The sequence below is a fragment of the Prauserella flavalba genome (assembly GCF_003202235.1).
GTDB lineage: Bacteria > Actinomycetota > Actinomycetes > Mycobacteriales > Pseudonocardiaceae > Prauserella_A > Prauserella_A flavalba.
On record NZ_MASU01000005.1, the window covers coordinates 504,686 to 560,006 of the forward strand.

Consider the following 55,321-nt stretch of genomic DNA (forward strand, 5'->3'; position numbering starts at 1 on the left):
GCTGAGCGTTCCCGACGGGGACTTGATCTTCGTGCGGCCGTCGGCGGTGACGCCGTCGCGCAGCTCACGGAACACGGTGACCACCCTGCGGATCTCGTCCACCGCCTCCAGCTCGGCCGGCAGCCGCAGCGCCTCGCCGAGCTGGCTCACCCGCAGCCGCACGATCTCAACCTCGGAGTCGACGTCGTCGGGCAGCGGGAGCACCACGACGTTGAACCGCCGCTTGAGCGCGGCCGACAGGTCGTTCACGCCGCGGTCGCGGTCGTTGGCCGTGGCGATCACGTTGAACCCGGCGAGCGCCTGCACCTCGTCGTCCAGCTCAGGGATCGGCAGTGTCTTCTCACTGAGCACCGTGATCAGCGCGTCCTGCACGTCCGAAGGGATGCGGGTGAGCTCCTCGACGCGCGCGATGCCGCCGCTCTCCATCGCGCGCAGCACCGGGCTCGCCACCAGCGCGCCCCGCGACGGGCCCTCGGCGAGCAGCCGCGCGTAGTTCCAGCCGTAGCGGATCGCCTCCTCCGCCGTGCCGCTGGTGCCCTGCACGAGCTGTGTCGAGTCGCCCGAGATCGCAGCCGCGAGATGCTCGGACAGCCACGTCTTCGCGGTGCCGGGCACACCGAGCAGCAGCAGCGCCCGGTCGGTGGCCAGCGTCGCGATGGCGACCTCGACCAGCCTGCGGGAGCCGAGGTACTTCGGCGTGATCGGCGTGCCGTCCGGTGTTTCGCCGCCGAGCACGTAGGTGGCCACGGCCCACGGGGAGAGCCGCCAGTTGGGCGGGCGTGGCCGCTCGTCGGTCTTGGCGAGCGCGGCCAGCTCCTCGGCGTGCTGCACCTCGGCGTGCGCCCGCAGGATCGAGGGCACGTCGGTCATGTGAACTCCTGCTGGATCGTGCGGCGGATGGTCAGTGCGTGGGCGAGGCCGCGCAGCATCCGGCGGCGCGCCCGGTTGTCGTGGGAGGTCTCGGCCAGCCAGCCCTCCACCTTCGGCAGCGCGGCCGGGTCGAGCCGCTCGGTGAGCGCACCGTAGGCGAGGGTCAGCACCCGGTCGGTCCGCACGTCCCGCAGGCGCTCGACCACGTCGGTGGAGAACGCGGCGGGCCACGGGCCGGGGCACGCGGCGAGCAGGCCGGCGTAGCGGGCGTCGACGGTGGGCTGCACGGCCACGATCGGGGTGGCCAGCTCCGGGGGCAGCGCGGCGATCAGCTCGACGCTGGGCTTCGCCTCGGCGAGCGCGGCGAGCCAGGCTGTGTCGCCCTGCCGCAGCGCCGCCTTCGTCCAGCCCGCGACCAGCTCGCCGGGCGCGCCACGGACGTCGCGGACCGGTGGCAGCGGCGCGGCGCCGACCAGCTGGACGAGCCACGACGCGCGCGGGCCGTGCCCGGGTTCGCGCTGGTCGGTGATGCCGTCCCTGCGCGCGGCGGCGTCGGGTTCCGTGGGCAGCTCGACCGTGCCGTCCTCCCGGGTCAGCGCGCGGACCCGCTCGGCCATTCTGGCCGCGCGGCGCGACCGGGGCAGCCGGTCGAGCAGGGCCGCGGCGGCCGCGCGCACGGTCGCCGCCCGATCGTCCAACGCGGACTCCAGGAACTCCTCGTCCGCATCGGACAGTCCGGTGCCGAGCGCGTCGAGCAGCGCGGCGCGGGTGGCGGCCTGCTCGCTGTCCCACGTCCGCTCCACCAGCTCGCGGGCGAGCGCGGGATCGGTGCGCCGCAACGCCGCGAGCAGCGCGAGCCGGTCGGCCCGCGTGGCGGTGGCGAACCGCTCGGCGGCATCGGCGCCGACGTCCGTGGCCGCGGCCCACGACCACCGCCGGTTGCGCCCCGCGAGCCACGCGCCTCTCGGGCCCGCGGCGGCCTGCACGTCGTCCCGCAGGCCCTGGTTGAGGGTGGCCAGCTGGAGCAGCGGCACCAGCAGCCGTACGGGCGGGCGCCGCCCCGCGGCGACGCACGCGCGCAGCCAGTACCCGGCGAGCGTCTCGTTGCCGCCGTCCACACGCACGCCCCGGTCGAGCAGCAACTCCAGCAGCTGGGCCGCGGTCGCCGGGCACTCCGGCCGGAGGTCGGGCGGCGAGGGCGCGGGCGTCTCCCCGCGCCAGGACGGCGGCAGCCAGCCCGCCCTCCGGTAGGTGGCGAGCACGGCGGCCGACGCCAGCACCCCGGCCTCGGCCCCCTCGACGGCGAGTCCTCCGTGCTCGACCACGCCCGCGAGCACGTCGCCCGGCGCCGCCCGCCGTCCCGTGCCGACGAGCGCGGCGCCGAGCAGCGCGTCCCAGCCGCTCACACCGACACCAGCCTGCCGTCGCTGACGACACTGCACGGGTGGACGTGCTCGTCGATCCACTCACCGAACAGGTCCACCGGGTGCCCGCCCGACAGTGCGAGCAGCGGCCACACGTCCGTGCCTTCCGCGACGGGCAGCGCGTGGCCCTCGCGGTCGACGAGCACCGTGCGCTCGCCGTCGGAAGGGACGACGGTGACGGCGCGCAGCGCCAGCGGGATCCGGTCGAGCCACGGGTTCCCCGCGAGCCACGTGGCCGCGCGGTCGAGCGCGGCGGGCACGCTGTCGGCCACCGGCAGGCCCTCGCCCGCGGTCACCGTCTGCTCCCCGGCGAGCAGGGCGCGCCTCGGCTCCGCGCCGGGGTAGAGGGCCAGCTCGCTGTCGAGCACCGAGCCGAGCACGTGCGGCACCCGCAGTGACCCGCCCGCCGCGGCGAAGTCCAGCAGCACCACCGTCTGCCCGGTGTGCTCGCCGTAGAGCCACGTGCGCTGCGAGAGCAGGCGCTCGTCCTCGTCCTGGCGCAGCCCGAGGACCCACCACCGGTCACGCACGCGCTCGCCGGCGAGGATCTCCTCGGAGCGGCGGGGCCAGCCGAGCAGCGCCCGCAGGTCGCCGAGCTCGGCGGGGGACAGCGACGCGCGGCGCCGCCACGCCCGCACCGCGAGGTACCAGCGCCCGAGCTGGGTGAGCAGGTGCGCGGCCCAGTCCGGCCTGGCATGCACGGCGCCGCCCATCGCGCGGACCCGCTCGGCGAGGCCCGGCACCTGTGCGTCCACGAGCCTGGCCGCGGCGGTCTCCCAGAACCGGGACGGCTGCGCGCGCACCCCGGCCAGCCCCTGGCGCACGAGGTCGAACAGCCAGCGCTCGAACTCGTCCAGCCCGGCGCTCATCAGGCTCTCGCGCTCCGCCTGCCGTTTCGCCGCGGCCTCCGGATCGGGTGCCGACTCGGAGCGGCCCGCCTTCCTGGCCGCGCGCTCCGCCCGTTCGTGCGCCCAGTCGGCCGCGAACGGAGACGCCTCGTCGAGGTCGGCGACCGTGCCGTCGTTCGCCGCCCACAGCAGCAACAGCGCGAGCCCGTGCTTGCAGGGGAACTTGCGGCTGGGGCACGTGCACCGGAACGCGGGCTCGTGCAGGTCCACCGTCACCTGGTACGGCTCGCGGGCGCTGCCCTGGCATTTGCCCCACACCAGGGATTCGGTGCTGCCGAGCGCCGACCACGTGCCCGGCGTCGCCAGCGAGCGGGCAGCGCGCGCCGACGCGCCGTCGGGGGCGAGCCGGAGCACCCGGTCCACCGTCCACCGCGAGCCCACGCCACGTCCTTTCCCGCCACGGCACCGCCTGTATCGGGCCAACCCTAGCCCCCGCCACCGACAGGCGTGCGGGACGACGGCGTGAGCGTTCTGCGACCCTGGAGGTCATGACCGGTGCGGGCGAGCGGGTCACCGCGCGGCTGCGGCTGCGCGCCGTGACGATGGCCGGCCTGGATGCGTTCGTCGCGCTCGGGGCGGCGCTGCGGGCGCGGGCAGACCCGCCGCGCGAGCCGCCCGCGCCCGCGGAGTCGGCGCGCTACCTGGCGGCGTTCACCCGCGTCTGGGAGCGCGGCGACCCAGGCGACGAGTACGCGGTGCCCTGCTCGAACCCATCCGCAGTGAAGGCCACCATGCCTGCGTTCAACGCAGTGAAGGTGGCCTTCACTGCGGCTCCCCGCACCGACGAGCGGCTCCCAGCGGCTATGAGCGGCCCGGCAGCTTGATGCCGTACTGCGCCATCTTGCGGTAGACGGTCGCGCGGCCCATCCCGAGCCGCTGCGCCGCCTGGGCCACGGTGGTACCGGGCTCGGTGAGGCACCGCACGAGTTCGTCGCGTTCCAGAGCCTGAAGCCTGCTCAGCGGGCGGCTCGCCCCGGTGAACACCTCAGCCGGCAGGTGGTGGACGTCGATGACCTCGGCGCGCGTCGCCGCCTCACGCACCACCTGGCGCAGCTCTCTGACGTTGCCGGGCCACTCGTAGCCCTGCAGCGCGCGGGCCGCCGAGGGCGTGAAGGTGACCGCGCGATGCCGGTCGGTCAGTGCGAAGTGATGGGCCAGCGCGAGCACGTCGTCGGGCCTGCTGCGCAGTGGCGGCACCTCCACGACGGCGTCGACCAGCGGCTTCAGCGGCTCGGGGAGGGTGTCGAACGACTCGGCCGTCAACGCGAACGGCTGCAGGCCCTCGCCCGTGCGCACGGACGTGAAGATTCGGGCCAGCTCCGTGGCGGCCCACGCGGGCAGTGTGTCGACGCCGGAGACGATCACGCACGTGCTGTCCTTCTCCAGCTCCGGGGTCCACAACGTCAGCCACGCCTCGACGTCCTCCGGCGCGGGCGTGCGCGCGCTCAGCACCCGCTCCCTGGCGCGCAGCTCGCGCCGGGCCAGCGACACCAGCGCGGTCTTGCCCGCACCGGGCTCACCCGTCACGGCCACGACCCTGCCCCGCTCCACCGCGTCGCGGGCCTGCCCGACCGCGCCGGTCCAGCCAGGCGACAGCGGCTCGTCCCGGTGCTGGAGGCGGTCGGCGTACACCCGGAACACCTCACCCCTCGGGGTCGGCCGGACCTTGCGGCCCGAAGCCCTGGCCAGCATGAGCGCGGCCGTGTTTCCCGCGGCGGCCTGCGCGAGTGCCAGCAGCAGCTCCGACGACGAGTCCGACCAGGTCGTGAGGTTGACGCTCCCGGCGAGCCCGCCGGTGTGCGGATCGGGCACGGGCACGGCCGCGCACGTGTAGCCGCGCAGGCCCGTGCAGAAGTGCTCTTCGGCCCGCACCAGTGACGGAGCGCGATCGGCGAGCGCCAGCCCGAGCCCGTTGGTGCCGGCGTTGCGCTCGGCGAAGTAGAAGCCAGGCGCCAAGTGGACGCCGTCGAGGGAGCGGTTGATCGCCGAGTCGTTGCACAGCCTCGCCAGCACCAGGCCATCACTGTCGGTGATCATCAGGCTGATCGGCTCGTTCGCGAGCGTGGTCTGCAGGCCCCGCAGCACCTCGGTGCCGCACTCGTAGAGCAGCGAACCCGTGTCGACCGAACCGGTGAACACGGGACGCATCTCGTCCTCCGTCAGCCCGTACCGCTCGCTGCGCAGCCAGGACGCGCGCAGGCGCGGCGCCACGGCGACCGCCTTCTCCACCTCGACCTCCCTGGACGCGACGTTGCGACCACGGCAACGGTACTGGCCCGCCGCCCAAGGGCCACCATGCGCGATGTCTCAAACTGAGACAAGCGGGTGGTCCCCGGCGAGCGCCGTCGTGCCTAGCGTCCCAGCCGAACGTGTCAAGGCTGCCACGGACGTGGAGGAACGCACATGTACAGCAAGGACGGCGAGAACTACTTCATCGTGGACGCCCACATCGCGCTGTGGGACGCGCGGCCGGAAAACCAGCGCAACATCCACGGCAAGCAGTTCATCGACTGCTTCTACGACTACCACCGGAACCTGAGTCCCGAGTCGGAGCTGTGGACCTACGAGGAGTACCTCTACCAGGGCGGCGAGCGCCTGATGAAGGACCTCTTCACCGACGGTTACGTCGACCACGCGATCTTCCAGCCCGCCCACCTCGGTGCCTTCTACCGCAACGGTTTCGGGCAGACCGAGGAGGCGTTCGCGCTCGCGCGGCGGCATCCGGACAAGCTCACCTACAACCACTGCTGGGACCCCCGGCACGAGCAGGCCGGGCTCGACCAGCTCCGGCGGGACGCCGAACGGTTCGGGCTCAAGGGCGTCAAGCTCTACACCGCCGAATGGCAGGGCGACTCGCGCGGCTACAAACTCGACGACCCGTGGTCGTACCGGTACCTGGAGGCCTGCCAGGAGCTGGGCATCCGCAACATCCACATCCACAAGGGACCGACGATCCGCCCGCTCGACCGCGACGCCTTCGACGTCGCCGACATCGACAAGGTCGCCACCGACTTCACCGACCTCAACTTCGTCGTGGAGCACTGCGGCCTGCCCCGGCTCGAGGACTTCTGCTGGATCGCCACGCAGGAGCCCAACGTGCACGCCGGGCTCGCCGTCGCGATGCCCTTCATCCACACCCGGCCGCGCTACTTCGCGCAGATCATCGGCGAGCTGCTGTACTGGCTCGACGAGAACCGGATCCAGTTCTCCAGCGACTACGCGCTGTGGACGCCGAGGTGGCTGGTGGAGGCGTTCGTCGACTTCCAGATCCCCGAGGACATGACCGAGTACGCGCCGCTGACGGTGGCGCAGAAGAAGAAGATCCTCGGCCTGAACGCGGCCGCGATGTACGACCTCCCGGTTCCCGAGCAGCTGCGGCTGCCGCGTGAGGAACCGCAGGCCGCGGCGGTGGCATGATGGTCACCGAGGAACAGGCCCGCGCCGCGCTGCACACGGTGGTCGACCCCGAGCTGGACGAGCCCATCACCGATCTGGGCTTCGTGCGGTCGCTCGCGGTGGACGGTACGCGGGTGACCGTCCACCTGCGACTGCCGACGTCGTTCTGCGCGCCGAACTTCGCCTACCTCATGGCCTCCGACGCCAAGGACGCGCTCGCGGCCCTGCCCGGAGTGAGCACCGCGGTGGTGCGGCTGGACGACCACCACGACTCCGACCTCATCAACAGGGGCCTCGCCGAGGACGCCGGCTACCGCGGCACGTTCGGCGGCGAGGCGGAACAGGATCTGGACGAGCTGCGGCTGACCTTCCGGCGCAAGGCGCACACGGCGGCCATGGAACGGGCGCTGACGCAGTTGCTCAGGGCGGATCCTGAACTGTCCGAAGAGGACCTGCACGACGTCACCCTCGCGGACCTGGCCGAGGGGCCGGGGACCGAGGGACTGTTGCGGCGGCGCGCCGCGCTCGGGCTCGGCACGGGTCCGGAGGAGCCGGTGCTCGTCGACGATCACGGCAGGCCCTATCCGCGTGAGGAGGTACCGCTGCGGCTGCGGTTCGCGCGCTCGATCCGGATCTCCATCGACGGCAACGCGCACTTCTGCCGGGGGCTGCTGCGCACCCGCTATCCCGGTTCCGGGGAAGACCAGGCGCCCCGCGCACCCGAACAGTTTCCCACCACGGTAAGGACGAAGGCATCATGAAGGCAGTACAGGTCGTCGGCTACGGCAGCAACCTCGAGCTGGCGGACGTTCCCGCCCCCGAGGTGACGGGCCCGCACGACGTCATCGTGAAAATCGGCGGCGCGGGCGTGTGCCGCACGGACATCCACATCCTCGAGGGCCAGTGGGCGGAAAAGTCCGGCGTGACTCTGCCCTACACGATCGGGCACGAGAACGCGGGCTGGGTGCACGCCGTCGGCAGCGCGGTCACCAACGTGGCCGAGGGCGACAAGGTGATCGTGCACCCGCTCATCACCTGCGGCCTCTGCCGGGCCTGCCGCGCTGGCGACGACGTCCACTGTGCACAGTCGGCGTTCCCCGGAATCGACACCAATGGTGGGTATGCGGAGTACCTGAAGACGTCGGCCCGGAGCGTCGTCCGGATCGACGACTCGCTGGAGCCCTCCGACGTGGCCGCGCTCGCCGACGCCGGGCTCACCGCCTACCACGCTGCCGCCAAGGCGGCGCGCACGCTGCGGCCGGGGGACCGGTGCGTCGTGATCGGCGCGGGCGGGCTCGGGCACATCGGCATCCAGGTGCTCAAGGCGATCACCGCGGCGGAGCTGATCGTCGTGGACCGCAACGCCGACGCCGTGAAGCTCGCCGTGTCGATCGGTGCCGACCACGGGGTCGTGGCCGACGGGGGACAGGTGGACGAGGTGCTCGGCCTCACCGGTGGTGAGGGTGCCGAGGTGGTGCTCGACTTCGTCGGCGAGGGCGGCGCGACCAGGGACGGCGTCGCGATGCTGCGCAGGGCCGGCGACTACCACGTGGTGGGGTACGGCGAGAACATCGACGTGCCGACCATCGACATCATCTCCACGGAGATCAACTTCATCGGCAACCTCGTGGGTTCCTACACGGATCTGTGCGAGCTGATGGTGCTCGCCGCGCAGGGCAAGGTGCGTCTGCACACCAGCAAGTACCCGCTCGAGGGGTTCCAGGACGCGCTGGACGATCTCGACGCGGGCCGCATCCGCGGCCGCGCGATCCTGACCCCCTGACCCGGCGCGAGTCGTGCGCTCCTGCCCGCGAGTCGTGCGTTCGGGACCGCGAGTCGTGCGTTCAGGGCCGCGAGTCGTACGTTCGAGGACGGGCAACGCGCGGTCCCGAACGCGGAACTCGCCGTCGGGAGCGCACGACTCGCGCCCGGGAGCGCACGACTCGCGCCCGGGAGTGCACGACTCGCGGGTGGTGGTTACGAGGGCTGAGCGATCGTGCGCCTTTCCGCGATGCGTACCGCCAGGTCGAAGGCGTTGCGGATCGAGCCCGTGTTGGCCACGCCCTTGCCGACGACGTCGAACGCGGTGCCGTGCGCGGGCGTGCAGATGGGGATGCGCAGCCCGCCGGCCACGGTCACACCGCCGTCGAAGCCGAGCAGCTTCATCGCGATCTGGCCCTGGTCGTGGTACATGGTCAGGATCCCGTCGAACTCCTCGCGGCGCAGGAAGATCGTGTCCGACGGGAACGGGCCCGCCACGTCGAGACCGTCGGCCTTCAGCCCCTCCACGGCGGGGCCGATGATGTCCAGCTCGTGCCTGCCGAAGCTGCCGTTCTCCCCGGCGTGCGGGTTGAGCGCGCACACGCCGATGCGGGGTGCGGCGATGCCGGACTCGTGCAGCACGCGGTGCAGCAGCCGGCCTGCCGCGTCGACGTTCTCGCGCGTGATGCCCTCGTCGACTCGTGCGATCGAGACGTGTGACGTCACCCGCGCCGTCCACAGGCCTGGCAGCACGTTGAGCTCCGAGGTGAACCCGGTCTCCTCGAGGTAGTCCTCGAACCAGCGCAGCTCGTCCTGCTCGGTCATGCCCGCGAGGTGCAGGGACGTCTTGTTGAGGGGAGCGAACAGGATGGCGTCCACGTCGCCCGCCTTCGCGAGCCCGAGTGCGATCTCCAGGTTTTCCAGGGCCCAGCGCCCGCCCTCCCGGGTGGCGACCTTGCGCTCGAACACGCCGGGCCTGGTCGCGCAGGTGTGGTGCAGGAGCGGCTTGCCGTCGGCGGGGCCGGTGACGTAGTCGATCGGCGCGCCCGCGTCCTGACCGGCCACGGCCAGCTCCGCCTCGTCGGAGATCAGCAGCACGTCGGCACGGGCCGTGGTGTCCGGATCGGACAGCAGCTTCGCGACCAGCTCACCGCCGACACCGGCGGGATCGCCGAGGGTGACCGCGACGCGGGGGCGGGTGACGGAGTTACTCATGGCTACCTTTCTCGGCGTGTGCCTTGGTCTTCCCCTGGTCCTGGTCCTGGTCCGGGGCGGTCTTGGTGCGGCGGAGGCGGCCCCGCCACAGCGGGCTCGTCACCAGCGCGGCGGCGAGGGCGAGGATGATGAGCGTCGTGGGCGTGGCGAGGACACCGAGGCCGTCGTCACCCGCGAGCACGGAGGTCTGCACGAGCGCCTTCTCGAAGAGCGGCCCGATCACCAGGCCCAGCACCAGCGGCGCCATCGGGAAGTTCAGCCGCTTCATGGCGTAGCCGACGAGCCCGAAGACGATCACCACCCAGACGCTGAACATGCTGTTCTTGACCGAGTAGGCGCCGAGCAGGCTGGTGACGATGATCAGCGGGTACATGAACGCGTAGCGGATGCGGAGCAGCTGGGCGAAGACCGGCGCCAGCGGCAGGTTCAGCACCAGCAGGATCACGTTGCCGATGAAGAACGACACCAGCAGGCCCCACACGAGCTCGGGCTGGTTCTCGAAGAGCAGCGGACCAGGCTGGATGCCGTACACGAGGAACGCGCCGAGCAGCACCGCCGTCGTGGCGCCGCCGGGGATCCCGAGCGCGAGCGTCGGGATGAAGTTGGCGTTGGACGCGGCGTTGGTGGCCGCGTCGGGCGCCACGACGCCCTCGATCGCACCGGTGCCGAGCTTCTTGCGGTTGCGGGAGAACGTCTTCTCCGCGCCGTAGGCCATGAACGACGCGAGGGTGGTGCCCGCGCCGGGCAGGCAGCCGAGCAGGAAGCCGACCACGGTGCCGCGCGCGGTGGGCGCCGCGGCCCGCTTGAGGTCCTGTTTGGTCAGCAGCAGGTCGCGGAACCGGGCCTTGATGGGTGCGGCCATGCCGATGTGGAGCTGGTTGAGCAGCTCGCCGATGGCGAACAGGCCGATCATCACCTCGACGAACGGCACCCCGCCGAACAGCTCGACGGAGCCGAACGTGTACCGCGCCGTGCCGCTGCCGACGTCGACGCCGATGCAGGCGATCAGCACGCCGACGAGGCCCATCGCCATACCCAGCGGGAGGTTGCGGCCGGAGAACACGACGATCGTGCACAGGCCGAGGATCATGATCGCGAGCATCTCGGGCGGGCCGAAGTCGAGCGCCAGGTTCGCGAAGAACGGGGCGACGGCCATGAGCGCGACGAGCGACACCATCGCGGAGACGAACGCGCCGAGAGCCGAGATCGCTAGCGCGGGGCCCGCCCTTCCCTTGCGGGCCATCTGGTAACCGTCGAGGGTGCTGATCACCGACGACGCCTCGCCGGGCGTGGCGATGAGGATCGCCGTGATCGTCGCGCCGAACTGCGCGCCGTGGTAGATGCCGGCGAGCATGATGAGCGCGGTCAACGGCGAGAACGTCAGGGTGACGGGGATGAGGATCGCGACACCGGTGGCGGAGCCGAGTCCCGGCAGGATGCCGATGATGGTGCCGAGCAGCACGCCGACGAAGCACCACAGCACGTTCTCGGCCGACAGGGCGGCCTCGAAGCCGATGGTCAGGTTCTCGATCACAGTACGCTCCAGACGGCGGGGTCGAGCAGACCGAGCGGAAGGGGAATGCGCAGCAGCGCCACGAAGATCAGGTAGGCCACGGCGAACGTCACCGCCGAGACCACGAGGGAACGCACGAGGCTCTGCTTCTCCACCACCGCCGTGAGGAACAGCGTCATGAGGGTGAGCGAGAGCAGCAGCCCGAGGATCGGGATGACCAGTGCCGTCACGACCATCGTCGCGACCACGGTGATCAGCTTGCGGCGGATGCGCCGCGCCTCCTCGGGGGAGTGGCCCTCGTCCTCGACGACGAGCCCGTCGCCCTCGCGCACGGACCCGCCCCTCAGCTCCTGCCGCACCAGCCAGAGCCCGACGAGGAGGAGCAGGAAGCCGGCGACCCTCGGCAGCACGGCCGAACCGATGGTGCCGTCCTCATTGGACCAGTCGTAGGCGAAGGAGCCCGCGCAGAACGCGACCCCGAGTGCGGTGACGACGCCGTAGGCGATGACGACGGGACGCCGTGGAGCGGCGGTGGGGGCCGGGTGGGTGCTCATCGGAAGATCTCCCGCATCTGCGCGTCGTAGTCGTCGAGGTAGGCGGCGAACTTCTCACCGCTGAGGTTGGCGGGGATGAGCATGTCGGCCTTGATGTAGTCGCGGTAGGTCTGCGAGCGCATGCCCTGCTCGATCTTGTCGATCCAGTACCGGCGCTGGACGTCGGCGACGCCGCCCGCGGCGAAGACGCCGCGCCACATGATCACGGTGGCGTTCATGCCCTGCTCGATCGCGGTCGGCACACGGCCCAGCACGGGGTCGTCGTAGCGTTCCTCGCTGAGTGAGCAGAGCGCCTTGAAGTCGCCGCTCTCCAGGTATGGCTTGGCGTTGGCAGCGCTCGCGGGCGCCACGTCGATCTGCCCGCCGAGCAGGCCGGTGAGGACCTCGCCGGTGGAACCGTACGGCACGATGTCGAACCTGCCGCCCGCCTTCTCGAGCTCGGCGGTCACGAGCGCGTCGGCGCCGGTCTTGCCGCTGGAGCCCGCGATCACCCGGTTCCTTCCGGCCTCATCGACCAGCTCGGGGCAGGTGTCGTACGGCGCGTCCTTGCGGGCCACGACCATGCGGGAGTCCTGCGCGAACATGACGAGCGGCGTGAAGCTCTCGTAGGTGAAGGGCACGTCCTCGTACACGAGCGGCAGCGTGTTGAGCGCCGTCTCGGCGACCAGCAGCGTGTTGCCGTTGCCCTCCTCCGACAGGAACGTGGCCCAGCCGACCGCACCGGAACCGCCCTCCTTGTTCTCGACGTTCGCGTCGAACCCGAGCTCCTGCTCGTTGAGGGTCTGCGCGATGACGCGGGCGGAGCGGTCGCTGCCGCCGCCCGGTGCCATCGCGACCATCACCGGCACCGAGCCACGGGGCGTCCAGTCCGCGGGGACCGGCGGCCGCACCGACAGCACCGCACACGACGACAGGAGCAGGGCGGTGAGAGCGAGGCAGCACGATGTGCGCAGTGGTGACTTCATCGTCAGCCTTCCTGCAGGGCGGGCGGGCAGCCCGGCCCCGATCAGTAAGAATCGAAGATCCTATTGGATATGCAGCAGACCGTAGGACATCGCCCGGGCAAAAGGCAAGATCGGATTTCGAGCGACCGGCGCGCTCAGGCCTGTTCGAGCGAGCGCTCGGCAACGCCGGCGAGGTGGCTGCGCATGGCCTCCACCGGGGCGAGGTCGTCGCCGGACTCGAACGCGGCGATGATCTCCGCGTGCTCGGCGACCGCCTGGTCGAGGTCGTAGACGCCGAGGTCGGCGCTCTGCCGGAGCCGGTGCACGTGGGCGCTCAGCGACTCGGCCATCTGCAGCAGGAACCGGTTGCGGGCCGCCCGGATGATCACCAGGTGGAACTCCCAGTCGGCGTTGAAGTACTCGCGCAGGTCGGCGTAGCCCTTGGGGGGCTGCCCGTGCTGCTGCTGGCGCCTGCGCACCCGGTGGGCGCTGAGCACGTGCTCCGCGTGCGCGATCTTCAGGTCCGGCAGGAACGACTCCGTGTGCGGCACCGCCCGCTCCACCGCGGCCAGCTCCAGCATCGTGCGCGCGTCGAGCAGCTCGGCCATCTGCTCGGGCCCGAGTGGCGGCGCCACCCGGTAGCCCTTGAGCGCCGTGCGGGACACCAGGCCGGTGTGCTCCATCTGCACGAGTGCCTCGCGCACCGGGGTGGGGGAGACGCCCAGCTCGCGGGCCAGTGAGTCGATGCTCAGCGAGCTGCCGGGCGGCGTCGTGCCGTCGAGCAGCATCTCCAGCACCGCGTCGTAGACGCCGTCGCGCAGTGCCCGCCGGTCGACGGATCCCGCTGCGGCGCGGGCGTTCGGCTTGGTCGTCACTCGTTCATCTCCTGCGGGCTGCTGACGGCGTGAGGATATCCCAGCACGGCGTGGCGCCCTCCCGTCCGGCGCGCTGACGATCTTGTCCGGTTCCCGGAGAATCCTATAGGATATTGGCACCCGTTAACGACGTTCGGAGTCGACGATGACCAACCTGGCCGAGCCCGCCACGGCGCGGGCCGCCTTCCCCTCGGCGCGCGAATGGCCCATCGGCGCCGCCCTGCTGCAGTTCCCCTCGGTGACCCCGGACGGGGTCGTGGTGCAGCAGGCGGGCGCCCGCGTGTGGTCGGCGGTCCTGCGCGAGGTGGCCGCGGCCGGGTTCGACCACGTCGACCTCACCGACAGCTGGCTGCGCCCCGGCGACCTCGACGCCGAGGGCCTCGCCACGCTGGAGCGGGTGCTGGCGGACAACGGACTCGGCGTGAGCGCCATCTCCGTCACCCGGCGCAGCGTCATCGACCCCGACCCGGACGTCGCCGCGGCGAACGTCGCCTACAGCCTGCGCACCGTCGACGCCGCGGCGCGGCTCGGCATCGGTGTGGTGTCGGTGGGACTGCACCGGCCTCTCACCCCGGCGCAGCGGGCCGCGCTGTGGTTCTGGACCGAGCCCGGCCCCGCCGACCCCGTGGGCGACGAGCGGACCTGGGCCAAGGCGGTCGATTCGCTGCGCGCCATCGGCGAGCGCGCGGCGACCGCGGGAATCCAGGTCTCGCTGGAGATGTACGAGGACACCTACCTGGGTACGGCCGACAGCGCCGTCGCGCTCCACCGGGACGTCGGGCTGGCCAACGTGGGGCTCAACCCCGACATCGGCAACCTCGTGCGGCTGCACCGGCCCATCGAGGACTGGGAACAGCTGCTGCTGCGCACCCTGCCGCACTCGAACTACTGGCACATCAAGAACTACTACCGCGATCACGACCCCGCGACGGGGGCGTACTTCGCGACACCGGCGCCGCTGGAGTCCGGGATGATCAGCTACCGGCGGGCGATCGAGATCGCGCTCGCGTGCGGGTTCACCGGGCCGATCTGCGTGGAGCACTACGGCGGCGACGGGCTGTCGGTGTGCGCGAGCAACCGCGAGTACCTGCGCCGGATCCTGGAGGTCAAGCTGGCCGCGCTGGAGCGCTGAGCCACCGCGGTTCGGCACCGCCGTGTTCGGTGAGGCCGGGCCAGCGCAGCGCGTGCCCGTCGTAGCGGCCAGGAGGGGCGACGGCCAGCGTGCCGTCGCCCACATCGGTCAGCAGGCTCCCGACGTCCCGCACCGCCGCGGTGGACGGACGCCGGGCGGCTCACCACCGGCGACCGCGTCCCAGGCCCGCCACAGGGCATCCATCCGCCGATCTTCCCACCCCCGGCCGTATCGCCCGCCGCGATCTCCGTCGACAATGTGGACCCCGACCGCCGACCGGAAGCAGGTGTCATGGCCGCCACCTCGTTGCTGGAGCTGACCGCCGACGCGACGTTGCCCGAGGACGGGTTCGCCGGGACGCTGCTCGGCCGGGCGTGGAACCCGGCCGCGGGCGGACCGTCGCCGGTCGCCGTCCGCGCCGGCGGGGTCGTAGACGTGTCTCACCGGTTCGCCACGGTCGCCGACCTCGCGGAGACCGCCGACCCCGCGAGTGCGCTCGCCGAGACCGACGGCGAGCGGCTCGGCGACCTCGGCGAGCTGCTCGCCAACACGGTCGCCCATCCCGGCGACCCGGCGAGAGCGCGGCTGCTCGCGCCCGTCGACGTGCAGCCGGTGAAGGCCGCGGGCGTGACGTTCGTGATCTCGATGCTGGAACGGCTGATCGAGGAACGCGCGCTCGGCGATCCGGGTGCGGCGGCAGACATCCGGCGCGAGATCGGCGAGCTCGTCGGCTCCGACTTCTCGCGGCTGCGGCCCGGCTCCGCCGAGGCGGCTGAGCTCAAGCGGCTGCTCGTGGAGCGCGGGGAGTGGAGCCAGTACCTGGAGGTGGGAATCGGGCCGGACGCCGAGATCTTCACCAAGGCGCTGCCGCTGTCCTCGCTCGGCACCGGCAGCAGCGCCGGGGTGCTGCGCACGTCGGAGTGGAACAACCCGGAGCCCGAGATCGCGCTGCTCGTCAGCTCCGCGGGCCGGATCGTCGGCGCGACCCTCGGCGACGACGTGAACCTGCGCGACTACGAGGGCCGCTCCGCGCTGCTGCTGCCGAAGGCGAAGGACAACAACGCCTCGTGCGTGCTCGGCCCCTTCGTGCGGCTCTTCGACGGCACGTTCGGCCTCGACGACGTCCGCACCACCACGGTCACCCTGGAGGTGACCGGGCGCGACGGCTTCACGCTCACCGGTTCGTCGGCGCACAGCGAGATCAGCAGGGACCCGGCCGACCTGGTCGCCCAGCTGATCGGCCCGCAGCACCAGTACCCGGACGGCGTGGTGCTCATGCTGGGCACGATGTTCGCGCCCGTGGCCGACCGCGACGAGCCCGGCGGCGGGTTCACGCACCGGGAGGGCGACCTCGTGCGCATCTCGGCGCCCCAGCTCGGCACGCTCACCCACGAGGTCCGCTTCTGCGACGACTGTCCACCGTGGACCTACGGCGTCACGGCGCTGATGCGCAACCTCGCCGCGCGGGGCCTGCTCACCTGAACAGTGCCCCGTGCGGCGGAAGGTCAGCGGTCCAGCTCGGCGAGCACCTTCGCCACCACGGTGTCGGTGGCGAGGCCGTAGCGCTCGTGCAGGGTCGGCAGCGCGCCCGCGTCGAGGAACTCGTCCGGCAGCGCGATCGGCACCACGCGCTTGCCGAGGCCACGGGAGACCACGGCGGAGGCGACCGTCTCGAAAAGGCCGCCCACGACGGTGTGGTTCTCCAGCGTCACCACGAGCCGGTCGCTGTCCACCTCGGCCAGCACCGTCTCGGCGTCGAACGGCTTGATGGTGGGGGTGTGCACAACGGCGACGTCCACCTTGTGCTTCGCCAGCTCCTCGGCCGCCTGCAGGGCGCGCATCGTCATCAGTCCACTGGAGACGAACACGACGTCGGTGCCGCCGCGCAGCACGGCGGCCTTGCCGAGCCGGAAGGTGTAGTCGTACTCGTCGAGCACCGTCGGCACCTTGCCCCGCAGCAGCCGCAGGTACGTCGGCCCCTCGGCCTCGGCCAGCTGCGGCACCGCCTGCTCGATGTCCACCGAGTCGCACGGGTCGACGATCGTGAGGTTCGGCATGCCCCGGAAGATCGCGACGTCCTCGGTCGCCTGGTGGCTCGGTCCGTAGCCGGTGGTGAGCCCCGGCAGGCCGCCGACGATGTTGACGTTGAGCTTCGGCTCGGCGATGTCGAGGCACAGGAAGTCGTACGCGCGCCGGGCGGCGAACACGCTGTAGGTGGAGGCGAACGGCACGAGGCCCACCTCCGCCATGCCGGCGGCGGCGCCGAACAGCAGCTGTTCCGCCATGCCCATCTGGAAGAACCGCTCGGGGTGGGCCTGCGCGAACACGTGCATGTCGGTGTACTTGCCGAGGTCGGCGGTGAGGCCGACGATCCGGTCGTCACGCTCGGCGAGGGCTGCCAGCGCGTGCCCGAACGGGGCGCTCGCGGTGCGCTGGCCGGGGTCGGCGAACGACGCGATCATCGCCGAGGTGGTGAGGCGCTTGGTGGCGGTGGTCATCGTGCTCCTTCGTGTCCCTCGGTCAGCTGGTCGCGGCACAGCTGCCACTCGTCCTCGTCGATGCGCATGAAATGCGCCTTCTCCCTGGTCTCCAGCAGCGGCACGCCACGGCCGATCCTGGTGTCGCACAGGATCACCGACGGCTGTCCCACCGGCCGCGCCCGCTCGGCGGCGGCGTCGAAGGCGGCCAGCAGTGCGTCGATGTCGTTGCCGTCGACCCGCTGCGTGAACCAGCCCGCCGCCTCCCATTTCTCCTCGGCGGGCTCGATGCCGAGCACGCCCTTGGTGGGGCCGTCGGCCTGCAGCGCGTTCATGTCGACCATGGCGGTGAGCAGGCCCAGCTGGTGGTGGGCGGCGCCCATCGCGGCCTCCCACGTCGAACCCTCGTCGAGCTCGCCGTCGGAGAGGAAGTTGAAGACGCGCTGGTGCCTGCCCTTGAGGCGCAGGCCGAGCGCCATGCCGACGGCGACGGTCAGCCCGTGACCGAGCGAGCCGCCGGAGATCTCCATGCCGGGCGTGTAGGAGGCCATGCCCGACATCGGCAGCCGGGAGCCGTCGGAGCCGTAGGTCTCCAGCTCGCTCACCGGCACCGTGCCGGCCTCGGCGAGGGCGGCGTACAGCGCGATCGCGTAGTGCCCGGTGGAGAGCAGGAACCGGTCGCGGTCGGGCCAGTGTGGGTCGTCGGCACGGAAGCGCAGCTGGTCCGCGTAGGTCACGGCGAGCAGGTCGGCGACGCCGAGCGCCTGCCCGACGTAGCCCTGTCCCTGCACCTCGCCCATGTCGAGGATGTGGTGGCGCATGCGGTATGCCGCGTCCCGCACCTTTTCGGCCCTGGTGGTGGTCATGATGGCGGTTGTTCCTTTCAGCTCACGGCCGCGGCGGGCCTGCCGGCGTCCTTGGCGGTGGCGCCGGTCTTGACCGGCGCGGTTTCCTGGGTGAACGCGGCGGCGACGGTGGAGACGACGCCCAGCAGGACGAACAGGAGTGCCGGACCGGTCCAGCCGATCCAGCCGTACAGCGCCGTCGCGAGGAACGGCAGCAGCCCGGCGACCATCGAGGCGCCGTTGTAGCCCAGCGAGATGCCCGACGAGCGCACGTCGCGCGGGAACTGCTCGGAGAACCACGACGACTCCACGGCGAAGATCGGGTCGTGCGAGAACAGCAGGCCGAGCGCGACGGCGACGATCACCATGATCAGCGCGCCGGTGTTGACCATCAGGAACATCGGGATGCCGAACGCGATCGTGAACAGCGAGCCGATGAGGAACACCGGTTTGCGGCCGATCCGGTCGGACAGGGCGCCGAACAGCAGGTGGCTGCCGAGGCCGAGCGCGGAGCCGACCATCGTGCCGATCAGCACGCTCTCCTTGTCGGTGAGGGAGGCCAGCACCACGTACGACAGCAGGAAGCTCGTGGTGACGTAGTAGCCGCCGGTCTCGGCCAGGCGCAGCGCCATGATGCGCACGATGACCCGCCAGTCGCGCCGGATGACGTCGAGCGCGGGGGCCTTGCGGATCTCCTTGCGCTCCTTCATCTCGGTGAACTCGGGCGACTCGGAGATCCGCATCCGGATGAACATGCCCGCCGCGATCATCACCACCGAGAGCAGGAACGGCATCCGCCACACCCAGTCGCCCTCGAACAGCGCCTCGGAGAGCAGGAACGCGCCGTTGGCGAGCAGCAGGCCCGCCGGGATCCCGATCTGTGGCACGGCGCCGTAGAAGCCGCGCTTGCGTTCGGGGGAGTGCTCCACCGCCATCAGCACGGCGCCGCCCCATTCGGCACCGAAGCCGATGCCCTGGAGGATGCGCAGCAGGATCAGCAGAATGGGCGCGAGCACACCCACCTGTCCGTAGGTCGGCAGCACTCCGATGAGGACGGTGCCGATGCCCATGACGGTGAGCGACCACAGCAGGACCTTCTTGCGGCCGAGCCGGTCGCCGTAGTGCCCGGCGAGGTAGCCGCCGAGCGGGCGGAAGAAGAAGCCGACGGCGAGCGTGGCGAACGAGGCCAGCACGCCGACGAGGTCGTTGCCGGAGTGGAAGAACACGCTGCCGAAGTAGGCGGCCGACGCGGTGCCGTAGATGAAGAAGTCGTAGCTCTCCACGGCGGTGCCGATCATCGAGGCGACCGACACCTTGGCCGGGTTGTCCTTGCGGGAATCGGGGACGGAGGACATGACGGCTCCCTCTACTCGGTCTCGGTGTAGGTCTCGATGACGCGCGAGTCGTCCCGCTGGACGAGCCCGGCGGCGGCAGCGCGGTCGTAGCGTTCCCTGGCGACGTCGAGCAGCGGCGTGTCCGCGCCCGCGCCGCGGGCCGCCGAGGCGACCAGGTCGCTGTCCTTGACGAAGATCCCGATCGTGCTGGTGACCTCCACGTCGGTGCCCTGGAGCATGCGCGGGCCGCGGTCGGACAGCATCCATGAGCCCGCCGCGCCCTGTTCCACGAGCGAGAGCACCCGCTCGCGGTCGAGGCCGAGCCTGCCGGCGAGCGCCAGCGCCTCGGCGGCCGCGACGATGTGGACCGAGCACAGGTGCTGGTTGACGACCTTGATGGCCTGCCCGTCGCCGATCGCGGTGCCCACCTCGCGCACGGTGCCGAAGCGGTCCAGCACCGGTCGCGCGGCCGCGATCTCCTCCGCGGGGCCGGAGGCGAAGAGCGTGAGCTCGCCGGTGCGGGCGCGGGCGACCCCGCCGGTGACCGGGACGTCGAGCACGCGGGCGCCCGCCGCGGTGAGCCGGGTGGCCTGCTCCCGCACGGAGTCGGGGCCGACGGTGCTCATGATGATCCAGCGCTGGCCGGCCACGTCACCGGTCAGCGCCTCGTCGACGAGTGCCGCCAGCTGAGCCGGCGTCGCCACCATCACGACGACGAACTCCGAGCGCGGAGCCTCGGTGAAGGCCGCGACGGCGGGGATTCCGTTGGCCGAGGCCCATTCCCTGGCCTGTGGCGCGGGGTCGACGGCGACGACGGCGTGCCCGGCGGCGGCCACGCGGCTCACCATCGGCCTGCCGATCGCGCCCGCGCCGACGAACACGACGGCGGATTCGCTCATGGAGGTTCTCCTGTTTCTGGGTAGGGGGTAGCCACACCCGCGCTCGATGCCGCTGAGCGGGGCGTTGGGGGAGCGGGGTCGCAGGGTCAGCCGGTGCCGGTGAGCGACGACCAGACGTCGAAGTGGCGGCGCATCGCGGTGCGGGCGCCCTCGCCGTCACGTTCGCCGACGGCCTCGACGATTCCGTAGTGGACGGTGTCGATGACGCGGGTCTTGCCCTCGGCGAGCGGTTCCCGTTCCACGGCGGCGCGGCGCCGGTCGATCACCTCGGTGCGCAGTACGTGGCTCAGGCCGTCGTGCAGGAGGCTGAAGATCGGGTTGTCGACGATGTGGAAGAGGCGGCGGTGGAACTCGAGATCGGCTTCGAGTGCCCGCTCGTCGTCGCCCTCGCTGCTGGCCCGGACCATGTCGTCGACGAGGCCGCGCAGGTCGTCGACGTCGTCGGCGGTGGCGAGGCGGGCGGAGGCCTCGGCGACGGAGATCTCCAGCATCTCGCGGGCGGAGCGGAACTGCTTGCCGCTCAGGTGGCCGAGCTGGCTGGAGAGGTCGAAGTAGAGCTGGAAGAAGGCCGCGTCGGGAGCGCCGAGGTAGGAGCCCCGGCCCTGCGTGCGATCGAGGAAGCCGAGCAGCTCCAGCATCGACAGCTGTTCGCGCAGCGTTCCCCTGCTGACCTCCAGTGAGGTCACGAGCTCCCGCTCCGTGGGCAGGCGGAGCCGGCCGGTCTCGGGCTCGGGGGTCGCCTGCTCGGCGAGGCTGCGGACCAGGTAGGAGAGGTCCACGCCCATGCACCCACCTCCATGTAGGGCTTTGGTTTAACCAATGCGGCCACATTAGGGGCGGGTTACCAGCATGTCAAGACATTGGTTAAACCTATCTTGGAAGTGGGGGGTCTCCCGGGCGATGGGGCCCGGGAGACCCGTCACCAGCTCAGACGACCGGCTGCTCGTCGTCCTCGTCGGCGCTGTCCCCGTCGAGCTTCCACGTGAGCTGGAACTCGATCTCCTCCTCGCCGTCGCTCCGCTCGTGCTCGATGGAGAACTCGGCACGCGCGGGCACACGGATCCGCTCACCGGCGACCTGGATCCGGAACGGCGTCTCGGTCTCCAGCGCGTCGGCGAGCCGGCGCAGTTTCGCGACCACCTCGCCCGTGGAGTAGAAGCGTTCGATGTCACGTTCGGCGTCGGCCACGGTGACCCTCCGATTCTGGGCATTTCGCCTACATCTGGCTGACCCGCGCATTCAATCGGTGCGCCGTCACCACGCGTGCACCGGGGTCAGCGCAGGCGGGCCAGCAGCGTGCTCGCTCCGGGACCGGACAGTTCGCCGTCGGCCACGGGCCTGCCGGTGAGCACGAGCAGCAGCGACTCGGCACTCGCCCGCACCTCGGGGCCCTCGCCGTGCGACCACGGGAGGTCCGAGGTCACCAGCCGCAGTCCGCGGATCGCCGTGCGCGCGTGGCCGCCGATCGTGATCGTGAGCGGCCACCGCATCGTGGTGAAGAGGTCCGCCACGATGGGGAACGCCGCCGGGTCGAGTGGCGTGGTCCGGCCCAGCGGGCGGCGGATGTCGAGTGCGTGCACGACGGCGTCGGCGAGTGCGGCCACCTCAGGGGTCCCCGGCGGCCGTGCGCCGCTGGCCGCGTTGGCCCGCAGCTGCGCCAGTATCGCGTCCCGGCCCCGTTCCGCCCAGCGCCGCGCCGCGTCGGCGCTGAGCCGGTTGACCCTGAACCCACTGCGCACGAGCAGCCTCAGCAGCTGCGGCGGCCGCTGCGCTGGCGCCCAGGCCAGGTGCGCGGCGACGTCACGGACCGTCCACCCGGCACACAGCGACGGCACCGCCCAGTCGTCCGGTGCCAGGCCCTCGAGGAAGTCCGCGAGGTTCAGTCGCTGCGCCCGCACCAGCGCGGCCAGCTCGCCCATCGCCGGAGTATCGCACCGCCCGGCCCTTGTGAACAGGCACGACCGGGATGACACTGGACGTCCGAGAGCCGGCCGCGACCGTCCACAGTGACCGCAGGCGCCCGCGTGATCCGGCTGCGTGGCCGCGAGTGTGACCGGGAGGCCGCCGTGCTGAGTGTCGTTCTCGAGGAGCACCTGGCCAAGCTCGCGGCGGACCCGGCCTCGGCCGCGTCCGAACCGGCGGTCACCGCCACCGCGGCGCCCGGGGAGCAGCGCGTGCGGGTGGAGGGCAGCCCGTTCGCGTGGTATGCGGACCTGCCGAGAGCGGTGGGCGGAGGCAACTGCGCGCCCAGTCCCACGCTGTACCTGCTCGGCGCCCTCGCCGCGGGCGCCGTCGCGTTCCTCCGTGACGTCCTCGCACCGCAGTGCGGAGTCCGGCTGGACGACGTGACGGCCGTGGCCCGGTGCGGGCAGGACCTGCGCGGCCTCGCCGGGATGGCGGGCACCGAGCCCAGGCTCGCGGGGCTGTCCCTCGACATCCGCCTCGACTCGCCCGACCCGGAGCACCGGCTGGAGACACTGCGGCGCGCGTGGGCCGACCGGTGCCCGGTCTACCTCGCACTGTCCGAACCGGTCGCCGTCACGGTCACGTGGTCATGAGCGCACCGCCCGCCGCGCACCGGGCCACGCTCGCCACCGGCGTCACCCTCGCGTTCGCGGAGCAGGGCGAGCCCTCCGGCGTGCCCGTGGTGCTGCTGCCGGGCTACGCCGACTCCCACCGCTTCTTCGAGCCCCTGCTGCCGCACCTGCCGCCCGCGCTGCACGTGTACGCGGTGACCCCGCGCGGGCACGGCGACTCCACCAAGCCCGAGCACGGCTACGCGCTCGCCGACCTCGCCGCCGACGTCCCCGCGTTCCTCGACGCCGTGGGCCTCGAGCGTGCCGTGCTGCTCGGGCACTCCAGCGGCGGCCTCGTCGCCCAGCGCTGCGCGATCGACCGGCCCGGCCGGGTGCTGGGGCTCGTGCTCGCGGGGTCGCCGCGCGGGCTGCACGGTCTGCGGCCGCCGTTCGCCGCCACGGTCGAGCGCATGTCCGACCCGGTGGGCCAGGACCTCGCCAGGGAGGTGCTGGGCACGATCCCGGTGACGGCCGCACTGCCGGAGTCTTTCGTCCAGGAGATGCTGGCCGAGAACGCCAAGCTGCCCGCACGCGTGTGGCGCGCCGTGCTCGCCGGGCTGACCGAGGCCCGCCCGCCGACCGAGACCGGCGTGCTCACCGTGCCGCTGCTGGTGCTGTGGGGCGAGCGCGACGCCCTCCTCGGCCGCGAGGACCAGGAGCGGCTGGTCGCGGCCACGCCCGGCGCGCGGCTCGTCACCTACCCCGACGCGGGACACCTCCTCGCGTGGGACGCGCCCGCGGCGCTCGCCGCCGATGCGACGGCGTTCGCGCTGGGGCTGTGACCGCCATTACCCCACCCGGTGGCGACACGGTGAGGTCAGGGGATCACCGGAAGCCAACGCCGCCTTGCGTACCCTTGCCCGCGTGCGTATGCGGGACGGCCTTTTCAAGATGCTCGGTCTGTGTCTGCTCGCCGGCGTGCTGGTGGCGGGGATCCTGTTCCCCGTCGTCGGCGCCGCGGGGGTGATGTCGAACGAGGCGAGCGACACCGTGGAGTCCATGTCCTCGGACCTCGCCGACGACCCGCCACCGCTGGTGACCACCGTCACCGACCGGGAGGGCAGCCCGATCGCGACGCTGTACGACCAGTACCGCATCCCGACGGCGCCCGACCAGATCTCCGAGGCCATGAAGTGGGCCCTGATCTCCGTGGAGGACCGCCGCTTCTACGAGCACCACGGGGTGGACTGGAAGGGCACCCTGCGCGCGGCGATCAGCAACACCTCCGGCGGCGACACGCAGGGCGCCTCCACGCTGACCCAGCAGTACGTGAAGAACTACCTCATCAACGTCACCTACCGCGACGACCAGCTCGGTCAGCAGCGGGCGCAGGAGGCGACCATCGCGCGCAAGCTCAAGGAGGCGCGCGTCGCGATCCAGCTCGAGACGAAGATGAGCAAGGAGGAGATCCTCGCCGGCTACCTCAACGTCGTCGAGTTCTCCCGCCAGATCTACGGCGTCGGCGCCGCCGCGCACGCCTACTTCGGCACGACGCCGGACAAGCTCACCGTCACGCAGGGCGCGCTGCTGGCCGGCATGGTCAACAACCCCGTCGCCAACGACCCGTGGAACAACCCGGAGCGCGCCACGGAGCGGCGTAACTTCGTGCTCGACAAGATGGTCGAGAACCGCAAACTGTCCGAGGAGGACGCCGAGCGGCTCAAGGCCGAGCCGCTGGGCGTGGTGCCGAACGGCCCGGAGAAGCCCGCCGCGAACTGCGTCGGCGCCGGCCCCGAGCACGGGTTCTTCTGCCAGTACGTCGAGGACTACCTGCTCGAGCAGGGCATGACCAAGGACGACCTCTACACCGGCGGCTATACGATCCGCACGACGCTCGACCGGGAGGCCAACCACCTCGCCAAGCAGTCGGCCGAGGAGCAGGTCGGCAAGATGGAGGAGAACGTCGCCAACACGCTGTCGCTGGTGAGGCCGGGCAAGGACCGGCACGAGGTGGTGGCCCTGGCCGCCAACCGCGACTACGGGCCCGACGCGGAGGCGGGGCAGACCGAGTACGCGCTGCCCTCCGACGTCGCGAACGTGACCGGTGCAGGGTCGAGCTACAAGGTCTTCACCGCCGCGGCGGCGATGGCGACGGGCAAGGTGGGGATCTACGACACGATCCAGTCGCCGAGCTCGTACGTGTCCCAGGTGTTCAGCGGCAGCCCCGCCCCGTGTCCCTACATCGCGCCCTACACGCGCGGCTACTGCGTCACCAACGCCAGCGAGGGCGGCAGCGGCTCGATGACGTTGCAGACCGCGCTGCAGACCTCGCCCAACACCGCGTTCGTGATCCTGGAGGAGCAGGCGGGAATGAAGGCCGTCGTCGACATGGCGAGCAAGCTCGGCCTGCGCAAGACGATGGCGTCCAACGCGGCGAACGGCGGCGCGGTGGACCCGGAGGCCGAGAGCCAGGAGGTCAGCCAGAGCCAGACCCAGTTCTTCGGGCCCTCCGCGAACTCGCCCGGCAAGGGCTCGTTCACCCTCGGCGTGAGCCCGACGAGCGGGCTGGAGCTCGCCAACGTCGCCGCGACGATCATGAGCGGCGGCGTGTGGTGCCCGCCGACCCCGATCGGGGAGATCACCGACCGCGACGGCAACCCGATGCCGATCAAGGAGCAGCCGTGTGAGCAGGCCGTGCCCGAGGGCCTCGCCAACACGCTCGCCGTCGGCATGAGCAAGGACGACCTGCCCGGAGGCACCGCGGCGGCCGCCGCCCAGGGCGTCGGCTGGGACCGCCCGATGATCGGCAAGACCGGTACCACCCAGGTCAACGGCTCCGCGGCGTTCCTCGGCGCCACGCCGCAGCTCGCGGGCGCGGCGATGGTGTTCCGGCCCGACCTGCCCAACGGCGGCCTCTACGACGGCGGGCCCGGCAACGTGAGCGCCGTGCCCGGCGAGAGCGGCAACATGTTCGGTGGCAAGACGCCCGCCCGGACGTGGTTCGGTGCGATGAGCAAGATCCTCGAGGGCGAGCCCGCGCTGCCGCTGCCCGCCAGCGACCCCAGGTACGAGCGCTTCGACTAACGACCGTCGCCGCCTGCGCGGGCGTGGTGCTGGCGCCGCGCTCGCTGGACCACGGCGATCAGCACCTCCTTGGCGGAGGTGCGGTCACGCGCGTCGCACAGCAGCACCGGCGTGCCGGGGTCGAGATCGAGCGCCGCGGCGACCTGCTCGACCCGGTACCGCCGGGACCCGTCGAAACAGTTGACCGCGATCACGAACGGGATCCCGCGCTGCTCGAAGTAGTCGACCGAGGGGAAGCAGTCCTCGAGCCTCCGGGTGTCGGCGATCACCACGGCGCCGAGCGCGCCGTGGCTGATGTCGTCCCACAGGAACCAGAACCGGTCCTGGCCCGGGGTGCCGAACAGGTACAGCGACAGCCGCTCGTCGAACGTGATCCGGCCGAAGTCGATCGCGACGGTCGTGGTGGTCTTGCGCTCGACGCCGTTGGTGTCGTCGATCCCGGCTCCCGCCTGGCTGAGCGACTCCTCGGTACGCAGCGGGCGGATCTCGCTCACGGCTCCCACCATCGTCGTCTTGCCTGCGCCGAAGCCTCCGGCGATCACGATCTTCACGGCGGTGAACGGGGCGGCACGACGGACCGGCCGCTCAGAGGGCACGAAGGCCATCAAGGACTTCCCTCAGGATCTGGTCGTTGGGCAGTCTGCCCGGTGGATTCGGCTGGGTGACGCGGATGTGCCCGGCGTCGAGCAGGTCGGCGATGAGGATGCGGGCGACGTTGAGCGGGAGCGCTGCCCTCGCGGCCACCTCGGCGACCGACAACGCGCGGTCGCGGCACAGCTCGAGGATGGTGGCCTGCTCGGGGCTGAGCGTCAGGTCGTACTCGGGGCGGGTACTCGCCAGCACGAGCGCGATGACGTCCAGGTACTCGCCGGCCGGCCGGGCCCGTCCCTTGGTCAGCGCGTACAGCCGCACCATGGGACCCGACTCGTCGCCGTACCAGCGCCCGTTGTCGCTCACGGCCCGGTTCCCTCCTGCAGGACCGGGTGCCCGTTCATGCGTGGTGCGGTGTAGAGGTGTTCGCCGACCCGGCCGACCAGGCGCGCCATCTCGTAGGCGATGAGCCCGATGTCGCTACCGGCCTCCGCGAACGCCGTGAGGCATGTGCCGCCCCCCGCCGTGATCACGAACAGGAACCCGCCTTCCAGCTCCACCATCGTCTGCCGGGCGGCGCCGGCGTCGAACTGCCTGCCGACGCCCTTCGCGAGACTGTTCAACGCCGATGCCACGGCCGCGAGGTGCTCGCCCTCCTCCCTGCTCATCCCGGCCGAACCGGCCATGGGGAGCCCGTCGTCGGACAGCAGCAGTGCGTGTCTGACGCGGGGCGCGTTGCCCACCATCTCGTCCAGCAGCCAGCTCAGCTCCTGGCTGCTGTCGGTGGCCTCGACCATCGTTCTCCTCCGTGTGTGCCTGGAGGACGCGTCACTCGTTGCGCCCTCTGATGAAGCCCCGCTGCAGGGCGGACATCGTCGCGCGCGCCTGCTCGGGGGAGCCCTGTGGTGCCGGGGCCGGGCCGGGGGACCGCTCCGTCGCGGTCCGCAGGCCCGGCGCGAGGCTGGCCTGCCGCCTTCGCCTCGGCAGGCCGCCGGTCTCGCCGTCCGCGGTGGGCGGAGGACCGTCGGAGCCCGGTGCGAGCTGCCGCGCCTGCCGCGGGGGATCGGGCGGGGGCCGGTCGGGATCCGGCGCCGCCGGTGCGCGCTCGGGCTCGGGCGCGGCCGCGACGGCGGCGGGCTGCCTGGTGGCGGCGCCGCTGCGCACGAGCGCCTTCGGCTCGGCGATCGTCGTGAGGATCGAGCTGGGCAGCAGGAGCACCGCGGTGGTGCCGCCGTAGGCCGAGCGGCGCAGCGTCACCGTGATGCCCTGCCGGTTCGCCAGCCTGCTGATCACGAAGAAGCCGAGCTGGTCGCTGTCGAACAGGTCGAGCTGGTGTGCCTCGGAGATCCGCCGGTTGGCCTCGGCCATCGACTCGGGCCGCATGCCGAGGCCGCGGTCCTCGATCTCCACGACGAAGCCCGCGCCGACGGGTTCGCCGTTCACCAGCACCGTCGTGTTCGGGGGCGAGAAGGACGTCGCGTTCTCCACCAGCTCGGCGACCATGTGGGTCAGGTCGGCGACGGCGGAGCCCTGCACCGCGACGTCGGCCATCCGCCGTACCTCGACCCGCTGGAACTCCTCGACCTCGGCCACGGCGGCGCGCAGCACGGTCATGAGCGGGACCGGCTCGCTCCACACGCGGCCGGGCGTGGCGCCGGACATGATGATGAGCCCCTCGGCGTGCCTGCGCATGCGGGCGGCGAGGTGGTCGAGGCGGAACAGATCCTCCAGATCGGCGGGATCCTCGATGCGCCGCTCCATCGTGTCGAGCAGGCTCAGCTGACGGTGCACCAGCGACTGGCTGCGCCGTGCCAGTGTGACGAACACGCCGGAGACGCCGGTGAGCAGCTCGGCGCGTTCGGCCGCCGCGCGCAGGGCGGCGCCCTGGACGGCGTTGAGCGCGCTGCCGACCTCGCCGATCTCGCCGTCGCCCGGCGGTACCACCGGCACGTCGTCGACGTCGATCTTCTCGCCCGCCCGCAGTCGCCGCATGGCCTTCGGCAGGCGGTTGCGGGCGAGCTCCAGCGCGGAGTCCCTGAGTCCGACCAGCTCCAGCACGTGCTCCCGGCCGATGCGCACGGAGATCACCAGCGCGAGCACGACGGCGAGCAGACCGAGCGTCACGGTCACCGCGCCGCGCGTCAGCGCCGAGTCTCCGGCCTGCTCGGCCGCGGCGGACGCCGAGGCCGAAGCCGAGGCCCGCACCGCACCGAGGTCCTGGTTCACCGTCTCCATCGCGGCGCCCCATTGGCCGGCGAAGACCGTGCTGGTCACGGGGCGGCCACCCGGGTCGGTCAGTACCTCGTTCTGTAACGCGGTGAGGGACCGGTAGGAGTCGTCGGAGAGCAGCCGCTCGTAGCCGGGCAGCGCGGCCTGGTCGAAGCCCGTGCTGAGCTCGCCCGCGAGCAGGCGCTGCCCGCCCACGGCGTCGCCGAACGCGCGGCGCTGGTCCGCCGTCAGCTCGCCCGCGGCCTGCGCCGAGGCCATGACGGCGTCCTGCCGCGCCAGCATCTCACCGAGCCTGGCCAGCGGCAGCACCGCGTTCTCCGGCAGTCCACTCTGGACGTTCGCCAGCGCCGCGTCGAGTGAGAACACCTCCTGGATGGCGTCGGAGTAGCCGGTGAAGGCGGTCTGCCAGTCGCGGGTGCCCTCGGCGGCTCGCAGGCGTGACAACGCCTGCTCGATGGCGCCGAGCCGCTCGTTGACGCCGGGGGCGAGGCTCGCGATGTCGGCGCTGGTGAGGGCGACTCCGGTGCGCAGCGCCCGCAGCGCGGATTCGGTGCCCGCCTTTCGCCGGTCCAGTTCCGCCTGCTCGCCGGCGCCGGGGCGGGCGAGCAGCACGGCTGCGGCGGCGCGCTCGGCGCGCAGGCTGGCGACGACGCCGTCCACCGGCGCGGAGAGCTGGGCGCTCAGTTGCCTGAGCTGCCGCAACGTCCACGCTTCCTGCACGGTGGACACCGTCGCCAGCGCCCACAGCACCATGAGTGAGACGACCGGGACCAGGAGCAGGGCGACGATCTTCGCCCGGATCGTTTTCGGGCGTAACCGTTGCCGAACTGGTTGCGGGCGCGTTTCAGTGGCGTGCAAACCGTGACGCACGGACATGCATTCTCCATCTCGGAGCAAAAAGTAAAATCAGGGTGCGAAGCGCCGAAAATGCGTGCGCGTCGTCAAAGTGCGAGCTGGGAACCGGCCTGGTCCGATGATTTTTCCACCTCGTCGGTGATTTTCGGCGGCCGGGCGGAAAGCGCGACAAAAGCCGAGGTCAGGAACAGGTAGGAACCGAGTACGACGGTCAGCGGGAAGATGAACTGCATCGGCGTCGCGCCCGGGGTGGCGCCGTGTGCCGCGTGCACGTCGACCTCGACCGCGGCCATGCCCGTGTAGTGCATCGCACTCACCGCGACGCCCATCACCAGCGAGGCCCCGACGGCGGCCGCGGGGCCACGGATCGTCAGCGTCGCCCACAGCGCCGCCGTCGCCGCGGCGATGGCGATCATCACCGACAGCGCCACCACGACGGGGTCGTAGCTGACGGATCCGGACAGGCGCATCGCCGCCATTCCGAGGTAATGCATCGCGGCGACGCCGATTCCGGAGACGAGACCGCCGAGCAATACGGCGAGCGTCCTCGACGAGAGGTAGCCGACGGCGAACACGCCGATGCCGACCACGGCGATCGCGACGATCAGGCTCAGCACGGTGAGGGTGACGTCATAGCGCACGTCGGTGCCGGTGACTCCAAAGCCCAGCATCGCGATGAAGTGCATCGTCCAGATGCCGGTGCCGATCGCCATCGCGCCGTTGATCAACCAGCCGCGCCTGGCGCGACCCTCCGCCGCGAGCGCGCGCACCGTGCACCGGAGTCCGAGCGCGCTGCCGACGCAGGCCATCACGTACGAAAGAATGGGGGTTATCCAGCCGAAACCGAGCTCCGTCATCGAGCCGATCTGATTCATTGTCGTCCAATCGAAAGCAACTCCTCCTCCCCCGAGTTTTGCTGGAGCAGGACAGTAACTCAGTTCCGTTGAAAGTGACAATAGTACTACGAAGTAGGTTCATAGTTAGTTACTGGCCGGGACACCGAATTGCCGGTCAGAGATCAACATGTGATTTTGCTCCCGTTGACCGCAATTGTCGCGAAGGTTTCCGGCGGGTGTCGCCGTGACCGGTGCCTTGCGCCGGGGCGCCGGTTGCGGGAAGCCTGGCGGCATGGACATCGTGACTCCCGGTTTCCGGGGCCGGCGCCGTGAGCGGGACCGTGCGCTGCCGCCGGGCCAGTACCTCGCCGAGGACTTCCCGGTACTGTCCGCGGGCCCGACGCCGAGGGTGCGGCCCGAGGGCTGGCGGTTCACGATCGAGACCGAGACCGGGGAAACGCACGCGTGGACGTGGGCGGAGTTCCTCGCCCTGCCCGCCGAGACGCCGAGGGTGGACATCCACTGTGTCACCCGCTGGTCCAAACTGGACACCGAATGGCGGGGCGTGGCACTGGACACGTTGCTGGCTGGCGTCGACACGGCTGCCGACTTCGTGATGGCGCACTCGTTCGACGGCTACACCACCAACGTGCCGCTGGAGGACCTGCTCGACGGGCAGTCGTGGATCGCCTACGAGTACGACGGAGAGCCGCTCGATTCCGAGCACGGTGGCCCGGCGCGGCTGCTGGTGCCGCACCTGTACTTCTGGAAGTCGGCGAAATGGGTGCGCGGGCTGACGCTCTCACACGCCGACGAGCCGGGCTTCTGGGAGTCCTCCGGCTACCACCACTACGGCGACCCGTGGCGCGAGCAGCGGTACCAGGGGGACTGATGGGCCGCCTTGACTGGCGGGTCGCCCGGCTCGCCGGTCACCGCGACGAGACGCCGACCGCGCGCACACTCCTGCTCGACGTGCCCGGCTGGCCCGGTCATCTCGCGGGCCAGCACGTCGACGTCCGGCTGACGGCGCAGGACGGTTACCGCGCCGAACGCCCGTACTCGCTCGCCGCGCCCTCGGGCGGCGACCGCGTGGAGCTGACCGTGCAGCGGATCGGTGACGGTGAGGTGTCCCCGTTCCTGACCGAGGAGATGCGGATCGGCGACCCGTTCGAACTGCGAGGGCCGATCGGCGGCTGGTTCGTCTGGCGGCCCGCCGACCCGGCCCCGGTGCTGCTCATCGCCGGCGGGTCGGGGATCGTGCCCCTGCGCGCCATGCTGCGTGCGCGGGAGGAGGTGGGCAGCCGCGCGCCGTTCCGGCTGATCTACTCGGTTCGTACGCCCGAGGACGTGTACTACGCCGACGAGTTGCGAACCCCGCGGCCGGGCGTCGACGTGCGACTGGTCTATACCCGCAAGGCGCCCGACGGCGCGCGCACGGCGCCGGGCCGCCTCGGGCTCGCCGAGCTCAACAGCCACGGCTGGCCTGCCGAGTTCGCTCCGAACTGTTTCGTCTGCGGGCCGACGGGTTTCGTGGAGACGGTGGCGGATCTGCTGCTCGCGCTCGGGCACGACGCACGCCGCGTGCGGACGGAGCGGTTCGGCCCCGCCTGACTCACGCGAGGAACCCCGGCAGCGGACGGGGATCCGGGCTCGGCGCCCACCGCCCTTCGTTCTCGGCGTAGGTCCAGCGCGGGCCGCGGCCGGTGATCTCGCGCAGCGCGGTGACGAGCCGGCCGACGTGCTCGCGGGTCGTGCCGAGCCCGATGCTGACCCGCACGGCCTGCCCGCCCTCGCCGCCCGCGGCCGTGATGAGCCGGCGGGTGGCGATGTGCGCGCAGAACGCGCCGTCCCGCACGCCGATGCCGTACTCGGCCGACAGGACGGCCGCGAGCAGCCCGGGGGACAGGCCGTCGATGACGAAGGAGACCGTGCCCACCCGGTCGCCGTCGTCGTCGAACAGCCGCAGCACGCGCAGGCCCGGCACCGAGGCGAGCCCGCGATCGAGCCGCGCGAGCAGGTCCGCCTCGTGTGCCTCGATGCGCTCGCGCCCGGAGGCGACCTCCGTGCAGGCGACGCCGAGCGCGTGCGCGCCGACGGTGTTCGGGGAACCGGCCTCGTGCCGTTCGGGCCCGGTGTTCCAGACCACGCCGAGTCCGTCGTCGTGCCGGGCCACGAGCTTGCTGGCGCCGCCACCGGAGAGGTACGGCTCCGCCGCCCGCAACCAGTCGGCCCTGCCGACGAGCGCGCCAGCCCCGAAGGGCGCGTAGAGCTTGTGCCCGGAGAGCGCGACGTAGTCGGCGTCGAGTTCGCGCAGCGACACGGCGCGGTGGGGCGCGAGCTGGGCGGCATCGACGGCGATGCGGGCTCCGGCGGCGTGCGCGACCCTTGCCAGCTCGGCGATCGGCAGCACCTCACCGGTCACATTGGACGCACCGGTGACCACGACCAGCCGGGGTCCCTCGGGGCAGCGGCCCAGCGTCTCGGCGAGCGCGCGCACGGCCTCGTGCCGGGTTCGCGGGGCGGGCACGCGGTACACGTGCCTGCCCCGCCACGGCAGCAGTGCGGCGTGGTGCTCGGTGTCGAACAGGACGACGGCCGTGCCCTTCGGGACGGCGCGGGCGAGCAGGTTGAGCGCGTCGGTGGTGTTGCGCGTGAGGATCACCGTGTCGGACGACCGCGCGCCGACGAACGCGCCGACGGCCCGCCTGGCGCGTTCGTAGACCTTTGTGGACACCTGTGAGGCGAACCCGGCGCCCCGGTGGACGCTGGCGTACCACGGCAGGAACTCGTCGACGGCCCTGCGCACGGCGGAAAGGCACGGTGCGCTGGCGGCGTGGTCGAGGTTCGCGTAGCCGATCTCGCCGCCGGTCACCAGTGGCACGCGCAGGTCGTCTCCCGCGGTGCCGGGCACGGCAGGCGGGATGACGGTGGTGAGGGCAGGGGATGCGAACGTGACGGACATGTGGCCTCCTCGGTGGGTCCTGGGACCCGGTGAGGGGCCCGCGCTTGCCCGCCTGTTCCGGCGAGCCAGGTCGTCACCCGGGGCACCCCACCACGGTCGGAGGGTTGCCGGCCAGCAAGCCGGGGCTTGACGCTGGCGCTCATGACCTAGCCGAGACGGTACCTCACGGCGCGGCCCCGGCGCGAGGGGTATTCGTGGCCGACCGCGAGTATAATGAAAACCGTTGTCAACAAGGAAGGGAAGGGAGTGGCCGTGAAGGTCCGGAAGTCGTTGCGCTCGCTGAAGAACAAGCCGGGGGCGCAAGTGGTGCGCCGCCACGGCAAGGTGTTCGTCCTCAACAAGCGCGACCCGCGCTACAAGGCCCGTCAGGGCTGACGCGGCTCAGGCAGGCAGGCGCACGCCCGCGAGCTGGGTCGCCTGGGCCACCAGCCGGTCCTTGCTGTCCCACGCCTCGGCGATCTCGTCCATCCGGTCGCCAGCGACCACGCCCGCCCGCATCCGCACGCGCACGGGGCCCGGGGCGGGCGGCCGCCGCAGGTAGGCGCTGAACTGCAGGGTCGGCGCCCACCCCGGGATGCCGAGGTCGTATGACACCGGCGGCACGGGATCGAGCGCCACCAGGAGGCTCAGCGGGTCCCAGTCGGAGCCGTCGGCGAGCCGCTGCCAGCCGGAGATCTCGCCCCGGCGCGACGGCGTTCCACCGAGGAAGCCGAGTGGGCGCGGGTCGAGCCGCTGCTCCACCACGTCCATGAGGTCCACCCGGAAGCCGGCGCCGGGCGCCTCGGCAGGGACGCGCACGCACTCGTGCTCCGGTGGGAGGTCCGCGGGCGTGACGCCCGACCAGTACGGCTCGTCGTCGGCGAGCGGGCCGAGCGTGAGCAGTGCCTCGGCGCACGGGGTGCCGTCCTGGTCGAGTCGCACGCGCGACTGGGTCAGTCCGTTGCCCGCGCGCAGCACCTCCACCGACACCTGCGCCGGGCCGGCCTGCGGCGGCACGGCGAACGACGCGCTCACCGCGTGCGGGTGTGCGTGTGGCCCGACCTCCGTGGCGGCCCTCGCCATCGCGGCCAGCAGGTAGCCGCCGTGCATCCGGCCGCCGACCGTCCACTGGGGATCGAGGTCCACGGTGAACACGTCGGCGCCAGGCCCGCGCGTGAGCGCCGTGGCCTCCTGGAAGTTGCCCATGCGCTCAGATTGACAGCGTCAAGTTGACGGTGTCAAGTCGGCTCTGTCACGCTGGAGCGATGAGGTCGACGCGCTCGCGCGCACGCCCTGGCGAGGGTGAGAAGCTGCGCGAGGAGATCCTGCTCGCGGCCGAGGCGCTGCTCGTCGAGACCGGCTCCGACGGGGCGCTCACCCTGCGCGCGGTCGCCGCGCGCGCGGGGGTCACGACGCCGTCGGTCTACCTGCACTTCGCGAACAGGGACGACCTGCTCGAAGCGGTGTGCCTGCGGTCGTGGGGCGAGCTGGAGCGCCGGATGCGGGAGCACGCCGAGGGCGTCGACGACCCGCTGCGCGTGCTGGGCCGCTGCGGTCGCGGCTACGCCACGTTCGCCCTCGAGCACCCGGTGCAGTACCGCGTGCTCCTGATGCGGCCCTCCGCCCACCGGTCGCCGGGTGCGCGGGCGTGCTTCCGCTACGTCACCGAGGCCGCCGCGGCCTGTGTGTCGGCCGGGATCATGCGTGGCCGCCCCGAGTCACTCGCCGTGGGGCTCTGGTCGGCGCTGCACGGACTGGTGAGCCTGCTGATCGCGCAGCCGGAGTTCGACTGGCCGGACGACCTCGACACGCTGATCGACAACGTGGTGCGCATGGCCGGTTTCGGCACGGTCCTGGCCTCCCGCATCCCGCGCGAGGCGACCCCGGCCAGCGCCCAGCTCGCCGAGGGGCTCGACGCACTCACCGCGAGCTGGCCGGAGCGGGATCAACCGCGCCGGTAGTGCAGGCACACCGCTCCGTGCGCGAGCGTTGCACTGCTCGCGAGCGTCCAGCCGGACGCGGGCAGTCCTTCGGGCAGCAGCCGCAGCCCACCACCCAGCAGGGCCGGCACGACGGCGAAACGCAGGTCGTCGATCAGGTCGGCCTTCAGCAGCGTCTGGATCACGCTCGCGCTGTTGAGCACCATGATGGCGCCGCCGTCCGAGGCCTTCAGCGCGGCGACCTCGCGCTCCGGCTCGCGTGCGACCCGGGAGTTCCGCCAGCCCGCGCTCTCCAGCGTGCGGGAGAACACCACCTTCTCCACGGCCTCCAGCCAGCGGCCCAGTTCACGAGTGCGCGCGTCGGTCGCGGGGTCCCGCGTGATCGCGGGCCACACCGAGGCGAACCCCTCGTAGTTGGTGCGGCCCAGCAGCGCGGTGTCCACCCCGCGCCACACGCCCTCGAAGTACTCTGCCGTCTCCTGGCGTCCGGCGTGCCGGTACAGCCACGTGTCGTGGGCCGGCCCCTCCGGTCCGCTGGTGTAGCCGTCGATCGAGATGCTCGCCCAGGCGATCACGCGGCGGCCTGCGGTGTCGGTCATGGCGGTCTCCTCCGCTCGGTGGCCGCGCCCGTATCGCGACCCTCACGTGGAGCGTCGAAGACGGCGCGTCTCGATCGACACCCGGCGGAGAAATCAGGAACCGGCGACCTCCGGGACCGGGGTCACGAGCCTGCCCTCGGTCAGGAACGTGTGGAGGTTGCGGAAGGTCAGCTCGCCCATGGCCTCGCGCGTCTCGCGGGTCGCGCTCGCGATGTGCGGCAGCAGCAGCACGCTGTCCAGTTCGAGCAGCGGTGCCGGGACATTCGGCTCGTCGGCGAACACGTCGAGTGCGGCGCCCGCGATCCGGCCCTCGGTGAGCGCCGACACGAGCGCGGGTTCGTCGACCACGCTGCCGCGCGCGATGTTGACGAGGTAGCCGTCGGGCCCGAGTGCGGCGAGCACGTCGGCCCCGACGAGCCCGCGCGTCGCCGCGCCGCCCGACGTGGCGATCACGAGCACGTCGGCACCCTCGGCCAGTTCCACGGGTGAGGCCGCGTAGCGGTACGGCACACCCTCCACCGGGTTGCGCGAGTGGTAGCTCAGCTCGGCGTCGAAGCCCTCCAGCCTGCGTGCGATGGCGCGGCCGATCCGGCCGAGCCCCAGGATGCCGACGCGCTTGCCGCTCACCTTCGTCGAGAGCGGGTAGCCGCCCGGGGTCCACTCGCCCCGCCGGACGTACCGGTCGGCGGCGGCGAGCCTGCGCAGCACGTCGATCAGCGCGCCCACCGCGAGGTCGGCGACGCAGTCGGTGAGCACGTCGGGGGTGTTGCTGACGTCGATGCCGCGCGCACGGGCCCTGGCCACGTCGGTGGTCTCGTAGCCGACTCCGAAGTGGACGATCGCGCGGAGCTTGGGCAGTGCGTCCATCAGCTCGTCGCTGACGCCCACCCGCGCGCTCGTCACGGCGGCCACCACCTCGTGCCCGTGCTCGGCGAGATAGGCGGCCGGGTCGGGCTGCTCGGCGAGGCGCACGGTGTCGTGGTGCGTGGCCAGAGCCTGCTCCAGCGACTCCAGCAGCGGGCACACCTGCAGGACCACGCCCTGCGGGGCGGACTGGGTCATCGAAACTCCTGCCGTGTTCAGTCGCGGTCGAGTGCGGGCCGCTTCGGGTCGAAGCTCCAGCCGTTGACGAGATACCGCATGGCCGCCGCGTCGTCGCGGGCACCGAGGCCCTCGCGCAGGTACAGCTCGTGGGCGGCCTCCACCTGCTCCGGATCCAGCTCCACACCGAGGCCGGGGCGATCCGGCACGGTCAGCTGGCCGTCGGTGAGCGGATACGGCTCCTTGGTGAGGCGCTGGCCGTCCTGCCAGATCCAGTGCGTGTCGATCGCGGTGATCTCGCCGGGCGCCGCAGCGGCCACGTGGGTGAACATCGCCAGCGACACGTCGAAGTGGTTGTTGGAGTGCGAGCCCCACGTCAGCCCCCACGCGTCGCACAGCTGCGCCACGCGCACCGAGCCGCTCATCGTCCAGAAATGCGGGTCCGCCAAGGGGATGTCGACGGCGTGCTCGCGCACCGCGTGGCCGAGCTGGCGCCAGTCCGTGGCGACCATGTTGGTGGCGGTGCGCAGGCCCGTGGCGCGGCGGAACTCGGCGAGCACCTCGCGTCCGGAATAACCGTCCTCCGCGCCGCACGGGTCCTCGGCGTAGGCGAGGACGTCGCGCAGCCTCCTGCCGCGCGCGATGGCGTCGGAGAGCAGCCAGCCGCCGTTGGGGTCGAGGGTCACGTTGACGCCGGGGAAGTGCTCGGCGAGCGCGGTGATCACCTCCACCTCCTCGTCGCCGGGCAGCACGCCGCCCTTGAGCTTGAAGTCGGTGAAGCCGTAGCGGGCACTGGCGGCCTCGGCGAGCGCGATCACGGAGTTCGCGTCGAGCGCCTCCTCGTCGCGCAGCCGGAACCACTCGTCGCCGCTGTCGTCGCCGTGGCGGTAGTCCAGATCGGTGCGCTCCCGGTCGCCGACGAAGAACAGGTAGCCGAGCGCGGGCACGCGGTCGCGCTGCTTGCCGTCGCCGAGCAAGGCGGCGACGGGCTGGTCCAGCAACTGGCCGAGCAGGTCGAGTAGCGCCGACTCGATGGCGGTGCACACGTGCACGGTCACGCGCAGGTCGAACGTCTGCTGGCCGCGCCCGCCCGCGTCGCGGCTCGCGAAGCGCTCCCGGACGGCGGCGAGGACCGCGTGGTGGTCGCCGACGCGCGCACCCTGGACGAGGTCCTTGGCCTCCTCCAGTGTCGTGGTGATCGCGGGCCCGCCCGGCACCTCGCCGACCCCGGTGCGGCCATCGGAGTCGGTGAGGATCAGCAGGTTGCGGGTGAAGAACGGACCGTGCGCGCCGCTGAGGTTGAGCAGCATGCTGTCGCGGCCCGCCACGGGGACGACGCGGTAGCCGGTGATGACGGGGACGGTGCTCATGCGCGGTTCACCTTGTCGACGAGTGCGGTCAGCTCACCGAGCTCGGTGCCGGTGAGGTCGGTCAGCGGGGGCCGGACGGGTCCCGGGTCCCGTCCTACCGCACGCAGGCCCGCCTTGACGATCGACACCGCGTAGCCCGCCTTGCGGTTGCGGATGTCCAGATACGGCAGGACGAACTCGGAGAGCTTGCGGTAGACGGCCGCCGTGTCGTGCTCGCGCACGGCGGTGTAGAAGCCGAGGGCGAACTCGGGCAGGAAGTTGAAGATGGCCGACGAGTACGTGGTCACGCCCATCTCCAGGTACGGCAGCGCGTAGGTCTCGGCCGTCGGCAGCCCGCCGATCGACAGCAGCCGCTCGCCCAGCCCCGCGTGGATGCGGGTCATCAGGTCGACGTCGCCGACGCCGTCCTTGAAGCCGACGAGGTTCGGGCAGGTGTCGGTGAGCTCCCGCACGGCGTCGAAGCCGAAGCGGGCGTTGGCGCGGTGGTAGACGATCACGCCCAGCCCGGTCGCCGCGCACACCGCGCGGACGTGGGCGACGAGGCCCTCCTGGGACAGTTCGGTGAGGTACGGCGGGAGCAGGAACACGCCGGAGGCTCCGGCGGCCTCGGCGTCGCGCGCCATCTCGACGGCCTGCGCCGTGCCGTAGCCGGCGGGGGCGACCACGGGCTTGGCCCCGGCGGTCGCGGCGACGGCCGCGCGCACGACGGTGGCGACCTCGGCGGGGGTGAGGGAGAAGAACTCGCCGGTGCCGCCCGCGGCGAACACCCCGGACGAGCCGAAGGGCGCCTGCCACGCGAGGTGCTCGCGGTAGCCGTCCTCGTCGAAGGTCAGGTCCGGCCGCGCGTGCGTGACGGGGAAGGACAACAGTCCCGCACCGAGCGTGGTCCTCAGGTCCTCGGGGCTGAACGGCGTCATGGCGGCTCCAGTGTCGTGAAAGGTTGCCCGAAGCCTAGAACCTGCGGTGATACCGGTCTAACGCCAAGATCGCATCGGTTGATACCTTCCGGGCATGACAAGCCCCGCCCGGTTCACGCTGGAGCAGCTGCGCGGATTCGTCGCGGTCGCCGAGGAAGCGCATTTCGGCCGGGCGGCGGCCCGGCTGCGGATCACGCAGCCGCCGCTGAGCAGGCAGGTGCAGAAGCTCGAACGGTCGCTGGAGGTCGAGCTGCTGGTCCGCACGCCGAGGGCGGTGCTGCTGACGCCGGCGGGGGAGGCGTTCCTGCCGGAGGCGCGGCGGATGCTGAGCCTCGCCGACGCCGCGCCCGCCGCGGCGCGCAACGCCGCGCTCGGCACGGCGGGCAGGCTGCGGGTCGGCTTCACGGCGATCTCCGCGCTCACCGTGCTGGGGACGTGGATCCGGGTGATCGGTGAGGAACTGCCCGAGGTGGAGCTGACGCTGACCGAGCTGGTGACCCGCGAGCAGATCGACGCGCTGCTGGCGGGGGAGATCCACGTCGGCCTGGCGCGTGGCGTCCCCGCCTCGGAGCTGCTCAGCGCGCGGCGGGTGCACGTGGAGAGCCTCGTGCTCGCCTGCCCGCGCGGGCACGCGCTCACCACGCTGGGCAGGCCGCCGTCGCTGGCCGAGATCGCCGCGCACGAGATCGTCACCTACGCCCCGGTCGCGGCCCGCTACCTGCACGAACTCGTGATCAGCGCGTTCCACGGCGTCGGCGCGCAGCCGCGCTACGTGCAGCAGGTCGGCCAGGTGCACAGCCTGCTCGCGCTGGTCGACGCAGGGCTCGGGGTGGGCCTCGTGCCGCGGTCGGCGTCGGCGCTGCACCTGCCCAACCTGACGTTCACCGAGGTGGAGGGCCTGCGCCCGGACGTGGTGGAGACCCATTGTGTGTGGCGAACCGGGCACGACAACCCCGCGCTGGACGCGCTGCTGCGGCTCACGCTGCCACCCGCCCCTTGACGGTTCGGGGCCTCAGCCTTACCGTCCTGTCTACACATGAAGACCGGCGTCGCATTTATAGACACTGTCTCGCAATGAATGCGCCTCCGGTCCCCGCCGTGCCCATCCCACCCACACACCTCCCGGAGAGACGATGCTGTCTTCCGTACCCTCCCGGCGGCGGACGAGAGTGCTCACGGCGCTGCTCGCCGCCGCCCTGCTCCCGGCGAGCGCGTGTGCCGTCGCGAACAGCGACGGTGCCGGCGACGCCGGAGCCGCGGACGGCAGCACGCTGCGCATCGTGCTCGCCCAGGAGCCCCCGACCCTCGAACCGTGCGAGTCGTCGCTCACCTCCACCGGCGTCGTCGTCCGGTCCAACATCAGCGAGCCGCTCATCGAGCGCGACCCCACCACGGGCGAGCTCGACCCGCTGCTGTCCACGGGCTGGCGGCAGACCGGGCCCACCACGTGGACGTTCGACATCCGCTCCGGCGTCCGCTTCCACAACGGAGCGCCGTTCACCGCGGAGGACGCCGCGTTCTCCATCGACCGCGCGGTGAACTCCGACCTCGCGTGCAATGTGGACGGTTACGTCTTCGAGGACGAGGAACTGGGTGTGGAGGCGACAAGCCCCACCTCGCTGACCGTCACCACCGCCGAGCCGGACCCGATCCTGCCGCTGCGGCTGAGCTTCGTGGAGATCGTGCCGAGGGGCACGAGCACCGAGGCCAAGGTGCGCGAGCCCGTCGGCACCGGGCCCTACGCGATCGCCGGCTGGCAGACCGGGGTTTCCATCACGTTGCACCGCAACGAGAACTACTGGGGCGAGCAGCCCTCGTTCCCCGTGGTGCGCTACGTCTGGCGCTCCGAGTCCAGCGTGCGCGCCGCCATGATCGCCAAGGGAGAGGCCGACGTCTCCACCGGGCTCGACCCCGAGGACGCGACCGAGGAGAACTCGATCGCCTACCCCAACAACGAGACCACCGCACTGCGGCTCGACGGCACCCAGGCGCCGCTCGACGACATCCGCGTGCGCAAGGCGATCGGCCTGGTGATCGACCGGCAGGCCATCGCCAGGACCCTGTTCGACGGGCTCGGCGAGCCCGCCGCGCAGCTGGTGCCCGACGGCGTCGTCGGCTACAACCCCGCGCTGAAGGCACAGGCACCCGACCTCGGCGCCGCCCGCGCGCTCGTCGAGCAGGCCAGGGCCGACGGCGCGCCGCTCGACCGGGAGATCACGCTCGTCGCCCGCAACGACCAGTTCCCCCGCGTCGCCGAGACCGCGGAGGCGCTCCAGTACCAGCTCGCGCAGCTCGGCCTCAACGTGCGGATCCTGATGACGGACACCGCCGCGCACCTGCAGTACCAGCTGCGTCCGTTCCCGGAGAACGTCGGCCCGGTCGCACTGCTGATCATGCACGGAAACCAGGCGGGGGACGCCGCCTTCACCACGAGCCAGTACCTCGTCAGCGACGGTCCACAGTCGACGTTCGGCACCCGCGAGCTCGACGCCCGGATCGACGCCGCGGAGAAGCTGTCCGGGCAGGCCCGCCAGAACGCCTTCGCGGCCGTGCTCGCCGACCAGAACGAGACGGTCGCGCAGTACGCCTACCTCGCGCACATGCGCGGGCTGCTGGGCATCGGCGACTCCGTCGAGTACGAGCCGAACCCGGCCACCGGCGACGAGCTGCGGCTCGCCGACGTGCGGCCCGCGAAGGGACAGGGACGCTGACGTGACGACCTTCCTGCGCAAGCGCATCGTCTCCAGCGCCATCCCGCTGGTGGTCGTGGTGCTCGGCGTGTTCATCCTCGCGCGCCTCACCGGCAACCCGGTGGACCTCTACCTGCCGCTCAGCGCGACCGCGGAGCAGCGCGCGGCCTTCTCGGCCGAGCACGGGTTCGACCAGCCCATCCTCGTGCAGCTGTGGGACTACCTCGGCCAGGTCGTCCAGCTCGACTTCGGCGAGTCGCTGCGCACGGGCCAGCCCGCCGCCGAGATGGTGCTCGAGGCGTTCCCGGCGACCCTGCAGCTCGCCGCCGTCACCATGCTGATCGCGATCGTGGGAGCCGTCCTCATCGGCAGTCTCGCCGCGTACCGCCCGAACTCGCTCGCCGACCGCACCTCCAGCTTCCTGTCGATGACGGCAGCGAGCATCCCCGACTTCTGGTTCGCGATCATGGGCGTCCTGGTGTTCGGCGTGAGCCTCGGCATCCTGCCGACGTCCGGCGTTACCGGTGGGCCCGAGGTGTGGGTGCTGCCCATCGCGACGCTGCTGATCCGGCCGTTCGGCGTGCTCGTGCAGGTGGTGCGCGGCTCGATGGTCGCGGCTCTGTCGGCCCCCTACGTCAAGGTGGCCCGCAGCAAGGGCGCGAGCGAGCAGCGGGTGGTGTTCGGCCACGCGCTGCGCAACGCCACCATGCCCGTGCTGACGGTCGCCGGAGACCTGACCATCGGACTCGTCAACGGCGCGGTCGTGGTCGAGACGATCTTCGGCTGGCCCGGCATCGGCAAGCTCATGATCGACTCGATCCTGCAGCGCGACTTCGCGGTGCTGCAGGCGGCCGTGCTGCTGACCGCCGTGACGATCTTCCTGCTGAACATCCTCATCGACGTCTGCTACGCGCTGCTGGACGCCAGGGTCCGGCAGGCGGTTCCGGCGTGAGCCAAGGGAGGCACTGAGATGACCGCCACGCTGGACCGGCCGGACGACACGGCCGCCGCGCCGAAACGACCGCCTCGCTGGTGGCTGCTGCTCGGCAGGGACAAGCTGGCCGCGGTCGCCGCCGTGGTGCTCGGGCTCGTGCTGCTGACCGCCCTGATCGGACCGCTGCTGCTCGGCGACGCCGCCACCCGGCAGGACCTGAACGCCTCGCTGCGGCCGCCGTCCTTCGACCACGGCATCACCGGCCTGCTCGGCACCGACATCCTCGGCCGCAGCGTCCTCGCCAGGCTCGTCGAGGCGGCCGGCACGACGCTGTCGGTGGCGATCCCCGCGGTGCTGTTCTCGCTCGTGGCCGGCTCCGCGATCGGCATGTGGGCCGGCTACCACGGCGGCAGGCGCGAGAACATCGCCATGCGCGTCGCCGACGTGATCCTGAGCTTCCCCTCGCTGCTGCTGGCCGTGGTGGTGCTCTACGTCTTCACGCCCAGCGTCGCCAACATCGTGTTCATCCTCGCGCTGGCGAGGATCCCGATCTACCTGCGTACCGCGCGGGCCGAGGCCGCGGAGCTGAAGAGCCGCCTGTTCGTCGACGCGGCACGGACGTTCGGCACCACGAGCTGGCCCACGATCTACCGGCACATCCTGCCGATCGCGATGCCCACCCTGCTCACCGTCGCCACCCTCGACTTCTGCTTCGTGATGCTGAGCGAGTCGTCGCTGAGCTTCCTCGGCATCGGCATCCAGCCGCCGGACGTCAGCTGGGGCCTGATGGTGGCGCAGGGCAGGCAGTTCCTCCAGACCGCGTGGTGGATCGCCGTGCTGCCCGGCGTCGCGATCGTGCTCACCACCGTCTCGGCCACCATCCTCGCCGCGTGGGTCCGGCTCGCCACCGACCCCGCGCAGCGCTGGCGGCTGACCCTGCCCACGAGCAAGCGCGGCAAGCGCAGTGTCACCACGGAGGTCACCGCATGAACCCGCTGCCCGGCACCGCGACCGCCGAGCCCGAGGCCCGCACCGGCGAGCCCGCGCTCGCGGTCGAGCACCTCAGCGTCGACCTGCACACCGCGTCCGGCACCGTCCGCGCCGTCGACGACGTCAGCTTCAGCGTCCACAAAGGCCGGACGCTGGCGCTGCTCGGCGAGTCCGGGTGCGGCAAGTCGATGACCGCCCTGTCGATCGTCGGGCTGCTCGAACCGGTCGCCGAGGTCGTCGGCGGCTCGGTGAAGGCCGGTGGCACCGACGTCCTCACGCTCGGCAGGCGCGCCCGCAGGAGGCTGGCGGGCCCGGTGCTGTCGATCGTCTTCCAGGACGCGCTCGCCGCGCTCAACCCCGTGCAGCCGGTGGGCAGGCAGCTGGGGGAGCCGTTCCGCATCCACCACGGGCTGTCCCGCCGCGAGGCGAAGGAGAAGGCGATCGAGCTGATGCGGATCGTCGGCATCCCCGAGCCGAGGGCCCGCGCCAGGTCGTACCCGCACCAGTTCTCCGGCGGCATGCGCCAGCGCCTGCTGATCGCGATGGCGGTGGCGCTCGCACCGGACGTCCTGCTCGCCGACGAGCCCACCACCGCGCTGGACGTCACCGTGCAGGCGCAGATCATGCAGCTGCTGCGGGACCTTCGTGCCGAGCGGGACATGGCGGTGGTGCTGATCACCCACGACCTCGCCGTCGTCGCCGAGCACGCCGACGACGTCGTGATCATGTACGCCGGCAACGTGGTCGAGACCGGCCCCGTGCGCGAGGTGTTCGCCGACCCGCGGCACCCCTACACCAGGGGCCTGCTCGACTCCGTGCCCGAACGGGCCGAGAAGGGCAAGCCGCTGCCCGCCGTCGGCGGTAGCCCGCCCGAGCTGAGCAACGTTCCGCCGGGCTGCGTGTTCCAGGCGCGCTGCCCGCTCGCGCGCGAGCGCTGTGCCGACGAGCGTCCCCGCCTCACCGCCACCGGTCCGGCGCGCGCGGCCGCGTGCCACTTCTCCGAGGAGCTGGCCAGTGTCTGAGCCGACCCCGCTGCTGGAGGTCACGGGACTGCGCAAGTCGTTCCGCGTGGCCAGGAACAAGGCAGGCCGCAACCGGCTCACCGCGCTCGACGGCGTCGATCTGCGGCTCGGCCGGGGCGAGACCCTCGGCCTCGTCGGCGAGTCCGGCTGCGGCAAGTCCACGCTCGCGCGCGTGGTGCTGATGCTGGATAGGCCCGACGAGGGCACCATGCGCTTCGACGGTGTGGACCCGTTCGCGTTGAAGGGCAGGGAACTGCTGGCCTGGCGGCGGCGCGTGCAGATGGTGTTCCAGGACCCGTTCGCCTCCCTCAACGCGCGCATGACCGCCGCCGACCTCATCGGAGAGCCGTGGCGCACCCACCGCGACCTGGTGCCGACGCCGAAGCAGCGGGAGGCCCGCGTCCGGGAGCTGCTCGACCTCGTCGGGCTGCGCGCGAGCGACGCCCACCGCTATCCCAACGAGTTCTCCGGGGGACAGCGGCAGCGCATCGGCATCGCGCGGGCTCTGGCGCTCGAACCCGACCTGATCGTGTGCGACGAACCGGTGTCGGCGCTGGACCTCTCGGTGCAGGCGCAGGTGCTGAACCTGCTCGCCGACCTCCAGCAGCGGCTCGGAGTGTCCTATGTGTTCATCTCCCACGACCTGTCCGTGGTGCGCCACGTCGCCGACCGGGTGTCGGTGATGTACCTCGGCAAGATCATCGAGCACGGGCTCACCGAGGACGTCTTCGATCGCCCGCTGCACCCCTACACCGCGGCGCTGATGTCGGCCGCGCCCGCGCTGGAACCCGACGGTACCGCGGGAACCGGTGACCGCATCCTGCTGAGCGGCGAGCTGCCGTCGCCGCTCGACCCACCGTCCGGCTGCCGCTTCCGCACCCGCTGCTGGCAGGCCGCCGACCGGTGCGCCGAGGAGCAGCCGGACCCGAGGGGGCGCGGGGACGGGACGCTGGAGCCGCACGAGGGACGCTGTCACTACCCGCTGAGCCTGACCCCCATGGGCGCGTGAACGCCGGCGGCTTCGCCGTGCTGTGCGCGGTGGTGGTGTTCGGCGCGCTGCTCCAGGTGGCGATCGGCTTCGGGCTGGGGCTGCTGGCGGCGCCCGTGATCGCGCTGATCGCGCCAGAGCTGGTGCCCGCGGTGATCGTCGTGCTCGCCACCGGCGTCACCGCCGTGGTGCTGCTGCTCGACCGCGGGCACATCGACCTGCGTGGCACGGGCTGGGCACTCGCGGGCCGGGTGCCCGGGGTCGTCGCCGGTGCCCTGCTGGTCGCGGCGCTGCCCACGCGGGTGCTGGCGCTGTGCGTGGCCGGGATGGTGGTGCTCGGGGTCGTCGTGTCGCTGTGGGGCTACCGCCCGAGGCCGACGCGGCGGGCGGTGGTGCTGGCCGGGATGGCCTCGGGCGTGATGGGCACGGCCACCGCGATCGGCGGGCCGCCGATGTCGATGGTGTGGCAGCGCTACGCGGGCCCCCGCCTGCGCAGCACGATGAGCGGGTTCTTCCTCGTCGGCTCGGTGATGAGCCTCGCGGCGCTCGCCGTCACCGGCTCGGTGACGGGGGAGAGCCTCGGCTACGCGCTGCTGCTGGCGCCCGCGGCCGCGCTCGGGGTGGCCCTGGCGCGCCCGCTGGGGCGCCGCCTCGACGTGCGGCGCACGCGCGCGGTGGCCATGCTGCTGGCGGTCGCGGGCGCGGCAACCCTCACGGTGCAACAGTTCGTCTAGCGCCCACGCCCGCCGCAGTGAAGGCCACCTTGCCTGCGCCCGCCCGTCTCCCACCACCACCCAAACGCAGGCGCTGCGCGCCGCTGTGCCCGATTCCACGCAGTGAAGGTGGCCTTCACTGCGGTCGCCGGCGGAAAATCGGTCGCCTCGGCGCAGGGCGCGCGCGTACCCTGCGGCGCATCATGCCTTTGCTGCGCATCGAACTGGACTCGGACAAGCAGACGGCTCGCCGGATCCTGCGGTTGTACCAGTCGGGCCAGATACACCGGGAGTCCCGGGACGCCGCCCGCGAGGAGGTGTGGCGCCGGGGCCGGACCCCGGCGGCGGAACCCGTTTTCGTGGGCATCACCAACGGGGAGCCCGCCCGCCTGATCTACGACGTCGAGGTCCATCCCGACACGACGTGAGCACGCGCAGTGAAGGTGGCCTTCACTGCGGTCCCGTCAGCGGCGGTCCGGTCACGCTGGGGCGCGGACCACGTTCGTCAGGGGTTCCCCTGTGGACAGTCGCGCGAGGTTCGCGGCGATCTCGGCGGCCCTGCCGGTGAACGTCTCCCGCGTGTGACCGGAATGGTGCGGGGTCAGGAGCACGGTGTCGAGCTCGTGGAACGGGCGCGTGAACCCGCGTGCCCCGCCGCCGTCCTTGGGATGGCTCCACCACACGTCCAGCGCGGCGCCGCCGATCCGGCGCTGCGCGAGCGCCTCGTACAGCGCGTCCTCGTCCACGATCGGTCCCCGTGCCACGTTGACCAGCAACGCGTCCGGCCGCATCAGCCGCAGCTGCTCGGCCCCGATCAGGCCCCGCGTGGCCGGGGACAACGGCACGGTGAGCACCACGACGTCCGAGCCCGTCAGCAGGTCGGCGAGCCCATCGTCGCCGGCCACCCGGTCGAGGCGCAGGTCCGGCGGCAGCGGCGCTGCCGGGTTGCGGCGCGTCGCCCGCGCGCGCATGCCCAGCGCGGTCGTCGCGCGCACCACCTGCGCCCCGATCTCGCCCAGCCCGACCACGCCCACGGTCCGCCCGGCGAGCGTGCCGCCGAGCTCGACGTCAGGGTCCACGGCCACCGACTCCCAGATTCCCCTGCGCAGCAGGCGATCCGCCCGCAGCACCCGGCGCGACAGCGCGAGCGCGGCCAGCACGACGTGCTCGGCGATCGAGCGCCCGTGGTGGAAGGTGTTGCAGACGGTGACACCGGGGGCGAGCGCGTCGAGCGGGATGCGGTCGTAGCCGGCGCCGGTCACGTGGACCAGCCGCAGCCGTCCGCCCGCCTCCGCCATGCCCGGGGTCATGCGGGAGGCGACGAGCACGTCGGCCTCCCGCAGGCGTTCCTCGATCTCGGCGTCCGGCTTCCCGGCGAGGAACTCCCAGTCGTGGCCGTCGGTTCCGTCGCGGGTCAGCTCCGCGGTGAAGCGCGTGAGGATCGGGTCGGTGAGCAGGATCCGCATCCGGTTCACCAGCGCGGCGCGGTGGGGTCGAAGTCCGGCTCGAACCGGCGCAGGTACCCGGTGTCGTCCCGCTCGGTGATGCCGCACGCGAGGTACTGCTCGTGCAGGCGGGCCAGCGCGTCGCGGTCGAGCTCGACCCCGAGCCCCGGGCCCGTCGGCACGGCCACGGCACCACCCTCGAACGTCAGCGCGCCGGGCACGATGACGTCGTCGTCGGCGTCCTTCCACGGCCAGTGGGTGTCACACGCGTAGGTCAGGTTCGGCGTGGCCGCCGCCAGGTGGGTCATGGCGGCCAGGCTGATGCCGAGGTGCGAGTTGGAGTGCATCGACAGGCCCAGGCCGAACGTGTCGCAGATGTTCCCGAGCGTGCGGGAACGGTCGAGCCCACCCCAGAAGTGGTGGTCGGAGAGCACGACCTGCACGGCGTCGGCCTTCACCGCCGGCTTCAGGTGGTCGAAGGCCACCACGCACATGTTGGTCGCCAGCGGCATCGCGACCTCGCGGGCGACGGCCGCCATGCCGTCGATGCCGGAGGTCGGGTCCTCCAGGTACTCGATGACGCCGTCGAGCTCCTTGCCGACCCGGATGGACGTCTCCACGCTCCAGGCGCCGTTCGGGTCGATCCGGAGTGGATGGCCGGGGAACTCCTCGCGCAGCGCCAGAATGGCCGCGACCTCCTCCTCGGGCGCGACAACGCCGCCCTTGAGCTTGATCGCCGAGAAGCCGTAGTCGTCGACGATCCGCCGCGCCTGCGCGACGAGCTGCGCGGGGTCGAGCGCGGGGCCCCAGTCGTCGGGCTCGGCGCCGGGGTGGCCGGCCCACTTGTAGAAGAGGTACGCGCTGTAGTCGACGCGGTCGCGCACGGCGCCGCCGAGAAGGTCGCTGACCGGGCGGCCGACGGCCTTGCCACGGATGTCGAGGCACGCGACCTCGAAGGGCGACAGGACGCGGTGCACCGTGCTGCTGCCGGTGACCATGCCGCTCATCCCGTGCCCGGCCTTGCTGGTGTCGGTGGCGAGCGCGGTGTGGATCCGGCGTTCGATCTCGTTGCCGTGCCACACGTCCACGCCGGTCAGCTGCGCGGCGGCCGCGCGCAGCCGCGCGAGGTGCCCCGCGTCGCCGTAGGTCTCGCCGAGGCCGGAGAGCCCGGAGTCGGTGACGATCTCGACGATGGCGCGCAGCGCGTACGGTTCGTGCACGCCGACGGTGTTGAGCAGTGGCGGGTCACGGAAGGCGACGGGCGTGATACGCACGTCGGCGATGCGGTGCGACTCGGTGGACTCGGTCGGCAACGGGTTCTGCGGCACCTTCTTGGCCTCCGGCGGCGAGCGACGACGGTCATGCGGACACCGCGGAGTCTAACCGTCAGGTGTCTACATGGGTAGACACCTGACAGATTGGGAGACACCTCACCTGTGATCTGTCAGCGCGACTGGAGGGCGTCCAGTGCCACGGCCTGTGCGAGCACCAGCCGCCGGTCGAGCGCGGGGTCGTCGATGGTGACGCGGTAGTGGTCGCGGAAGCGGGTCTTCTTCTCCACCGTGCCCACGTGCGTGGTCCCGCGGACGAAGTCGAAGTGGTACATCCACGGGAATGGCAGGTCGCCGACCCACGGGATGACGTCCCAGATCCGGCGGAACAGGGCCAGCGCCATGCTGCGCTCGCTGATCGTCACCGGGTCGGCGCCGGGTTGGTCGAGCTGCCAGGTGGAGCGCAGCAGCGAACTGCCGAACTTCTTGCCGAAGAAGCCGATCGACGCACCCTCCGGGGTGGTCACGTCGTAGGCGCTGGCGAGGTCGATCACCTTGCGCGCCTTGAACGCGGCCAGCACCGACCGTTTCGTCTCGTCGGTGTAGAGCGTCACCTGCTCCCTGAAGGCCATTCGCTTCTGCTCGACGAACGCGACGAGCGGGCCCGGTTGCCCCTGCCCGTCGTCGGCGAACACCTCGTAGCGGTTGACCATCATCGTGACCTTCTGGTGCACGTGGAAGTGCCGCTGTGCCTGCAGCTGCCCGACGTCCATCGCAACCCCCATCGGTGAGGCCAGGATTATCGCACCGGCGGCGTACCTTCCTTGGGAGGTAGCAGGGCAGCGCGGGCCGCCCGATACTGCGCGGTACCCGTGCCACTGTCTGGAGAGGTGTCCAACGATGGACCTGCGTAGTGACGAGCGGGCGGAGCGGTTGCTCGCCCAGTACGACCGGCCCGACGCCTGCGCGGCGGAGCTGCTCTGCGACCGGCACCCGGCCGAGCACACCGCGCTGACCGTGATCGCGGGCGACCTGAGCGCCGAGGACCTCACCTTCGGGGAGCTGCGCCGCCGCTCGGAGACCTTCGCCGCCGCGCTGGCCGCGCAGGGGATCGGCCAGGGCGACGCCGTCGCCGTGCTCATGGGCAAGTCCGCCGACCTCGCCACCGTGCTGCTCGGCATCTGGCGGCTCGGCGCCGTGCACATCCCGCTGTTCACCGCGTTCGCCACGCCCGCCATCGCCCTGCGCCTGCACGCGGGCGATGCGAAGGCCGTGGTCGTCGATGCCGGCCAGGCCCACAAGCTGGCCCCTGGACCCGATCTGCCCGAGGGCGACTGGACGGTCATCGAGGTCGGCGGCTCGGGAGCGAACCCGGGCTGGCTCGCGTTCGAGGACCTGATGCGCGCGCAGCACCCGGCCGTCACCCCGGCCCGCGTCGGCGGCGACGGCACCCTCGTCCAGCTGTTCACCAGCGGCACCACCGGCACGCCGAAGGGCGTCCGCGTGCCCGTGCGGGCGCTCGCCGCGCTCGAGGGCTATCTCGTGGACGGCCTCGACGTGCGCCCCGACGACGTCTACTGGGACGCGGCGGACCCCGGCTGGGCCTACGGCCTCTACTACGCCGTGCTGGCTCCGCTCGCGATGGGCAGGCGCAGCATCTGGCTCAACGCCGGGTTCTCGGCACCGCTGACGTGGCAGGTGCTCGACCGCTTCGGCGTCACCAACTTCGCCGCGGCGCCCACGATCTACCGCAGCCTGCGCAACGACCCCGAGGGCGCGCGGCCGGGACTGCGGCTGCGCCGCGCGTCGTCGGCGGGGGAGCCGCTCACCCCCGAGGTCGTCGAGTGGTCGGAGCGCGTGCTCGGGCTCACCGTGCGCGACCACTACGGCCAGACCGAGCTCGGCATGGTCATCGGCAACGCCTGGCGCGACGAGCTGCGCGAAGAGGTCCTGCCCGGCTCGATGGGCCGCCCGCTGCCCGGCTACTCCTGCGAGGTGCTGGCGATGGACGGCGACGCGCCGGCGCCGGCCGGCACGGTCGGCAGGGTCGCCCTCGACACCAAGGCGAGCCCGCTGTTCTGGTTCACCGGCTATCCCGGCGCGCCCGACAAGACCGCGGAGCGGTTCACGGCCGACGGCCGCTGGTACCTCACCGGCGACAGCGGCTACCGCGACGACGAGGGCAGGTTCTTCTTCTCGTCCCGCGACGACGACGTGATCATCATGGCGGGCTACCGGATCGGGCCGTTCGACGTGGAGAGCGTGCTGGTGACGCACCCCGGAGTCGCCGAGGCCGCCGTCGTCGCCGCCCCCGACGCGCTGCGGGGCGAGGTGCTCGTCGCCTACGTCGTGCTCAGCAAGGGCACCGAGGGCACGCCCGAGCTGGAGGCCGAGCTGCAGAAGCTGGTGAAGGAACGCTACGCCGCGCACGCCTACCCGAGGGGCGTCCGGTTCGTCACCGAGCTGCCGAAGACGCCGAGTGGCAAGATCCAGCGCTTCAAGCTGCGCGACCGCGAGCGCGAGAACGCCGGGTAGGCGGGTACGGTCGGGCTCGTGACGACACCGATGTCGATGCCGTCGGCCGTCCAGGCCGTGTTGAGCCGAGGGGTGCGGGAGCTGCACCGGGCCACGGCGCTGCCCGTGGCTTTCGGCGGGATCGTCTGCCGTGATCAGCGCAGCTTCGTGATCAGCCAGCTCAGCGGTGCGCTCACCGAGTCGCTGCTGCGGCTGCGGGTCGATCTCGGCTCCGGTCTCGGCGGCAAGGCGCTCGCCCTCGCGCGCCCCGCGGCGGTGAGCGACTACTTCAATGCCGACGAGATCACGCACACCTACGACCGGGCGGTGGCACCCGAGCGGCTGCACACGGCGCTGGCGATCCCGGTCCGCGTCGGGCCCGCGCCGGCGGCGATGCTCTACGCGGCGAGCCGAGAGCCGGTGGTGCTCGGCGACCGGGTGCTGCGTTCGGCGGTCTCGGTGGCCAGGCAGGTGGAGCGGGACATCGCCGTGGAGCGGGAGGTGCACCGGCGGCTCGGTGCGGTCGCCCGCGAGCGCACCGAGCTGGACCAGGTGCGGGCGGAGCTCGACGCCATCGCCGGGCTCGTCACCGGGCAGGCCCGCGACCGGCTGCGGGCCGTCTCCTCGCGGGTGGGCGCGCTCGCCGGGGACGGCCACGCCACCGGCAGACCCGGCGACGGCACGGTGTCGCTGACGCCGAGGGAGACCGAGGTACTCGCGCTCGTCGCGCGGGGCGAGCCCAACCGGGCCATCGGCGAGGAGCTCGGCCTGCTCACCAACACCGTCAAGGCCTACCTGAAGAGCGCGATGCGCAAGCTGGGTGCGGCCAACCGCGTGCAGGCCGTGTGCCGGGCCCGCGAGGCCGGGCTGCTCGACTGAGGCGGCGCGTCAGGCGAACAGCGTCTCGCCCCAGTAGCCACCCTCGCGCACGCCCGGCGGGCACGCGAAGTGCGCCGAACCGGTGTGCTCCAGGTACTCCATCATCGCGTCCTTCGTGGACAGTGCCCGCTGCATGGGCACGAACTGCGTGCGGCTGTCGCGGTTGAAGCAGAGGAAGAACAGCCCGGCGTCGAGGTGGCCGAGGCCGTCGGAGCCGTCGGTGAAGTTGTAGCCACGGCGCAGGATCTTCGCGCCGCCCAGCGACTCGGCCGAGGCGAGCCGGATGTGGGCGTCGGGCGCGATCAACGGCTTGCCGCCCTCGCCACGGACGTGCAGGTCCACGGGATCGAACTCGCCGAGCTGGCCGAGCGGGGCGCCGCTGCCCTTGCCACGGCCCACGACGGCCTCCTGCTCGGTGAGCGACGTGCGGTCCCAGATCTCGATGTGCATGCGGATGCGGCGGGCCACGAGGTAGGTGCCGCCCACCAGCCACTCCGGCCCGTCCTCGGTGCGGACCCACACGTGCTCGTCGAGCGCCCCGGTGTCCTCGGCCTTCAGGTTGTTGGTGCCGTCCTTGAAACCGAAGAGGTTGCGCGGTGTCGTCTGCGCGCGGCTGGTGGACGACGTACGCCCGAAGCCGAGCTGCGACCAGCGCACGGCGACCTTGCCGAAGCCGATCCACGCGAGGTTGCGGATGGCGTGCACCGCCACCTGCGGGTCGTGGGCGCACGCCTGCACGCACAGGTCGCCTCCGCAGCGAGCCGGGTCGAGGTCGTCGCCGCCGGCGCCGGCGATGGCCACGCCGGCGCCGGTCATGCCCAGCACACGCCGCCGGGACAGTCCCGTCACGGGCGGCTCACCACCTCGGCGACCTTGCTCACGGGCTCGCCGAGCGCGTCGACGGCGGCGGCGAGCTCGCGCACCTGCTGCTTCGGGAGGTCGGTGTAGAGCACGAAACCGTCACCGGAGCGGTGCCGGTCGAGCAGCGTGTCCAGCTCGCCGAACTTGGCGTCCAGAGTGGACAGCAGTGTCGCGTCGCGCTGCTCGACGGCGGGACGCAGCGCGTCGATCGCCGCCCTCGAACCGTCCACATTGGCCCGGAAGTCCCACAGGTCGGTGTGCGAGTAGCCGTCCTCCTCGCCGGTGATCTTGCCGGTCGCCAGCTCGTGAGCAGCCGGTCGGCGATCGCGTCCGAGTCGGGGCGGAGGCCGGTGACCCACAGGTCCTTCTCGAGCCGGTGGAACCCCGTGAACTCCATGCCCTCCTCGATCACGTCCTCCCGGCCGTCGATCTTCGGGTCGAGGTCACTGAAGCTCTCCGCGACCGGCTCGACACGCTCCTAGTGGGTGCGGGCGACTGGGAAGAGGTCCTTCGCGCGCTGCACCTGGCCCGCCTTGACGGCCGCGACGAACTGCTCGGTCCTCGGCACGAGCTGCTCGACCTCGTCGTTGACGTAACCGCGGTACTCGCGGACGGCCGCGGCCAGCGCACCGCCCTCGTCCCGCTGCGCACCGGCACTGCCGGTGACGGTGAACTCGCCGCGGATGCCCTTGCCGCGCATGCCCGGCTTGCACGCGGTCTGGTAGCTGCCCGCCTCCCGGACGTCGACGATCAGCCTGCGCGTGAGGCCGGGCGCGATGTTCTCGACCTCGCCCATGATCCGGTCGCCCTTGGCGTAGAGGTAGAACTCGGTGACCTTCGAGCCCTTGTTGGTGACCTCGAAGGTGATCTTTCCAGCGTTCGCGGACGTGGTCGCGACCTCGCACGCCGTGTCCGTGGCGGTGACGGCGATGGCGCCGCCGGACCCGGCGTCGTCCTCCCCGCCACCACATGCGGTGAGTACGACGAGAAGACCGGCCCCGGTGAGGACGGCGAGGGATTTGGCGGACACGATCACTCCTTGACGTCCGCGCCGACGTTCTCGCGGCGCGCCTTGCTTCTGACCGGCCGCAGGAACAGCGGCAGCACGATGGCGACGTAGGCCACCCACGCCACCGCCTGCACGACGGTGGTCTGTTGGGAGTAGTTGAAGATGCCCTTGAGCAGGGCGCCGTACCAGCTGTCCTCCGGCAGCACGCCGGACGCGTCGAACGCGAGTACGTCGAGGCCGGGCAGGAACCGGGCCTCCTGCAGGTCGTGCAGGCCGTAGCCGAGCACGCCCGCGGCGACGAACACCAGCAGCACCCCGGTGATGGTGAAGAAGCGGCCGAGGTCGAACCGCACCGCGCCGCGGTAGAGCAGGTAGGCGAGTGCGACGGCGACGACGAGGCCGATCCCGAAGCCGATCAGTGGCTGTGCCGTCCCGCCCTGTGCGGACTGCACGGCGGCATAGAAGAACACGGCCGTCTCCAGCCCTTCGCGGCCGACCGCGAGGAACGAGAGCACGAACACGGCGAGTGGGCCCAGCCGCAGCGCCTCGTCCAGCTTCCCGCGCAGCTCGGCCGCGATCGTCCGCGACGCCTTGCGCATCCAGAAGATCATTCCGGTGACGAAGGCGACCGCGATGATCGACAGCACGCCGCCGAGCAGCTCCTGCGCCTCGAACGACAGCTGTGCGGTGGTGAACGTGAGGATCGCGCCGACCGCGATGGAGATCGCGACCGCCGTGCCGACGCCGGTCCACACCCACCGCAGCGCGTGCGTCCGCTGGGTCTTGACCAGGAAGGCGACGAGGATGCTCACCACGAGGGCGGCCTCGAGGCCTTCCCTGAGCCCGATCAGCGCACTCGAGAACAGCATCGCTCAGCCCTCCTCGGCCGTCCGGATGTGCCGAGAAGGGTTTTAGGTAAGGCTCACCTAGAAGTCCAGC

General features: G+C 71.9%; 55 protein-coding genes, 2 pseudogenes and 1 riboswitch (1 of these 58 only partly in view). Of the genes and pseudogenes, 23 read left to right on the plus strand and 34 right to left on the minus strand.

Annotated elements, in window-relative coordinates:
• The 3 genes in view from BA062_RS09735 to BA062_RS09745 are tightly spaced (each overlapping or abutting the next) and all read right to left on the minus strand, a layout consistent with a single transcriptional unit that may run on beyond the window.
• Window positions 1-870, minus strand: partial view of an ATP-binding protein gene (locus BA062_RS09735; protein WP_110335736.1) — the 5' portion only. Its footprint begins 219 nt before the window's first position; 870 of the gene's 1,089 nt are visible here — the first part of the coding sequence; its start codon is at window positions 868-870; its stop codon lies off the left edge, out of view.
• On the minus strand, window positions 867-2,276 hold the full coding sequence (locus BA062_RS09740) for a DUF5691 domain-containing protein (protein ID WP_110335737.1): 1,410 nt from the start codon (window positions 2,274-2,276) through the stop codon (window positions 867-869). Before BA062_RS09740 ends, BA062_RS09735 begins: the two co-directional genes overlap by 4 nt.
• Entirely contained in the window at window positions 2,273-3,583 is a 1,311-nt protein-coding gene (locus tag BA062_RS09745; RefSeq protein ID WP_245959750.1) for an SWIM zinc finger family protein, read from the minus strand. Before BA062_RS09745 ends, BA062_RS09740 begins: the two co-directional genes overlap by 4 nt.
• A 107-nt stretch (window positions 3,584-3,690) precedes the next feature.
• Between BA062_RS09745 and BA062_RS09750 the strand changes: the two genes are divergently transcribed.
• Entirely contained in the window at window positions 3,691-4,026 is a 336-nt protein-coding gene (locus tag BA062_RS09750) for a hypothetical protein (RefSeq protein ID WP_110335738.1), read from the plus strand.
• Here BA062_RS09750 and BA062_RS09755 read toward each other — a convergent pair.
• Entirely contained in the window at window positions 4,004-5,431 is a 1,428-nt protein-coding gene (locus BA062_RS09755; protein ID WP_245959751.1) for an AAA-type ATPase lid domain-containing protein, read from the minus strand. The two genes, BA062_RS09750 and BA062_RS09755, sit on opposite strands and share 23 nt — an antisense overlap.
• 174 nt (window positions 5,432-5,605) lie before the next feature.
• Here BA062_RS09755 and BA062_RS09760 point away from each other — a divergent pair, with 174 nt between their 5' ends.
• Genes BA062_RS09760 through BA062_RS09770 form a run of 3 tightly spaced genes read left to right on the plus strand, consistent with a single transcriptional unit; the run spans window position 5,606 to window position 8,381 of the window.
• Window positions 5,606-6,619 carry an amidohydrolase family protein gene (locus tag BA062_RS09760; RefSeq protein ID WP_110335739.1) on the plus strand — a complete coding sequence of 338 codons (1,014 nt, stop codon included), beginning with the start codon at window positions 5,606-5,608 and terminating at the stop codon, window positions 6,617-6,619.
• On the plus strand, window positions 6,619-7,359 hold the full coding sequence (locus BA062_RS09765; protein ID WP_110335740.1) for an iron-sulfur cluster assembly protein: 741 nt from the start codon (window positions 6,619-6,621) through the stop codon (window positions 7,357-7,359). Before BA062_RS09760 ends, BA062_RS09765 begins: the two co-directional genes overlap by 1 nt.
• The gene (locus BA062_RS09770; RefSeq protein ID WP_110335741.1) at window positions 7,356-8,381 is read left to right on the plus strand and encodes an NAD(P)-dependent alcohol dehydrogenase; all 1,026 of its coding nucleotides are present in this window, start codon (window positions 7,356-7,358) and stop codon (window positions 8,379-8,381) included. The genes BA062_RS09765 and BA062_RS09770 overlap by 4 nt, the downstream gene beginning before the upstream one ends.
• A 194-nt stretch (window positions 8,382-8,575) precedes the next feature.
• Here the strand turns inward: BA062_RS09770 and BA062_RS09775 are convergent, their stop codons facing one another.
• From BA062_RS09775 to BA062_RS09795, 5 genes are all read right to left on the minus strand, one after another.
• Window positions 8,576-9,574 carry a 4-hydroxythreonine-4-phosphate dehydrogenase PdxA gene (locus BA062_RS09775; protein ID WP_110335742.1) on the minus strand — a complete coding sequence of 333 codons (999 nt, stop codon included), beginning with the start codon at window positions 9,572-9,574 and terminating at the stop codon, window positions 8,576-8,578.
• Complete coding sequence (locus tag BA062_RS09780; protein WP_110335743.1) at window positions 9,567-11,108, minus strand: tripartite tricarboxylate transporter permease; 1,542 nt, start codon at window positions 11,106-11,108, stop codon at window positions 9,567-9,569. The genes BA062_RS09775 and BA062_RS09780 overlap by 8 nt, the downstream gene beginning before the upstream one ends.
• Window positions 11,105-11,641 (minus strand): tripartite tricarboxylate transporter TctB family protein, encoded by a 537-nt coding sequence (locus BA062_RS09785; RefSeq protein WP_110335744.1) that lies wholly within the window; start codon window positions 11,639-11,641, stop codon window positions 11,105-11,107. The genes BA062_RS09780 and BA062_RS09785 overlap by 4 nt, the downstream gene beginning before the upstream one ends.
• A complete protein-coding gene (locus BA062_RS09790; RefSeq protein WP_110335745.1) occupies window positions 11,638-12,606 on the minus strand; it encodes a tripartite tricarboxylate transporter substrate binding protein in 969 nt (322 codons plus the stop codon). Before BA062_RS09790 ends, BA062_RS09785 begins: the two co-directional genes overlap by 4 nt.
• 134 nt (window positions 12,607-12,740) lie before the next feature.
• Window positions 12,741-13,460, minus strand: a complete 720-nt coding sequence (locus BA062_RS09795) for a GntR family transcriptional regulator (RefSeq protein ID WP_210406811.1) — start codon at window positions 13,458-13,460, stop codon at window positions 12,741-12,743.
• Window positions 13,461-13,605: 145 nt separating this feature from the next.
• Between BA062_RS09795 and BA062_RS09800 the strand changes: the two genes are divergently transcribed.
• Window positions 13,606-14,592: a sugar phosphate isomerase/epimerase family protein gene (locus BA062_RS09800; RefSeq protein WP_110335746.1), complete on the plus strand. Its 987-nt coding sequence runs from the start codon at window positions 13,606-13,608 to the stop codon at window positions 14,590-14,592.
• On the opposite strand, the gene BA062_RS39775 is transcribed toward BA062_RS09800, so the two are convergent.
• The gene (locus BA062_RS39775) at window positions 14,567-14,725 is read right to left on the minus strand and encodes a hypothetical protein (RefSeq protein ID WP_168213912.1); all 159 of its coding nucleotides are present in this window, start codon (window positions 14,723-14,725) and stop codon (window positions 14,567-14,569) included. The genes BA062_RS09800 and BA062_RS39775 overlap by 26 nt on opposite strands.
• Window positions 14,726-14,883: 158 nt before the next feature.
• Between BA062_RS39775 and BA062_RS09805 the strand changes: the two genes are divergently transcribed.
• Window positions 14,884-16,074, plus strand: coding sequence for a fumarylacetoacetate hydrolase family protein (locus BA062_RS09805; RefSeq protein WP_110335747.1), 1,191 nt, complete (start codon window positions 14,884-14,886; stop codon window positions 16,072-16,074).
• A 23-nt stretch (window positions 16,075-16,097) separates the two neighbouring features.
• Here BA062_RS09805 and BA062_RS09810 read toward each other — a convergent pair whose 3' ends face one another.
• From BA062_RS09810 to BA062_RS09840, 7 genes are all read right to left on the minus strand, one after another.
• On the minus strand, window positions 16,098-17,090 hold the full coding sequence (locus tag BA062_RS09810) for a transketolase family protein (RefSeq protein WP_110335748.1): 993 nt from the start codon (window positions 17,088-17,090) through the stop codon (window positions 16,098-16,100).
• Window positions 17,087-17,935 carry a transketolase gene (locus tag BA062_RS09815; protein ID WP_110335749.1) on the minus strand — a complete coding sequence of 283 codons (849 nt, stop codon included), beginning with the start codon at window positions 17,933-17,935 and terminating at the stop codon, window positions 17,087-17,089. Before BA062_RS09815 ends, BA062_RS09810 begins: the two co-directional genes overlap by 4 nt.
• A gap of 17 nt (window positions 17,936-17,952) precedes the next feature.
• A complete protein-coding gene (locus tag BA062_RS09820; RefSeq protein ID WP_110335750.1) occupies window positions 17,953-19,269 on the minus strand; it encodes an MFS transporter in 1,317 nt (438 codons plus the stop codon).
• Between the two features lie 11 nt (window positions 19,270-19,280).
• Window positions 19,281-20,147: an NAD(P)-dependent oxidoreductase gene (locus BA062_RS09825; RefSeq protein ID WP_110335751.1), complete on the minus strand. Its 867-nt coding sequence runs from the start codon at window positions 20,145-20,147 to the stop codon at window positions 19,281-19,283.
• Window positions 20,148-20,233: 86 nt separating this feature from the next.
• The gene (locus BA062_RS09830) at window positions 20,234-20,932 is read right to left on the minus strand and encodes a FadR/GntR family transcriptional regulator (RefSeq protein ID WP_110335752.1); all 699 of its coding nucleotides are present in this window, start codon (window positions 20,930-20,932) and stop codon (window positions 20,234-20,236) included.
• Between the two features lie 142 nt (window positions 20,933-21,074).
• Window positions 21,075-21,335: an amphi-Trp domain-containing protein gene (locus tag BA062_RS09835; RefSeq protein ID WP_110335753.1), complete on the minus strand. Its 261-nt coding sequence runs from the start codon at window positions 21,333-21,335 to the stop codon at window positions 21,075-21,077.
• Between the two features lie 86 nt (window positions 21,336-21,421).
• The gene (locus tag BA062_RS09840) at window positions 21,422-22,066 is read right to left on the minus strand and encodes a maleylpyruvate isomerase family mycothiol-dependent enzyme (protein WP_110335754.1); all 645 of its coding nucleotides are present in this window, start codon (window positions 22,064-22,066) and stop codon (window positions 21,422-21,424) included.
• Between the two features lie 87 nt (window positions 22,067-22,153).
• Between BA062_RS09840 and BA062_RS09845 the strand changes: the two genes are divergently transcribed.
• The 3 genes from BA062_RS09845 (at window position 22,154) to BA062_RS09855 (ending at window position 25,747) form a co-directional block, all read left to right on the plus strand.
• Complete coding sequence (locus BA062_RS09845) at window positions 22,154-22,705, plus strand: OsmC family protein (RefSeq protein WP_245959752.1); 552 nt, start codon at window positions 22,154-22,156, stop codon at window positions 22,703-22,705.
• On the plus strand, window positions 22,702-23,505 hold the full coding sequence (locus BA062_RS09850; protein WP_110335755.1) for an alpha/beta fold hydrolase: 804 nt from the start codon (window positions 22,702-22,704) through the stop codon (window positions 23,503-23,505). Before BA062_RS09845 ends, BA062_RS09850 begins: the two co-directional genes overlap by 4 nt.
• An 82-nt stretch (window positions 23,506-23,587) precedes the next feature.
• Window positions 23,588-25,747: a transglycosylase domain-containing protein gene (locus tag BA062_RS09855; protein ID WP_110335756.1), complete on the plus strand. Its 2,160-nt coding sequence runs from the start codon at window positions 23,588-23,590 to the stop codon at window positions 25,745-25,747.
• Here the strand turns inward: BA062_RS09855 and BA062_RS09860 are convergent.
• The 5 genes from BA062_RS09860 to BA062_RS09880 form a co-directional block, all read right to left on the minus strand.
• Window positions 25,744-26,352 carry a GTP-binding protein gene (locus BA062_RS09860; protein WP_110335757.1) on the minus strand — a complete coding sequence of 203 codons (609 nt, stop codon included), beginning with the start codon at window positions 26,350-26,352 and terminating at the stop codon, window positions 25,744-25,746. The genes BA062_RS09855 and BA062_RS09860 overlap by 4 nt on opposite strands.
• Window positions 26,333-26,704 carry a DUF742 domain-containing protein gene (locus BA062_RS09865; protein ID WP_110335758.1) on the minus strand — a complete coding sequence of 124 codons (372 nt, stop codon included), beginning with the start codon at window positions 26,702-26,704 and terminating at the stop codon, window positions 26,333-26,335. Before BA062_RS09865 ends, BA062_RS09860 begins: the two co-directional genes overlap by 20 nt.
• Entirely contained in the window at window positions 26,701-27,135 is a 435-nt protein-coding gene (locus tag BA062_RS09870; RefSeq protein ID WP_110335759.1) for a roadblock/LC7 domain-containing protein, read from the minus strand. Before BA062_RS09870 ends, BA062_RS09865 begins: the two co-directional genes overlap by 4 nt.
• A gap of 31 nt (window positions 27,136-27,166) precedes the next feature.
• Window positions 27,167-29,443 (minus strand): sensor histidine kinase, encoded by a 2,277-nt coding sequence (locus tag BA062_RS09875; RefSeq protein WP_110335760.1) that lies wholly within the window; start codon window positions 29,441-29,443, stop codon window positions 27,167-27,169.
• A gap of 65 nt (window positions 29,444-29,508) precedes the next feature.
• Window positions 29,509-30,378, minus strand: a complete 870-nt coding sequence (locus BA062_RS09880) for an MHYT domain-containing protein (protein WP_245959753.1) — start codon at window positions 30,376-30,378, stop codon at window positions 29,509-29,511.
• A 172-nt stretch (window positions 30,379-30,550) separates the two neighbouring features.
• On the opposite strand from BA062_RS09880, the gene BA062_RS09885 reads away from it, so the two are divergent.
• Window positions 30,551-31,150 carry a sulfite oxidase-like oxidoreductase gene (locus BA062_RS09885; RefSeq protein WP_110335761.1) on the plus strand — a complete coding sequence of 200 codons (600 nt, stop codon included), beginning with the start codon at window positions 30,551-30,553 and terminating at the stop codon, window positions 31,148-31,150.
• The gene (locus tag BA062_RS09890; protein WP_425452887.1) at window positions 31,120-31,869 is read left to right on the plus strand and encodes a ferredoxin reductase; all 750 of its coding nucleotides are present in this window, start codon (window positions 31,120-31,122) and stop codon (window positions 31,867-31,869) included. Before BA062_RS09885 ends, BA062_RS09890 begins: the two co-directional genes overlap by 31 nt.
• 1 nt (window position 31,870) lies before the next feature.
• On the opposite strand, the gene BA062_RS09895 is transcribed toward BA062_RS09890, so the two are convergent.
• The gene (locus tag BA062_RS09895) at window positions 31,871-33,220 is read right to left on the minus strand and encodes an aminotransferase class V-fold PLP-dependent enzyme (protein WP_110335763.1); all 1,350 of its coding nucleotides are present in this window, start codon (window positions 33,218-33,220) and stop codon (window positions 31,871-31,873) included.
• A gap of 35 nt (window positions 33,221-33,255) precedes the next feature.
• Window positions 33,256-33,367, minus strand: a riboswitch (SAM riboswitch).
• Window positions 33,368-33,472: 105 nt separating this feature from the next.
• On the opposite strand from BA062_RS09895, the gene ykgO reads away from it, so the two are divergent.
• Window positions 33,473-33,595 (plus strand): type B 50S ribosomal protein L36, encoded by a 123-nt coding sequence (gene ykgO / locus BA062_RS09900; protein ID WP_110337168.1) that lies wholly within the window; start codon window positions 33,473-33,475, stop codon window positions 33,593-33,595.
• Window positions 33,596-33,601: 6 nt separating this feature from the next.
• Here the strand turns inward: ykgO and BA062_RS09905 are convergent, their stop codons facing one another.
• A complete protein-coding gene (locus BA062_RS09905; protein WP_110335764.1) occupies window positions 33,602-34,405 on the minus strand; it encodes a thioesterase family protein in 804 nt (267 codons plus the stop codon).
• Between the two features lie 59 nt (window positions 34,406-34,464).
• Here BA062_RS09905 and BA062_RS09910 point away from each other — a divergent pair, with 59 nt between their 5' ends.
• Complete coding sequence (locus BA062_RS09910; RefSeq protein ID WP_110335765.1) at window positions 34,465-35,160, plus strand: TetR/AcrR family transcriptional regulator; 696 nt, start codon at window positions 34,465-34,467, stop codon at window positions 35,158-35,160.
• On the opposite strand, the gene BA062_RS09915 is transcribed toward BA062_RS09910, so the two are convergent.
• The 4 genes from BA062_RS09915 to kdgD all read right to left on the minus strand — a co-directional run bounded on the left by BA062_RS09915 (window position 35,145) and on the right by kdgD (window position 39,066).
• Entirely contained in the window at window positions 35,145-35,738 is a 594-nt protein-coding gene (locus tag BA062_RS09915) for a dihydrofolate reductase family protein (protein ID WP_110335766.1), read from the minus strand. The genes BA062_RS09910 and BA062_RS09915 overlap by 16 nt on opposite strands.
• 93 nt (window positions 35,739-35,831) lie before the next feature.
• Complete coding sequence (locus BA062_RS09920) at window positions 35,832-36,800, minus strand: 2-hydroxyacid dehydrogenase (protein WP_110335767.1); 969 nt, start codon at window positions 36,798-36,800, stop codon at window positions 35,832-35,834.
• A 17-nt stretch (window positions 36,801-36,817) separates the two neighbouring features.
• Complete coding sequence (locus BA062_RS09925) at window positions 36,818-38,149, minus strand: enolase C-terminal domain-like protein (RefSeq protein ID WP_110335768.1); 1,332 nt, start codon at window positions 38,147-38,149, stop codon at window positions 36,818-36,820.
• Window positions 38,146-39,066 carry a 5-dehydro-4-deoxyglucarate dehydratase gene (gene kdgD / locus BA062_RS09930; RefSeq protein ID WP_110335769.1) on the minus strand — a complete coding sequence of 307 codons (921 nt, stop codon included), beginning with the start codon at window positions 39,064-39,066 and terminating at the stop codon, window positions 38,146-38,148. Before kdgD ends, BA062_RS09925 begins: the two co-directional genes overlap by 4 nt.
• Before the next feature lie 94 nt (window positions 39,067-39,160).
• On the opposite strand from kdgD, the gene BA062_RS09935 reads away from it, so the two are divergent.
• From BA062_RS09935 to BA062_RS09970, 8 genes are all read left to right on the plus strand, one after another.
• Entirely contained in the window at window positions 39,161-40,066 is a 906-nt protein-coding gene (locus BA062_RS09935) for a LysR substrate-binding domain-containing protein (RefSeq protein ID WP_110335770.1), read from the plus strand.
• Window positions 40,067-40,199: 133 nt separating this feature from the next.
• A complete protein-coding gene (locus tag BA062_RS09940) occupies window positions 40,200-41,777 on the plus strand; it encodes an ABC transporter substrate-binding protein (RefSeq protein WP_110335771.1) in 1,578 nt (525 codons plus the stop codon).
• Window position 41,778: 1 nt separating this feature from the next.
• The gene (locus tag BA062_RS09945) at window positions 41,779-42,708 is read left to right on the plus strand and encodes an ABC transporter permease (protein ID WP_110335772.1); all 930 of its coding nucleotides are present in this window, start codon (window positions 41,779-41,781) and stop codon (window positions 42,706-42,708) included.
• Window positions 42,709-42,726: 18 nt separating this feature from the next.
• A complete protein-coding gene (locus tag BA062_RS09950; RefSeq protein WP_110335773.1) occupies window positions 42,727-43,680 on the plus strand; it encodes an ABC transporter permease in 954 nt (317 codons plus the stop codon).
• On the plus strand, window positions 43,677-44,702 hold the full coding sequence (locus BA062_RS09955; RefSeq protein WP_110335774.1) for an ABC transporter ATP-binding protein: 1,026 nt from the start codon (window positions 43,677-43,679) through the stop codon (window positions 44,700-44,702). The genes BA062_RS09950 and BA062_RS09955 overlap by 4 nt, the downstream gene beginning before the upstream one ends.
• Entirely contained in the window at window positions 44,695-45,711 is a 1,017-nt protein-coding gene (locus tag BA062_RS09960; protein WP_110335775.1) for an ABC transporter ATP-binding protein, read from the plus strand. The genes BA062_RS09955 and BA062_RS09960 overlap by 8 nt, the downstream gene beginning before the upstream one ends.
• Entirely contained in the window at window positions 45,708-46,424 is a 717-nt protein-coding gene (locus tag BA062_RS09965) for a sulfite exporter TauE/SafE family protein (protein WP_110335776.1), read from the plus strand. Before BA062_RS09960 ends, BA062_RS09965 begins: the two co-directional genes overlap by 4 nt.
• A 182-nt stretch (window positions 46,425-46,606) precedes the next feature.
• On the plus strand, window positions 46,607-46,831 hold the full coding sequence (locus BA062_RS09970) for a hypothetical protein (protein WP_110335777.1): 225 nt from the start codon (window positions 46,607-46,609) through the stop codon (window positions 46,829-46,831).
• Window positions 46,832-46,882: 51 nt separating this feature from the next.
• On the opposite strand, the gene BA062_RS09975 is transcribed toward BA062_RS09970, so the two are convergent.
• The 3 genes from BA062_RS09975 to BA062_RS09985 all read right to left on the minus strand — a co-directional run bounded on the left by BA062_RS09975 (window position 46,883) and on the right by BA062_RS09985 (window position 49,892).
• Complete coding sequence (locus BA062_RS09975; protein ID WP_110335778.1) at window positions 46,883-47,869, minus strand: 2-hydroxyacid dehydrogenase; 987 nt, start codon at window positions 47,867-47,869, stop codon at window positions 46,883-46,885.
• A 5-nt stretch (window positions 47,870-47,874) separates the two neighbouring features.
• The gene (locus BA062_RS09980) at window positions 47,875-49,161 is read right to left on the minus strand and encodes a glucarate dehydratase family protein (RefSeq protein WP_110337170.1); all 1,287 of its coding nucleotides are present in this window, start codon (window positions 49,159-49,161) and stop codon (window positions 47,875-47,877) included.
• Between the two features lie 131 nt (window positions 49,162-49,292).
• Complete coding sequence (locus BA062_RS09985) at window positions 49,293-49,892, minus strand: LURP-one-related family protein (RefSeq protein ID WP_110335779.1); 600 nt, start codon at window positions 49,890-49,892, stop codon at window positions 49,293-49,295.
• Between the two features lie 127 nt (window positions 49,893-50,019).
• On the opposite strand from BA062_RS09985, the gene BA062_RS09990 reads away from it, so the two are divergent.
• Window positions 50,020-51,654, plus strand: a complete 1,635-nt coding sequence (locus BA062_RS09990) for an AMP-binding protein (RefSeq protein ID WP_110335780.1) — start codon at window positions 50,020-50,022, stop codon at window positions 51,652-51,654.
• An 18-nt stretch (window positions 51,655-51,672) separates the two neighbouring features.
• Window positions 51,673-52,512, plus strand: a complete 840-nt coding sequence (locus BA062_RS09995; RefSeq protein ID WP_245959754.1) for a LuxR C-terminal-related transcriptional regulator — start codon at window positions 51,673-51,675, stop codon at window positions 52,510-52,512.
• A gap of 9 nt (window positions 52,513-52,521) precedes the next feature.
• Here BA062_RS09995 and BA062_RS10000 read toward each other — a convergent pair.
• From BA062_RS10000 to efeU, 3 genes and pseudogenes are all read right to left on the minus strand, one after another.
• Window positions 52,522-53,292, minus strand: a pseudogene (locus BA062_RS10000) (Dyp-type peroxidase); the annotation flags it as partial.
• Window positions 53,293-53,357: 65 nt separating this feature from the next.
• A pseudogene (gene efeO, locus BA062_RS10005) lies at window positions 53,358-54,406 on the minus strand (iron uptake system protein EfeO).
• On the minus strand, window positions 54,406-55,251 hold the full coding sequence (gene efeU / locus BA062_RS10010; protein ID WP_110335782.1) for an iron uptake transporter permease EfeU: 846 nt from the start codon (window positions 55,249-55,251) through the stop codon (window positions 54,406-54,408). The pseudogene efeO and the gene efeU overlap by 1 nt, the downstream one beginning before the upstream one ends.
• Between the last annotated feature and the right edge of the window lie 70 nt (window positions 55,252-55,321).

Bases quoted from the DNA above. Each gene is read 5' to 3' on its own strand.
- BA062_RS09750 (WP_110335738.1), top strand. From the start codon at position 3,691: ATGACCGGTGCGGGCGAGCGGGTCACCGCGCGGCTGCGGCTGCGCGCC.
- BA062_RS09760 (WP_110335739.1), top strand. From the start codon at position 5,606: ATGTACAGCAAGGACGGCGAGAACTACTTCATCGTGGACGCCCACATC.
- BA062_RS09765 (WP_110335740.1), top strand. From the start codon at position 6,619: ATGGTCACCGAGGAACAGGCCCGCGCCGCGCTGCACACGGTGGTCGAC.
- BA062_RS09770 (WP_110335741.1), top strand. From the start codon at position 7,356: ATGAAGGCAGTACAGGTCGTCGGCTACGGCAGCAACCTCGAGCTGGCG.
- BA062_RS09775 (WP_110335742.1), bottom strand. From the start codon at position 9,574: ATGAGTAACTCCGTCACCCGCCCCCGCGTCGCGGTCACCCTCGGCGAT.
- BA062_RS09785 (WP_110335744.1), bottom strand. From the start codon at position 11,641: ATGAGCACCCACCCGGCCCCCACCGCCGCTCCACGGCGTCCCGTCGTC.
- BA062_RS09790 (WP_110335745.1), bottom strand. From the start codon at position 12,606: ATGAAGTCACCACTGCGCACATCGTGCTGCCTCGCTCTCACCGCCCTG.
- BA062_RS09800 (WP_110335746.1), top strand. From the start codon at position 13,606: ATGACCAACCTGGCCGAGCCCGCCACGGCGCGGGCCGCCTTCCCCTCG.
- BA062_RS09805 (WP_110335747.1), top strand. From the start codon at position 14,884: ATGGCCGCCACCTCGTTGCTGGAGCTGACCGCCGACGCGACGTTGCCC.
- BA062_RS09810 (WP_110335748.1), bottom strand. From the start codon at position 17,090: ATGACCACCGCCACCAAGCGCCTCACCACCTCGGCGATGATCGCGTCG.
- BA062_RS09815 (WP_110335749.1), bottom strand. From the start codon at position 17,935: ATGACCACCACCAGGGCCGAAAAGGTGCGGGACGCGGCATACCGCATG.
- BA062_RS09820 (WP_110335750.1), bottom strand. From the start codon at position 19,269: ATGTCCTCCGTCCCCGATTCCCGCAAGGACAACCCGGCCAAGGTGTCG.
- BA062_RS09825 (WP_110335751.1), bottom strand. From the start codon at position 20,147: ATGAGCGAATCCGCCGTCGTGTTCGTCGGCGCGGGCGCGATCGGCAGG.
- BA062_RS09830 (WP_110335752.1), bottom strand. From the start codon at position 20,932: ATGGGCGTGGACCTCTCCTACCTGGTCCGCAGCCTCGCCGAGCAGGCG.
- BA062_RS09840 (WP_110335754.1), bottom strand. From the start codon at position 22,066: ATGGGCGAGCTGGCCGCGCTGGTGCGGGCGCAGCGACTGAACCTCGCG.
- BA062_RS09850 (WP_110335755.1), top strand. From the start codon at position 22,702: ATGAGCGCACCGCCCGCCGCGCACCGGGCCACGCTCGCCACCGGCGTC.
- BA062_RS09860 (WP_110335757.1), bottom strand. From the start codon at position 26,352: ATGGCCTTCGTGCCCTCTGAGCGGCCGGTCCGTCGTGCCGCCCCGTTC.
- BA062_RS09870 (WP_110335759.1), bottom strand. From the start codon at position 27,135: ATGGTCGAGGCCACCGACAGCAGCCAGGAGCTGAGCTGGCTGCTGGAC.
- BA062_RS09875 (WP_110335760.1), bottom strand. From the start codon at position 29,443: ATGTCCGTGCGTCACGGTTTGCACGCCACTGAAACGCGCCCGCAACCA.
- BA062_RS09885 (WP_110335761.1), top strand. From the start codon at position 30,551: ATGGACATCGTGACTCCCGGTTTCCGGGGCCGGCGCCGTGAGCGGGAC.
- BA062_RS09895 (WP_110335763.1), bottom strand. From the start codon at position 33,220: ATGTCCGTCACGTTCGCATCCCCTGCCCTCACCACCGTCATCCCGCCT.
- BA062_RS09905 (WP_110335764.1), bottom strand. From the start codon at position 34,405: ATGGGCAACTTCCAGGAGGCCACGGCGCTCACGCGCGGGCCTGGCGCC.
- BA062_RS09910 (WP_110335765.1), top strand. From the start codon at position 34,465: ATGAGGTCGACGCGCTCGCGCGCACGCCCTGGCGAGGGTGAGAAGCTG.
- BA062_RS09915 (WP_110335766.1), bottom strand. From the start codon at position 35,738: ATGACCGACACCGCAGGCCGCCGCGTGATCGCCTGGGCGAGCATCTCG.
- BA062_RS09920 (WP_110335767.1), bottom strand. From the start codon at position 36,800: ATGACCCAGTCCGCCCCGCAGGGCGTGGTCCTGCAGGTGTGCCCGCTG.
- BA062_RS09925 (WP_110335768.1), bottom strand. From the start codon at position 38,149: ATGAGCACCGTCCCCGTCATCACCGGCTACCGCGTCGTCCCCGTGGCG.
- kdgD (WP_110335769.1), bottom strand. From the start codon at position 39,066: ATGACGCCGTTCAGCCCCGAGGACCTGAGGACCACGCTCGGTGCGGGA.
- BA062_RS09935 (WP_110335770.1), top strand. From the start codon at position 39,161: ATGACAAGCCCCGCCCGGTTCACGCTGGAGCAGCTGCGCGGATTCGTC.
- BA062_RS09940 (WP_110335771.1), top strand. From the start codon at position 40,200: ATGCTGTCTTCCGTACCCTCCCGGCGGCGGACGAGAGTGCTCACGGCG.
- BA062_RS09950 (WP_110335773.1), top strand. From the start codon at position 42,727: ATGACCGCCACGCTGGACCGGCCGGACGACACGGCCGCCGCGCCGAAA.
- BA062_RS09955 (WP_110335774.1), top strand. From the start codon at position 43,677: ATGAACCCGCTGCCCGGCACCGCGACCGCCGAGCCCGAGGCCCGCACC.
- BA062_RS09970 (WP_110335777.1), top strand. From the start codon at position 46,607: ATGCCTTTGCTGCGCATCGAACTGGACTCGGACAAGCAGACGGCTCGC.
- BA062_RS09975 (WP_110335778.1), bottom strand. From the start codon at position 47,869: ATGCGGATCCTGCTCACCGACCCGATCCTCACGCGCTTCACCGCGGAG.
- BA062_RS09985 (WP_110335779.1), bottom strand. From the start codon at position 49,892: ATGGACGTCGGGCAGCTGCAGGCACAGCGGCACTTCCACGTGCACCAG.
- BA062_RS09990 (WP_110335780.1), top strand. From the start codon at position 50,020: ATGGACCTGCGTAGTGACGAGCGGGCGGAGCGGTTGCTCGCCCAGTAC.
- efeU (WP_110335782.1), bottom strand. From the start codon at position 55,251: ATGCTGTTCTCGAGTGCGCTGATCGGGCTCAGGGAAGGCCTCGAGGCC.